Source organism: Ramlibacter sp. (genome assembly GCF_035548915.1).
Taxonomy (GTDB): Bacteria; Pseudomonadota; Gammaproteobacteria; order Burkholderiales; family Burkholderiaceae_C; genus Ramlibacter.
The window spans coordinates 115,344-173,014 of record NZ_DASZSE010000039.1; the positions used below are offsets into that span (position 1 = coordinate 115,344).

Annotated in this window: 44 protein-coding genes and 1 tRNA gene (1 of these 45 only partly in view); 17 read left to right on the forward strand and 28 right to left on the reverse strand. The window is 68.7% G+C overall.

From position 1 onward, the window contains the following. Positions 1–356: 356 nt before the first annotated feature. The 4 genes from VHA82_RS14765 to VHA82_RS14780 form a co-directional block, all read right to left on the reverse strand. Positions 357–2,159 carry a sensor domain-containing diguanylate cyclase gene (locus VHA82_RS14765; protein WP_325544984.1) on the reverse strand — a complete coding sequence of 601 codons (1,803 nt, stop codon included), beginning with the start codon at positions 2,157–2,159 and terminating at the stop codon, positions 357–359. Between the two features lie 89 nt (positions 2,160–2,248). After that, positions 2,249–3,682 carry a TolC family protein gene (locus VHA82_RS14770; protein ID WP_325544986.1) on the reverse strand — a complete coding sequence of 478 codons (1,434 nt, stop codon included), beginning with the start codon at positions 3,680–3,682 and terminating at the stop codon, positions 2,249–2,251. After that, positions 3,672–5,015 carry an HlyD family type I secretion periplasmic adaptor subunit gene (locus VHA82_RS14775; protein ID WP_325544988.1) on the reverse strand — a complete coding sequence of 448 codons (1,344 nt, stop codon included), beginning with the start codon at positions 5,013–5,015 and terminating at the stop codon, positions 3,672–3,674. The genes VHA82_RS14770 and VHA82_RS14775 overlap by 11 nt, the downstream gene beginning before the upstream one ends. After that, entirely contained in the window at positions 5,012–7,288 is a 2,277-nt protein-coding gene (locus VHA82_RS14780) for a type I secretion system permease/ATPase (RefSeq protein ID WP_325544991.1), read from the reverse strand. Before VHA82_RS14780 ends, VHA82_RS14775 begins: the two co-directional genes overlap by 4 nt. Before the next feature lie 248 nt (positions 7,289–7,536). Here VHA82_RS14780 and VHA82_RS14785 point away from each other — a divergent pair, with 248 nt between their 5' ends. Continuing rightward, positions 7,537–8,682, forward strand: coding sequence for an ABC transporter substrate-binding protein (locus VHA82_RS14785; protein WP_325544993.1), 1,146 nt, complete (start codon positions 7,537–7,539; stop codon positions 8,680–8,682). Positions 8,683–8,765: 83 nt separating this feature from the next. Here the strand turns inward: VHA82_RS14785 and VHA82_RS14790 are convergent, their stop codons facing one another. Continuing rightward, positions 8,766–14,108 carry a trifunctional serine/threonine-protein kinase/ATP-binding protein/sensor histidine kinase gene (locus VHA82_RS14790; RefSeq protein ID WP_325544995.1) on the reverse strand — a complete coding sequence of 1,781 codons (5,343 nt, stop codon included), beginning with the start codon at positions 14,106–14,108 and terminating at the stop codon, positions 8,766–8,768. Between the two features lie 87 nt (positions 14,109–14,195). Further along, positions 14,196–19,487 carry a trifunctional serine/threonine-protein kinase/ATP-binding protein/sensor histidine kinase gene (locus tag VHA82_RS14795; protein WP_325544997.1) on the reverse strand — a complete coding sequence of 1,764 codons (5,292 nt, stop codon included), beginning with the start codon at positions 19,485–19,487 and terminating at the stop codon, positions 14,196–14,198. A 333-nt stretch (positions 19,488–19,820) separates the two neighbouring features. Here VHA82_RS14795 and VHA82_RS14800 point away from each other — a divergent pair, with 333 nt between their 5' ends. Together VHA82_RS14800 and VHA82_RS14805 are read left to right on the forward strand one after the other, a co-directional pair. Beyond that, complete coding sequence (locus tag VHA82_RS14800; RefSeq protein ID WP_325544999.1) at positions 19,821–19,994, forward strand: hypothetical protein; 174 nt, start codon at positions 19,821–19,823, stop codon at positions 19,992–19,994. Continuing rightward, complete coding sequence (locus VHA82_RS14805) at positions 19,975–21,738, forward strand: adenylate/guanylate cyclase domain-containing protein (RefSeq protein WP_325545001.1); 1,764 nt, start codon at positions 19,975–19,977, stop codon at positions 21,736–21,738. The genes VHA82_RS14800 and VHA82_RS14805 overlap by 20 nt, the downstream gene beginning before the upstream one ends. 57 nt (positions 21,739–21,795) lie before the next feature. Here VHA82_RS14805 and VHA82_RS14810 read toward each other — a convergent pair whose 3' ends face one another. Continuing rightward, complete coding sequence (locus tag VHA82_RS14810; protein ID WP_325545003.1) at positions 21,796–22,986, reverse strand: hypothetical protein; 1,191 nt, start codon at positions 22,984–22,986, stop codon at positions 21,796–21,798. Between the two features lie 100 nt (positions 22,987–23,086). Further along, the gene (locus tag VHA82_RS14815) at positions 23,087–23,698 is read right to left on the reverse strand and encodes a hypothetical protein (protein ID WP_325545005.1); all 612 of its coding nucleotides are present in this window, start codon (positions 23,696–23,698) and stop codon (positions 23,087–23,089) included. Positions 23,699–23,962: 264 nt separating this feature from the next. On the opposite strand from VHA82_RS14815, the gene VHA82_RS14820 reads away from it, so the two are divergent. Together VHA82_RS14820 and VHA82_RS14825 are read left to right on the forward strand one after the other, a co-directional pair. Next, complete coding sequence (locus VHA82_RS14820) at positions 23,963–25,561, forward strand: hypothetical protein (RefSeq protein ID WP_325545007.1); 1,599 nt, start codon at positions 23,963–23,965, stop codon at positions 25,559–25,561. A 157-nt stretch (positions 25,562–25,718) separates the two neighbouring features. Then, positions 25,719–28,232 (forward strand): putative bifunctional diguanylate cyclase/phosphodiesterase, encoded by a 2,514-nt coding sequence (locus VHA82_RS14825; protein ID WP_325545009.1) that lies wholly within the window; start codon positions 25,719–25,721, stop codon positions 28,230–28,232. On the opposite strand, the gene VHA82_RS14830 is transcribed toward VHA82_RS14825, so the two are convergent. Further along, on the reverse strand, positions 28,201–28,941 hold the full coding sequence (locus tag VHA82_RS14830; protein ID WP_325545011.1) for a hypothetical protein: 741 nt from the start codon (positions 28,939–28,941) through the stop codon (positions 28,201–28,203). The genes VHA82_RS14825 and VHA82_RS14830 overlap by 32 nt on opposite strands. A 104-nt stretch (positions 28,942–29,045) precedes the next feature. Here VHA82_RS14830 and greB point away from each other — a divergent pair, with 104 nt between their 5' ends. Then, positions 29,046–29,603: a transcription elongation factor GreB gene (greB, locus tag VHA82_RS14835; RefSeq protein ID WP_325545013.1), complete on the forward strand. Its 558-nt coding sequence runs from the start codon at positions 29,046–29,048 to the stop codon at positions 29,601–29,603. Between the two features lie 18 nt (positions 29,604–29,621). Here greB and VHA82_RS14840 read toward each other — a convergent pair whose 3' ends face one another. From VHA82_RS14840 to gmk, 3 genes are all read right to left on the reverse strand, one after another. After that, the gene (locus VHA82_RS14840; RefSeq protein ID WP_325545014.1) at positions 29,622–31,889 is read right to left on the reverse strand and encodes a bifunctional (p)ppGpp synthetase/guanosine-3',5'-bis(diphosphate) 3'-pyrophosphohydrolase; all 2,268 of its coding nucleotides are present in this window, start codon (positions 31,887–31,889) and stop codon (positions 29,622–29,624) included. A 94-nt stretch (positions 31,890–31,983) separates the two neighbouring features. Beyond that, entirely contained in the window at positions 31,984–32,187 is a 204-nt protein-coding gene (gene rpoZ, locus VHA82_RS14845; RefSeq protein ID WP_325545015.1) for a DNA-directed RNA polymerase subunit omega, read from the reverse strand. 11 nt (positions 32,188–32,198) lie between these two features. Further along, on the reverse strand, positions 32,199–32,819 hold the full coding sequence (gene gmk / locus VHA82_RS14850) for a guanylate kinase (RefSeq protein WP_325545016.1): 621 nt from the start codon (positions 32,817–32,819) through the stop codon (positions 32,199–32,201). Positions 32,820–32,868: 49 nt separating this feature from the next. On the opposite strand from gmk, the gene VHA82_RS14855 reads away from it, so the two are divergent. Genes VHA82_RS14855 through VHA82_RS14865 form a run of 3 tightly spaced genes read left to right on the forward strand, consistent with a single transcriptional unit; the run spans position 32,869 to position 37,732 of the window. Beyond that, on the forward strand, positions 32,869–34,692 hold the full coding sequence (locus tag VHA82_RS14855; protein WP_325545017.1) for an acetate--CoA ligase family protein: 1,824 nt from the start codon (positions 32,869–32,871) through the stop codon (positions 34,690–34,692). After that, positions 34,689–36,341, forward strand: coding sequence for a hypothetical protein (locus VHA82_RS14860; protein ID WP_325545018.1), 1,653 nt, complete (start codon positions 34,689–34,691; stop codon positions 36,339–36,341). Before VHA82_RS14855 ends, VHA82_RS14860 begins: the two co-directional genes overlap by 4 nt. Then, positions 36,338–37,732, forward strand: coding sequence for a glycosyltransferase (locus VHA82_RS14865; RefSeq protein WP_325545019.1), 1,395 nt, complete (start codon positions 36,338–36,340; stop codon positions 37,730–37,732). The genes VHA82_RS14860 and VHA82_RS14865 overlap by 4 nt, the downstream gene beginning before the upstream one ends. A gap of 13 nt (positions 37,733–37,745) precedes the next feature. Here VHA82_RS14865 and VHA82_RS14870 read toward each other — a convergent pair whose 3' ends face one another. Further along, positions 37,746–38,639: a YicC/YloC family endoribonuclease gene (locus VHA82_RS14870; RefSeq protein ID WP_414708667.1), complete on the reverse strand. Its 894-nt coding sequence runs from the start codon at positions 38,637–38,639 to the stop codon at positions 37,746–37,748. Between the two features lie 121 nt (positions 38,640–38,760). Between VHA82_RS14870 and VHA82_RS14875 the strand changes: the two genes are divergently transcribed. The 5 genes from VHA82_RS14875 to hemW all read left to right on the forward strand — a co-directional run bounded on the left by VHA82_RS14875 (position 38,761) and on the right by hemW (position 43,431). Beyond that, a complete protein-coding gene (locus VHA82_RS14875) occupies positions 38,761–39,771 on the forward strand; it encodes a serine/threonine-protein kinase (RefSeq protein ID WP_325545021.1) in 1,011 nt (336 codons plus the stop codon). A gap of 12 nt (positions 39,772–39,783) precedes the next feature. Then, positions 39,784–40,686 carry a PP2C family serine/threonine-protein phosphatase gene (locus VHA82_RS14880; protein WP_325545022.1) on the forward strand — a complete coding sequence of 301 codons (903 nt, stop codon included), beginning with the start codon at positions 39,784–39,786 and terminating at the stop codon, positions 40,684–40,686. Positions 40,687–40,840: 154 nt separating this feature from the next. Beyond that, positions 40,841–41,566 (forward strand): ribonuclease PH, encoded by a 726-nt coding sequence (gene rph / locus VHA82_RS14885; protein WP_325545023.1) that lies wholly within the window; start codon positions 40,841–40,843, stop codon positions 41,564–41,566. A gap of 69 nt (positions 41,567–41,635) precedes the next feature. Then, on the forward strand, positions 41,636–42,247 hold the full coding sequence (gene rdgB, locus VHA82_RS14890; protein WP_325545025.1) for an RdgB/HAM1 family non-canonical purine NTP pyrophosphatase: 612 nt from the start codon (positions 41,636–41,638) through the stop codon (positions 42,245–42,247). After that, positions 42,247–43,431 (forward strand): radical SAM family heme chaperone HemW, encoded by a 1,185-nt coding sequence (gene hemW, locus VHA82_RS14895; protein WP_325545027.1) that lies wholly within the window; start codon positions 42,247–42,249, stop codon positions 43,429–43,431. The genes rdgB and hemW overlap by 1 nt, the downstream gene beginning before the upstream one ends. 32 nt (positions 43,432–43,463) lie before the next feature. On the opposite strand, the gene VHA82_RS14900 is transcribed toward hemW, so the two are convergent. The 4 genes from VHA82_RS14900 to VHA82_RS14915 form a co-directional block, all read right to left on the reverse strand. Beyond that, positions 43,464–45,329, reverse strand: coding sequence for a sensor domain-containing diguanylate cyclase (locus VHA82_RS14900; protein ID WP_325545029.1), 1,866 nt, complete (start codon positions 45,327–45,329; stop codon positions 43,464–43,466). 52 nt (positions 45,330–45,381) lie between these two features. Then, positions 45,382–45,864, reverse strand: a complete 483-nt coding sequence (locus VHA82_RS14905) for a GNAT family N-acetyltransferase (RefSeq protein ID WP_325545032.1) — start codon at positions 45,862–45,864, stop codon at positions 45,382–45,384. 114 nt (positions 45,865–45,978) lie between these two features. Next, positions 45,979–46,746: a serine protease gene (locus VHA82_RS14910; protein ID WP_325545034.1), complete on the reverse strand. Its 768-nt coding sequence runs from the start codon at positions 46,744–46,746 to the stop codon at positions 45,979–45,981. 36 nt (positions 46,747–46,782) lie between these two features. After that, the gene (locus VHA82_RS14915) at positions 46,783–47,049 is read right to left on the reverse strand and encodes a hypothetical protein (protein WP_325545036.1); all 267 of its coding nucleotides are present in this window, start codon (positions 47,047–47,049) and stop codon (positions 46,783–46,785) included. A gap of 266 nt (positions 47,050–47,315) precedes the next feature. Here VHA82_RS14915 and VHA82_RS14920 point away from each other — a divergent pair, with 266 nt between their 5' ends. Continuing rightward, positions 47,316–47,525, forward strand: coding sequence for a hypothetical protein (locus VHA82_RS14920; protein ID WP_325545038.1), 210 nt, complete (start codon positions 47,316–47,318; stop codon positions 47,523–47,525). 27 nt (positions 47,526–47,552) lie between these two features. Here VHA82_RS14920 and VHA82_RS14925 read toward each other — a convergent pair. Together VHA82_RS14925 and VHA82_RS14930 are read right to left on the reverse strand one after the other, a co-directional pair. Continuing rightward, a tRNA-Ser gene (locus VHA82_RS14925) sits at positions 47,553–47,640 on the reverse strand. A 74-nt stretch (positions 47,641–47,714) separates the two neighbouring features. After that, the gene (locus VHA82_RS14930) at positions 47,715–49,310 is read right to left on the reverse strand and encodes a hypothetical protein (RefSeq protein ID WP_325545040.1); all 1,596 of its coding nucleotides are present in this window, start codon (positions 49,308–49,310) and stop codon (positions 47,715–47,717) included. A gap of 141 nt (positions 49,311–49,451) precedes the next feature. On the opposite strand from VHA82_RS14930, the gene VHA82_RS14935 reads away from it, so the two are divergent. Further along, positions 49,452–49,715, forward strand: coding sequence for a hypothetical protein (locus VHA82_RS14935; RefSeq protein WP_325545042.1), 264 nt, complete (start codon positions 49,452–49,454; stop codon positions 49,713–49,715). A gap of 13 nt (positions 49,716–49,728) precedes the next feature. Here VHA82_RS14935 and ureG read toward each other — a convergent pair whose 3' ends face one another. Genes ureG through VHA82_RS14980 form a run of 9 tightly spaced genes read right to left on the reverse strand, consistent with a single transcriptional unit; the run spans position 49,729 to position 54,805 of the window. Then, positions 49,729–50,376, reverse strand: a complete 648-nt coding sequence (gene ureG / locus VHA82_RS14940; RefSeq protein ID WP_325545045.1) for an urease accessory protein UreG — start codon at positions 50,374–50,376, stop codon at positions 49,729–49,731. Then, on the reverse strand, positions 50,373–51,041 hold the full coding sequence (locus tag VHA82_RS14945; protein ID WP_325545047.1) for an urease accessory protein UreF: 669 nt from the start codon (positions 51,039–51,041) through the stop codon (positions 50,373–50,375). The genes ureG and VHA82_RS14945 overlap by 4 nt, the downstream gene beginning before the upstream one ends. Continuing rightward, a complete protein-coding gene (ureE, locus tag VHA82_RS14950; protein ID WP_325545049.1) occupies positions 51,007–51,543 on the reverse strand; it encodes an urease accessory protein UreE in 537 nt (178 codons plus the stop codon). The genes VHA82_RS14945 and ureE overlap by 35 nt, the downstream gene beginning before the upstream one ends. Continuing rightward, positions 51,540–51,965: a type II toxin-antitoxin system VapC family toxin gene (locus tag VHA82_RS14955; RefSeq protein ID WP_325545051.1), complete on the reverse strand. Its 426-nt coding sequence runs from the start codon at positions 51,963–51,965 to the stop codon at positions 51,540–51,542. Before VHA82_RS14955 ends, ureE begins: the two co-directional genes overlap by 4 nt. Continuing rightward, positions 51,962–52,243 carry a ribbon-helix-helix domain-containing protein gene (locus VHA82_RS14960; protein ID WP_325545053.1) on the reverse strand — a complete coding sequence of 94 codons (282 nt, stop codon included), beginning with the start codon at positions 52,241–52,243 and terminating at the stop codon, positions 51,962–51,964. The genes VHA82_RS14955 and VHA82_RS14960 overlap by 4 nt, the downstream gene beginning before the upstream one ends. A 42-nt stretch (positions 52,244–52,285) precedes the next feature. Beyond that, positions 52,286–54,004: an urease subunit alpha gene (gene ureC, locus VHA82_RS14965; RefSeq protein WP_325545055.1), complete on the reverse strand. Its 1,719-nt coding sequence runs from the start codon at positions 54,002–54,004 to the stop codon at positions 52,286–52,288. A gap of 12 nt (positions 54,005–54,016) precedes the next feature. Continuing rightward, positions 54,017–54,322 (reverse strand): urease subunit beta, encoded by a 306-nt coding sequence (locus VHA82_RS14970; RefSeq protein WP_325545057.1) that lies wholly within the window; start codon positions 54,320–54,322, stop codon positions 54,017–54,019. Beyond that, positions 54,319–54,489 (reverse strand): hypothetical protein, encoded by a 171-nt coding sequence (locus tag VHA82_RS14975; RefSeq protein WP_325545059.1) that lies wholly within the window; start codon positions 54,487–54,489, stop codon positions 54,319–54,321. The genes VHA82_RS14970 and VHA82_RS14975 overlap by 4 nt, the downstream gene beginning before the upstream one ends. A 13-nt stretch (positions 54,490–54,502) precedes the next feature. Then, positions 54,503–54,805, reverse strand: a complete 303-nt coding sequence (locus tag VHA82_RS14980) for an urease subunit gamma (RefSeq protein WP_325545061.1) — start codon at positions 54,803–54,805, stop codon at positions 54,503–54,505. A gap of 70 nt (positions 54,806–54,875) precedes the next feature. Between VHA82_RS14980 and VHA82_RS14985 the strand changes: the two genes are divergently transcribed. After that, on the forward strand, positions 54,876–57,671 hold the 5' portion of the coding sequence (locus tag VHA82_RS14985) for a hybrid sensor histidine kinase/response regulator (RefSeq protein ID WP_414708668.1). It continues 663 nt past the right edge of the window; only the first 2,796 of its 3,459 coding nucleotides appear in the window; the start codon lies at positions 54,876–54,878; its stop codon lies off the right edge, out of view.

The window sequence follows — 57,671 nt, forward strand, 5'->3', positions numbered from 1 at the left end:
CGCGAGCCTGGCGCCTGGTACAGGAGAATCTGGGACCGGTGCAGCATGTGGACTTTGCTGAGGGGCCGCTTAGAACCAGATGTCAGCCGCGCAGACTCCGCGAAGGAGTCGCTTCAACGCAGGCAAGGTCACCATGGGCTTTCTCCTCGCAAAGGGGGGCACACATTGAGTAACAACCGGTACGCATCAGTTCTCGAAAAACGAGAAATATTTCGTGCTGCCATGCAGCAGAGCCGATGCGATAAGGAAGACGGAAAGAATGCGTGCCGCGCGGTGTTGCGCGATGCGATGAGCGCAGCGCGCGAAATGCAGCGCGCGACATGCAGCGCGCGAGAGATGCTTGCGCGGCTTGCTGCCTAGACCACTTCGTCCGACGCGCTGGTCGGCAGGAAGTCCGTGAGGCCGTCGTCGGCGCAACTCGCAGCAGGAGTCCGCCGCGCCGTGTGCGTGGCCGTCGTGTTGGCGATCAGGATGACGCGCGTCGGATCGTCGCTGGCTTCGCGCAACATCTCGTCGAGACGCATGAGGATCTCCTGCGGCACGTCGCCGTGCGCCGGCACTAGTGCCAACGCGATCCGCGGTTTGGCCACCATGCCCATCGGCAACCCCGACATCGGCGTGATGCAGTGCGCGATCACTTTGGCGCACAGTGCCCGCGCGCGCGACGGCGCAATGGGCCCGTCGACCTGCAGGCCGAAACGCCATTCGCCCAGACGCGCGACGGTATCCACGGTTCGCGTCATGGCACCCAGTCTCTCTGCGATGCGCAAGAGCAGTGCGAGCGAATGATTGCGCCCGAATTCCGCCCGCAGCGCGGGAAAGTTCGGAAAATCGATGATCGCAACAACGCTGTGATGCTCGAAACGCCGCGCGCGTTCGATCAGCTCCGCCAGGCGCGTGCCGAAGACGGTTTCGTTCACGAGCCCTGTGAGCGGATCAATTTCGCGCAGCCGCGCGATGCGTTGGTGGGCGTCGCGCGAGCTCACGTGGCGCGAGCCCAGCAGAAGATAGGTGGCGCAGATCGTGATGGCCAGGCCTGCCAGCAGGATCGCAAGGGCATTCTCCTCGGCCCAGTGTCCGACGAGCCTTCGCATGGAATGAACCGCTAGCGCGATGCCGAAGGGAGAGAGCGCGCCCACCACGCGCTTGGCGAGCGCCGGATCGCGCGCCCACGCCCATGTGCAAAGGGCGATCGCCAACACAACGCCGATGGCCATGGCCGCCCTGCCCAGCCAAAGCCGCTGCGGGCTCGGCAGCGCCGCGGTCGAGGCGGCCAGAACGCCGACGAACAGGGCGACCGCGATGCACGGCCAGAAGAGGCGAGCGTCGCGCTCGCGCACCGCGAACACCTGGACGACGAAGAGGATGAATGGGACGCCAGCGGCCGCGGGCAGGACATAGTGCGCCGCGTCGCCCCAGCGCGGCATCTCGGGCCACAGGTGCAGCTGCGTGACACCCGCGGCGGTCGCCGCGGCCAGAATGGCGAGCACGGTCCACATGCCGAACCAGAAATACGTCGCGTCGCGCAGGGCGGCCGAGGAAAAGAGCGCGAAGATCGCGCCCATGGCCAGCAGGCCGAAGTAGATGCCGTACAGCAGCGACAGGCGCTGCTGGTCGGAGCTCAACGCGCTTTCGCTCACGAACTCGATCGGGGCTTCGACGCCGTCGCTCGCCTCGATGCGCAGCATGTAGTTCGTCGGCGCTTCGGCCGAGATGGCCAGGGGCAGCACGGGATAGAGATGGGGCAGGGGCCACTTCGAAACGGGCAGCGCGTCGCCGGACTGCTGGCGCGACCAGCTGTCGTCCGCGCCGCGCGTGTACAGAACGACCGAGTCGAGTCCGGGCTGTGCAATGCGTACGTACCAGCGCTGGTCGTCGGGCGTGGCCGGGACGGCGAAACGAATCCACAGCGCTTGCCCGGGTTGCAGCGCATAGGCCGAATTTTCGTGCGTGGGCTGAAATGCTTGCGGGCGTCTCAGGATGTCCTTGAGCGTCGCCTCACCGGTGGTGTCCAGGACGAAATCGCCCCAGTCGAGCAACTCCTCGGGCTGCGTCTGCACATCCAGATCGAGGATCGAGCGGGCATGCGCGGCCGCCGGCCAGATCAGAACGACACATGCCAGGACATAGATGGCGGCAAGCGAGAGGATGCGAAACATGGACTGTCCACCTTTCCCCGTTTCTTGCCATCTTCCGTCCGCCTGCCATGGGTCGCAACCTAGCCATTCGTCTAGGGGGAAGCCCAATCTCATCGCCCGGCCGCCGATCGATTCATCACTCCCGCGCTCGCGAGCAGCCGAAGGCGCGACGAACGCCACTCCGACAGGCTGCGAATGCGTTCTTCCTGCGCATCGGACAGTGCCATCTGCGCACTGAGGATCTCCAGAATGTCCGCCGCTCCCCCCTCGTACTTGCGCCGCAAGGTGTCCAGCGATTCCTGTGCCGCCATGAGGAGCTGTTCCGAGGCCTGCAGGTTGTCCAGCGCGAAGCTCGCGTCCGCATGCGCCTTCACCAGCTCCATGAGAACGTTTTGCTGCGTGTCCTGCAACTGCGCCTCGCGCTGCTCTGCCTGTGCCTGGGCGCCTTTGATCTTGTAGGTGCGCGAGAATCCGTCGAAGAGCGGGATCGAGACCGAAACACCGAACGTCGTTTGCCGCGATTGCGAGGACGACACGCCCTGATTCGGAAAGCCGTTCTTGTAGTGATTGAGCGAAAAGTCGAGCGTCGGCATGCCTTCCGACCGCGTGACCTCGACCTTCTGCAGGCTGGCTTCCCATTCCGCGCGGGCCGCGCGAATGGCCGGGTGCGACTGCTCCGCGATGTCCATCCAGTCCTGCAGACTCCTGTTGTCGCCGTTGCTCTCCCCGTCTTTCACGTCGTCGGCCAGCACGATCCGTGTGCCGGGCGAGATGCCGAGGGACGTTGCCAGAACGGCCAGCGCCTTTTGATACGTGCCCCGCGCCCGATTCCTTTCGAGAGTGACCTTGGCCAGCGCCGTGGTGGCCTGCAAGGTGTCGCTGCGCGCGGCCACGCCGCGCGAGGCGCGACGCGTCGTGCTGTCCAGCGTGCTCCTGGCGATCGTTTCGTTGCGTTCTTTCGCCTGCGCGGTCGCCTGTGCCGTCTGCGCGTCGAAGTACGCTTGAATCACGCCGGTCAGCGTCTTCTGAAGAGCGGCGTCATGACTCGCGATCGCCGCGATCAGAAGGCGGTTGGCCGCCTCCCGATTCGCCTGCCGGCCACCGAAATCGAACAGCCGCCAGTTCAGCGTCGCGCTGGCGGTCGTGCCGAGATTCGTGTTGCCGGGAAGCGCCGAGTCCGGGTAGCTGTTGTGCGTGTTCAGGCGGTTGATCGTTGCCGACAGCGTGGGCAAGTAGGCAGCGCGCGCCTCGCCCAGCGCACCGGCCTGAACCTTGATGTTCGCCCAGGCCGCCTTGATCTGCGGGTTGTTGCACAGGGCCAGATCGACGGCTTCGCCAAGCCCCAGCGGCAGCGCGAAAGCCTCGCCGGCGGGGCAGGGGACCGGCGCGATTTCGCCGGGCAGTGTCGCGCCCGATTCGAGCACGGGCGGGCTCGTTCCCTGCAAGGGATCCCGAAGCGGAAGATCCAGCTGAAACGGTGTCGCGGCAAGAGCGCGCGCGCACGACACGAACCCGACCGCAAGCAGGACGGTTCTAGCGCTCATTCAAGCTCTCCCGCGCGTGCTGCTGCAGTGGGCTCAGCACGTACTCGATGATGCGACGGTCGCCGGTCTTGATCTCCACATCGACGGACATGCCGGGGGACAGGTTCATCGGCCTTCCGTCGATGTCCATGGTGGTCTTGTCGAGGGTCACGGTCACTTCATAGAGAAGTCCCTTGTCCTTGTCTTCGATCGCATCGCGCGAAACGTGGGTCACCCGGCCGCTTGCCGTGCCGTATTTGGTGTAGGGAAAGGCATCGACCTTCACCTCCGCCGCCTGCCCGTCGAACACGAACCCGACATCCTTGTTTTCGATGAATGCGGTGACCTCCACGCGTTTGCTCTCGGGCACGATGAGCATCAGCGTCGTCGCCGCCGGCACCACGCCGCCCACCGTGTGCACGTTCAGTTGCTGCACCGTGCCGTTCACGGGCGCCGTCAGCTTCAGCAGCTTGCTGCGCGTCCCCGAGCGCAGCGCATCCTGCTCGGAAGCCGCGGCGACCTTGTACCCCTCGGTCATCTGCTCGTAGGCGGTGCGCCGCGTTTCACCGATCAATGCGCTTCGCTGATTGCGCGCATCCGACAGCTGCCGGGCGATGTCCATGCGCGCCTGTTCCTTTTCGATCCAGGCGTGCTCGGAGACGTCGTTGGTGAGGCGCAGCTGCTTGAAGTCGTCGGCGCGCCGAGTCGCGAGCGGCAACGCTTCCTTGAAGTAGTCGATTTCGCCGTCGATGCGCTTCAGCCTGGCGTAGAAGTCCTGGCACTGGCTCTGCAGGTGCGCCTGGGCTTCGCGCCACTGCTCCGGCGAAGCCTGCGCCACCGGAGGCAGGCGCGCAGGCATCCCGGTGTCGATGGCCGCGATCAGGGCCTTGGCGCGCGCCGCCTGCAGGAGCGCGACACTCTGGTCGCCGGACGCCTTGTCGTGCTCGGCGTCCTGCGCGCTGGAGTCGAGCTCCATCAGCACCTCGCCGGCCTTCACGGGCTGGCCGTCTTCGACATACAAGGCGCGCACGCTCGCCACATCCACCGAGGCGATCGCCTTGGTGTTGCCGCTGGGGATGACCTTTCCCCTTGCATTCACGACGATGTCCATCTTGCCGACCACGGACCAGATCAGCAAGGCGGCGACGATGGACATGAGCACCTTGGCGACGAGCCGCCCCACAGGGGACACCGGCATGCTCTGCAAAGACAACGCGGCGGGGAGAAATTCCGCCTCGTGCTCGTTCAGCAACTTTCCGCTGAGCTGCTCGCGCTGCGCCCAGTAGTGCGCAAAGATGTTCCTGTACCGCCGCCACAGCTCGGCATAGGCCTGGGCACGATATTTCAGACTCATGCTGCCTCCCGCACCGGCGCGCTGCGTTCCATGCCCATCTGCAGCCGGTACAGGTGGGCGTAGATGCCGTCGGGATTTCTCAGCAACTCATCGTGGCTGCCCGATTCCGCGATTTGTCCTCGCTCCACGACGACGATGCGGTTCGCGTCGCGCACGGCCGACAGCCGGTGAGCGATGATCACCACCGTCCGGCCCCTGCAGATCTCGCGCATGTTGTCCTGGATGATGCTTTCGGATTCGTAATCCAGTGCCGACGTCGCCTCGTCGAAGATCAGAATCCGCGGATTGCCGATGAGCGCCCGGGCGATGGCGATCCGTTGGCGTTGCCCGCCCGACAGGCCCGTGCCGTGCTCGCCCACCATGGTGTCGTATCCGTCGGGCAACTCGCAGATGAACTCGTGCGCTCCCGCCAGCTTGGCGGCGCCGATGACCGCCTCGATGGGCAACACCGGATTGGTCAAGGCGATGTTGTCGCGAATGGAGCGGTTGAAGAGATTGTTTTCCTGCAGAACCACGCCGATCTGGTGCCTGAAGGAAGTGGTGTCGATGATCGATATGTCCTGCCCATCCACCAGAACCCGGCCGCGGTCCGGGACGTACAGTCGCTGTATCAGCTTCGTCAGGGTGGATTTGCCCGAGCCCGAGCGTCCCACGATGCCGATCACCTCGCCGGGCTGAATGAGCAGGTTCACCGCCCGCAGAACGTCGGGCGCGTCCGGGCGGTAGCGAAACGACACCTGGTCGAATTCGATGGAGCCCGTCAACCGGGGAATCCGCGTCTTTTCTCCCTCCACCTCTCGCCTGGCATTGAGAATGTCGCCCAGGCGGCTCATCGAAATGCCCACCTGCTGGAAGTCGTTCCACAACTGCGCGAGACGCAGGATGGGCCCGGACACCTGCCCGGCGAACATGTTGAAGGCGATCAGCTGACCGACCGACAGCTTGCCATCGATCACGAGCGTGGCGCCAATCCACATGATGCAGGCGGTCACGAGTTTGCTGACCAAGGTCACGCCGCCGCCGGCCAGCACGCCGATGTTGTTGACCGACAGCCCCGCCGCCACGTAGGAGGCGAGTTGCTGCTCCCACTTGCGCACCCAGCGCGGCTCCACGGCCATGGCCTTGACCGTGTCGATGCCGGCGATGGTTTCCACGAGGAAGGACTGGTTCTCGGCCCCGCGGTTGAACTTCTCGTTCAGGCGCGCCCGGATCATCGGCGTGAACACGAGCGAAATCAGTGCGTAAGCCGGGATGGACAGCAGCACCACGACGGTGAGCAGGGGGCTGTACCAGTACATGACCGCGAGAAACACCACCGAAAACAACAAGTCGAGCACGACGGTGATGCCGTTGCCCGTGAGGAAGGAGCGGATGTTCTCGAGCTCTCTGATGCGCGCCACCGAGTCGCCCACGCGGCGCGCCTGAAAATACGCCGTCGGCAAACCGAGCAGGTGCCGAAACAGCCTGGCTCCCAGTTCGACGTCGATCTTGCTGCTCGTATTGGCGAAGACGTAGGTCCTGAGCCCCGTCAATGCGGCGTCGAACAATGTGGCGCACACCAGCCCCACCGCGATCACGTTGAGTGTCTTCATCGCGTGATTGGTGAGAACCTTGTCCATCACGACCTGGAAGAAAAGCGGCGTGACCAGCCCGATGATCTGCAGCACGAGCGAGATCAGCAGGATTTCGCCCAGCAGCTTGCGGTATTTCACGACTGCGGGAATGAACCAGGTGAAATCGAAATTGGCGACCTCTCCCGCGTAATTGGCCTTGGAAGTCAGGAAGACGAGGCGCCCGGACCAGCCCTCCATGAACTCGGGCAGGCTTTGCGTTTCCGGCGGCTCGCCGGGGCGCTGGATGAGCACCTTGGCCGGCGTGCCTTTGGCGTCGATAGCCACAGGCGCGCCCAGTCCGTCGGCCGAAGCGGCGGACGCGGGCGACGTCGCGGGCGTGTAGCGAGCCAGGATGAAGAACTTGCCGTCCTTGCCGAGGGCAATGGCGGGCAATGGAGCCTTGTCGAGGCGCTCGACCAGCTGCTCCACTTCCTTGCCCTTCATCTTGAGGCCCTGCGCCGCAAGCAGTATCCGAGGCACGGTGAAGGGCTCGTCGCCGTACTCGTGCAACAGTTTGGCGGGGTCCGCGGCAATGCCGTGGAAGTTCGCCAGCATGACGAGGCAGAAGAGGCCGCTGTCGTGGGGCGCGCCGCTCGCCGATTGAGCGTCGCTCGCGCTCTGCCTGGGCGAGCCGACCAGCTCGATACTTCTTTCGTTCATCGTCGTTGAAAGTTCAGTTGCTTTGAGACGCGCTGGAGCTTTGTTGGAGCGTGCCGGCGAACGATCGGAGAGAAACGATCGGAGAGATACCGTCTTCTCCTTTCAAATTTGTACGTCAGATCGCGTGAAGCTTCGTCATCCTCACGGCTTAGGCCGCTTGGATATACGTTGGTATGTGGTAAAGGCGCGCTCCGCTTCATATCTTGATTTCTTCAGCGCCTCCGTCGAGGCGCGACGCGGAGAACGAAATGCCTTTGATCAAGAATCGCAGGTCGCTATTGAGCGCTTGCGCGGCTGCGGCGGCGCTCGTCGGTGCGCCGCTCGCCTGGGCCCGGGCCGCGCCGCCGCGCAAATTCGTCCTCGGACAATCGGTGCCGCTCACCGGCGCCGCCGACCTGATCGGCCTGGCCTTCGCCGGCGGCTCGAAGCTTTATTTCGACGCGTTCAACGAGCGCAAGGACAACCCCGGCTGGACTTTCGAGCTGCGTCAGATGGACGACGGCTACAGCCCGGAGAAGGCGGCAGCCAATGCGAAGAAGCTGCTCGCCGACGGCGCGGACCTCCTCTTCGGGTTCGTGGGCACCGGCAGCAGCGATGCCGGCGCGGAGGTGGCGACGCAGATGAACTCGCTGCTCTTCGCGCCCTTCGCCGCTTCCGACCGGCTGCGCGATCACTCGGTGACCAATGTGTTCAACGTGCGGCCCAGCATGTCGGACGAGGCATTCAAGATGGTGCGCCACTGCGCGACGATCGGCATGAATCGGCTCGCGATGGTGGCGGAGGACGACGCCATGGGCAAGGCGGGCCTGGTGGCCGTGCAGCAGGCGATGGCGGAGCTGAAGCTGCCGCCGCTCGTCGCGAGCGCGGTGGTGCCGGTGAACAGCGACAAGGTGAATGGCGCCGTCGCGGAGATCATGAAGGCGCAGCCGCAAGCCGTGATCCAGGTGTCGCTCTTCAACACGAGCGCCGCCTTCATCCGCAGAATGCGCAAGGCGGGCTACGTCGGCACCTTCCTGAACTTCTCGGTCGTCGGCATCGACCCGCTCTTCTCCGCGCTCGGCAAGGACATCGGCGGCGTGGTGGTGTCGCAGGTGGTGCCCTCGCCTCGCCAGTCGGCCATGCCGATCGTGAAAGAGTATCTGGCCGCGCTCGACACCTCCGACCTGGCGCCGACGTACGAGAGTCTGGAAGGCTACATCGCAGCCAAGGCGCTGGCCGAGGCCGTGCGCCGGTCCGGGGGCAAGTGGGACAAGCCGTCGCTTCAGAAGGCCATGGGCACCATGACCGACTACGACATCGGCGGCTTTCGCATCAACCTGCGCGCGGGCCCGCGCGACTCCATCCGCGCCATCGACCTCGTGACCATCAGGGCGGACGGCAAGATCGTTCGCTGAGAGCCTGCGCGGTAGCTTTGCTCCCTCTTCCTCTGGGGTAGGGAGCAGGAAGCTCCTCGGCCAGAGTCGGCGGCGGGACTCGTTCAGGCCGGCGCGGACGCCCGGCCCGACGCATCGTCCCACCCGCCGCGCGCGAACGGCACCTCCAGCGCGAACATCGCGCCGCGCCCGCGGCCTTCGCTGTGCGCCGTGAGTTTGCCGCCCATCTCCAGGGCCGCGAGCGCGCTGCTGTGCAGGCCGAAGCCGTGCCCGCTCTTGCGCGTGGTGAAGCCGTGCGCGAAGAGACGCCCCAGGTGCTCGGGCGCGATGCCCTCGCCTTCGTCCTGCACGGTGATGCGCAGCCGCTCGCCGTCCGCGTCGCGCACGAGCGCGCTCGCGAGCGTGAGCCTGCGCGGCCGGGCGGGCGTGTCCTCCATCGCCTGCGCCGCGTTGCCGATCAGGTTCACGAGGATCTGCAAGAGCCTCGGCTTGTCCAGCGCGGTGGCGGGCACGTGCTCGTAGCGGCGAACCACCTCGACCTCGCAGCGCGCGATGGTCTCGCCGCTCATGCGCAGCGCCTCCTCCAGGAGCTCCTGCGGCCGCGCGATCTCCTGCAGGCTCGAAGGTCCCGCGTGCGACTGCTGCGTGGCAACGATGTAGCTCACGTGGTCCACGCTCGAGACGAGGCGATCGAGATCGCCGAGCATCTCCCGCCGCTCCTCGCCGAGCGCCTCCACCAGATCGTTCAGGTAGTCGAGGAGGGCCTTGCCCTGCCCGCGGGGTCCCATGAATTCGGCGAGGTCGCCCTCGTGCGCGTTCAGGAGCGCGACGGCGCGGCGCAATCCGTCGATCCGCGAATTGCCGATGGTCGTGCGCATGACCCCGGCCGAGACGTTGATGCTGTTGAGCACGTTGCCGACGTTGTGCAGCACGTTGGCCGCGATCTCGGCCTTGCCCGCGCGGCGCGCGGTGGTGACGAGCTGCGCCTGAATCTGCTCCAGCTCGCGCGTTCGCATGCGTACTCGCTGCTCCAGGCTCTCGTAGAGCTGTGCGTTGGCGAGCGACACGGCAAGCTGGCCGGCGATCAGCATCACCGCGTCGAGCCGCTCGGCGTTGAACGCCGCGCGTCCCTGGCGGTTTTCGAGCAGGAGCATCGCGCGCGTGGCGCTCTGGCCCGCGATGGGCGCCGCGAGCAGCGAACAAAGCGGCACGCCGGCGAAGTACGGATCGCGCGCGAAGCGTTCGTCCGACAGCGCATTGTCCACGAGCAGCGGCTGTCGCGTGCGCTCCGCATAGCCGAATGCCGACAGCGGCAACAGCCCGCGCTCGCCGGCTTGCGCGACGGGCACCGACGATTCCCCCGGCGCGGGCGCGAGCAGCCACCACTGGTCGTCGTTGCAGGCGAGCACCAGCACCTTGGTCGCGCCCGTGAGCGCGGCGAGTACCTGTGTCACCCGCGCCGCGAGCCGCTCCAGGCTCGTTTCGGAGCTGAGCGCCTGCGAGGCGCGCAGCACGCCCATCAGGTCGAGCGCATCGGACGACACGCCGCCGCTGCGGCCCGCGGAAGTCGTCGCGGGCAGCCGCCGCCTGCGGCTCGCCGCGGCATGGCCTGCCAACGCGTGTTCTTCCACCATCCGCGCCACCTTCGCGACAGCGCCCCAGGCCTGGTATTCGTCGCGGGCTTCGGCCAGCAGCCCGAGGCCCAGGCGCGCGAGCCCCCGTGCACGCAGGAAGAGGCCCGCGCGCTCCATGATCAGCGCGCGATGCCAGGGCCGCGCGCGCGTCTCGGCCTCGAGCACCGCCGCATCGAACATCGCGCCCGCTTTCCACAGGTCGCCGCGCGCCCAGGCCTCTTCCGCCTCCACGAGCCGAAGCAGGTGCGCGAAGTTGTACGGCTGGTCCGCCGCTCGGGCGGCAAGCCACGCGCGACTCGCCTCGAGCTCGGCGAGACGCTGTGCCGCACCGGTCGAGGCGTCCGCGTGCACTCGCCACGCGCGCGCCAGCGCCACGGCCAGGTGCACATGCACGGCCATGTAGTAGCCCGGGATGCTTTCGATGAGCGAAAGGGCGCGGTCGGCATGACGTTCGAGCGTGTCCAGCTCGCCCATGATGAGGGCGCGCATCGCCTGGCGCGCCGACCAGGAAAGCAGCACCTGCGGAAAGCCGCCCGCGCGTTCGAGGAAAGCGTCTTCGTCGAATGCCGCGCCCGGTGTGCCTTGCGCCTGGAGAGGCGCGGGCCCGCGAAGCGAGCGCAGCAGCTGCGCGTCGCACTCGTGCAGCGCGGCCGCATGGATGTTGCCCGTGCGTGCGCACAGGGCGAGGCCGGCTTCCACCTCGGCGTCGCAGGTGTCGAGCGTGGGCGCGAGATCGAGCAGGGTGAGCACGACCGCGCGATGGACGTAGCACGCGTACGAGAGATCTCCCGCGGCCTGCATGCCCTCGTAGGCGCGCTTCGCATGATGGAACGTGGTCTCGAGGGGCTCGAACCAGTGGCAGGCGGTGCCCGCGTACATGCCGCGGGCTTCGGATGTCTGGGGTTCGTAGCCGAGCGCCTCGCCCACTTGCAGCACATGCCGCGTGATTTCGAAGGCGGCGCGATAGTCACCGCGCAGCCCGATCATGACGCCTCCCATGCGGCCGAGGCTCGCGACCAGTTCCTGGCAGGCGCCGTGCTCGGCCCAGAGACGCTGGCTTTCGAGCATCAGCCAGACGAACGCCTTCGTGTCCGCCGAGAAGAACGCGGGCCGCGCCATGCGGCTCAGGAGCTTGGCGATCGCAAGCAGCCGGCCGTCCTCGATCTGCGGGCGAAGCGCGTGGTCCAGCCCGCTTTCGCCCGCGATCCAGTCGCTGATCGCATCGAGCCTGCGCGCCGTGTCGTCCGCCGCGTAGTCCGCGGGCACGGCAAGCCCGAGGCGCACGAGCAGGCCCGAGCCGAGACGCTTCGCGTCGTCCGAACGCCCGCGCATGAAGAGGCTTCGCATCTGCAGGCACGCGGGCTCGACGAGTTCGAGCGGATCGGACGTGTGCGCCTCGATGGCCGCGTGCAGCGGGTCGGCGTCGTCGAGCCGCCCGAGGCTGTAGAGCGCGGCATGGCGGCTCACGTCGATCGCGGCGCGAAGCTGTGCGTCGTCGTCGCGCCCGTCCTCGGCATCGGGCATCTCGAGCGCCACCGCGATGAGGCGCGCGGCCTCGTCCAGGTATCTTTCGGCGAGCGGATAGCGCGCGGCGCCCAGCAGCTTGCGCGCGAGCCCGTGAAAGAGGCGCGCCGCGACCCGCCGCTCCTGCGGGGCATCGAGCAGGCCGACGCAGCTGAAGTACTGTTCGGCGGCTTCGGCCTCGAAGGTGGCGTCCGGCGCGAGCCGGCGCGCCATGGCGAGCTGGCGCTCGTCGCGCGCGCGCCCGCGCATCGAGCCGAGGGTGGCCTGCTGCACGCGGTCGTGGCGAAACTGCACGATCGGCACGCCTTCCGTGTGCGCGGCGACGACCAGCCCGTCTTCGATCGCGGGCCGCAGGCGCTCTTCCAGGTCGGCTTCCCCGAGGCCCGCCACCGCGGCGAGCAGCCTCGTTTCCACCGCGTTGCCGAGGCAGCTCATGCATTCCAGCAATTCGCGCGCGGCGGCGGGCAGGCGTTCGATGCGCGCGGCAAGCAGGTCCACGACATTGCCGCGCCCGACGAAGCGGCGCACCTGCTGCTCGTCCCATTGCCAGCCCGGCTCGGCCAGGCGCAGCACGCCTTCGTGGCGCAGCGCGTTGACCATCTCCACCGTGTCGAACGGATTGCCGTTCGTGAACGCGCCCACGGCGCGCGCGAGCTCGTTCGCGTTCACGCGCGAAAGCCTGAGCATCCGCGCGATCAGCTCGCCCATGCCTTCGGCGTCGAGGTTCGCGAGCCGGATGTGCGCGGGCGGCTGCGGCTGCGCGCGCCAGTTCGCAAGGACGGGCGCGAGCTCCTGGCCGGTGTCGACGTCCTCGGGCCGGTAGGCGCCGATCAGCAGCAGCCCCTGCAGGCCCGGCGCATTCATGAGCCGTGAGAAGGCCCTGAGCGACTGCGGCCCGGCCCACTGCAGGTCGTCCAGCGCGATCACGAGCGGCTGCTCGGGCGAGACGATCGCGCCGAGCAGGTCGACGATCGCCTGGTGCAGCTGCGATCCGGCCTGCCGCGGGTCGGCCTCGGGCGCCTCGGGCTGCGAGCCGATCAGGAGCGCGAATTCCGGCAGCCAGCGTGCGATGAGGGCCGCGCCGCGGCCGAGCCCGTGCGTGATGCGACGGCGCCGCGCCGACAGTTCCGCCCGAGGCAGGGTGAGCAGCAGGCGCCCGAGCGCACGCAGCGCCTGCGTGACGCCGCCGCCCGTCGCGCCTTCGCGCTGGTACGGGTCGAACTTCCCTTGCACGAACCAGCCGCCCGATTCGGTGACGAGCGGGACGAGCCGGCCGATGAGGGCGGTCTTGCCGACACCGGCCGCGCCTTCGATCAGCACCGCGCGGCGATCCGTGGCCACCGCGTCGGCCAAGGCCTTGCGCAGCATCGCCATCTCGGTGCTGCGGCCGACCAGTTCGCCCGGCGGCTCCAGCCGCAGCGGGAAATCGCGTTCGCCCAGCTCGAAGATGCCCTCGCCTGCGGCGTCGAGCTCGGCGCGCAGCTTGAGCAGGTCGTGCAGCAGGCCCTCCGCGCTCTGATAGCGCTGCTCCGGCGCCTTGGCGAGCAGGCGCAGGATGATGTCGGAGAGCCCGAGCGGGATGTCCGCGTCGAGCTCGCAGGGCGCGACGGGCACTCGCGTGAGATGGTCGTGGATGAGCTGCAGCGCATCCTCGTCGTCGAACGGCAACTTGCCGGTCGCCATCTCGTAGAGCGTCGCACCGAGCGCATAGAGGTCGGCGCGCTGGTCCACCGGGCGGCCGGTGCGTCCCGTCTGTTCGGGCGCGAGGTAGGCGAGCGTGCCGGCGATGCGGCCGTCGGGCAGGGCGGCCGTCGGGTGGTCGGCCGCGACGGCCAGGTCGAAGTCGATCAGCACCGGCTCGCCGTGCGAGGCGAGCATGATGTTGGACGGATTGATGTCGCGGTGGATGACGCCCGCGCGATGCACGTCCGCCAGTGTCCGCGCGAGGCGAGTGGCGAGCGCGATCACCCGCGCCGCATCGAAGCGGGTGCCTCGCAGCGACTGCGAGAGGGTCTCGCCGCCGCAGTCGGCGAGCGCGAGAATGCCCTCGCGCGGTGGGACCGGGGCGAGTTGCGCCACGCCCCCGATCCCTGCCAGGCGCTGCAGCGTGCCGTGCTCGTTGCGATGGCGCGCCAGCGCATCGGGGCCGAGGAACTCCTTGTACACGATCGTGCCCGCAGGCGCGCCGTCGCGCACGCGATACACCCGCGCGGTGTCGCTGGCATAGAGGTCGTCGCCTGCGGGAATGCCCGGTGCCGCGGGGGCGCCGTCGATGGAGGTGGTGGGCATCTCGCGGGTGCGGTCGATAGGCGGCGGCTCTGTGGGTGTGCAGGTTACTAGCGCGCGCAGGCGGCGGCAATCCCTTCGAAGCCTTTGCTATCGCGCGCCCGCCGGCAACTCCAGCGTGAAGATCGCGCCGCGCCCCGGGCCGTCGCTGTGCGCGACGAGGCGGCCGCCCATCTCCATCGCCGCGAGCGCGCTGCTGTGCAGGCCGAATCCGTGGCCCTCCTTGCGGGTGGTGAAGCCGTGGGCGAAGAGCAGCTTCAGGTTCTCCGCGGAAATGCCCTCCCCGGCATCTTCCACGGCGATCAGCAGGCGCCTGCCGGCCTCGTCGCTCACGATTGCCGTGCGCAGCGTGAGGACGCGCGAGCTTTCCGGCACGGCCTGCAGCGCCTGCGCCGCGTTCGTGATGAGGTTCACGAGCACCTGCAGCAGGCGAGGCTTGTCCAGCGGCAGGGGCGAGACTTCCTCGTAGCGTCGCTCCACCCTCGCGCCCGATCGCGACAGCGCCGGCGCACTCATGCGAAGCGCCTCTTCCGTCAACGCCTGCGGCAGCGCGGTCTCCAGCAGGCTCGACGGGCCCGTGTGCGACTGCTGCGTGGCCACCACGTAGCTGATGTGCTCGACGCTGCGAATCACGCGGTCCAGGTCGGCGAGCGCCTCCTGGCGCTCCGTGCGCAACGCCTCGACCAGGCCCCTCAGGTACTGCAGGAAGACCTTGCCGCGCGGGTCGCTCTCGAAGAAGCGGCCGAGGTCGCGCGCGTGCTCGGCGAGCAGATCGACCGCCTGGGCGAGCCCCTGCGAACGCGACTCGCCGATCGTGCGGCGCACGACGCTCGCCGAGACGTTGATGCTGTTCAGGATGTTGCCCACGTTGTGCAGCACATTGGCCGCGATCTCCGCCTTGCCCGCGCGGCGGGCGGTATCCACGAGCTGCGCCTGCGTGTGTTCCAGCTCGCGCGTGCGCGAGCGAACGCGTTCCTCCAGGTTTTCGTAGAGCAGCGCGTTCGCGAGCGACACCGCGAGCTGGCCGGCCACAAGCATCACCGCGTCCAGCCGTTTCGCGTTGAATGCCGCGCGTCCCTGGCGGTTTTCCAGGAGCAGCATGGCGCGTACGGCGCCCTGGCTCGCGATGGGCGCGACCAGCAGCGAACACACGTGCATGCCCGCGAAGTACGCGTCGCGCGCGAACCGGTCGTCGCACGTGGCGTCGTCCACGAGCAGCGGCTGCGCGGTGCGTTCGGCATAGCGCAAGGCCGACAGCGGCGCGAGTCCCGCGCGCGCGGCTTCGCGAATCGCGATCGGGCGGACGGCCTGGTCCTCGCGCGCGGCCGCGAGCAGCCACCACTCGCCGTCGTGCCAGGAGAACACACGCACTTGCGTGGCGCCGGTGAGCGCGGCCAGCACGTCGGTCACGCGCGCCGCGAGGCGCTCGAGGTTGGTCTCCGAACTCAGGGCCTGGGACGATCGCAGCACGCCGATCAGGTCCAGCGAGTCCGTCGTCGGGCCGTCGCCTGCCGCCGAGCGGCGAAGCGCCCGTGCGGACGCGGCGGGCTCGAGCATGCGCAGCCACGGATAGCGGCGCGCGAGCTGGTCCACCTTCGCCGATGCGCCCCAGGCTTCGTATTGCGCGCATGCGTCGGCCATGAGGGCCTGTCCCGTCGTCTCCAGGCCGTGGGCGAGATGGAAGCACGCGGCGCGCTCCACGATGAGGGCGCGGTGCCATGGCCTCGGGCGATCGCGCGCTTCGGCCATCGCGGCTTCGAACGCCGCGGCCGCCTGCCACGGCTCGCCCGCGGCCCACGCCTCCTCGGCCTGGACCAGGCGAGCCAGATGCAGGAAATTCATCGGCTGGTCCGCCGCGCGCGCGGCGAGCCAGGCCGAGCAGGCTCGCAGGCGCGAGGCAAGCGAGGCGCGGTTCACCGCGTCCGCTTCCTGCGCGAGCGGCCGGGCCTGCAACTGCCATGCGGCGGCGAGGGCTTCGAAGAGCCACGCATGCGAGATCGTGTAGTAGCCCGGGATGGCCGAGCGCAGCAGCATGGCCTGCGCCGAATGCTTCGCGAGCGACCGCGCGTCGCCGGCGAGCGCGAAGACGAGGGCGTTGCGCAGATGGTGGTTGAAGAGCGCCATCGGCAGCGAGCTCACGCGCGCGGGCCAGTTGCCCTCGCCCGGCGGATCGGCAAGCTGAGCGAGATCGGGCGCGCCGCCCGTGAGTGCGCGTACCAGCTGCCGTTCGGTCAGGTTGATGGTCGATGCGTGATGATTGCGCGTGCGTTCGCTGAGCGCGTGGCTCGCCTCGATGTCGGCCTCCACGCTTGCGAGCGTCGCGGCGCAATCGAGCAGGGCCGGAATGGTCACGCGGTAGCTGAAGCACACGTAGAGCGGGTCGCCTCCTTGCATGCCTTCGCGCGCGTGCAGCACGTGCTGCACGGCACGCTCGATCGGCTCGAACCAGTGGCTCGCGCTGATGGCGAAGACGATGCGCGCCTCGTGGACGTCCGCCGCGAAGCCGCGCGCCTCGCCCACTTCGAGCACGTGCCGCGCCGCCTCGTAGCCGGTGCGATGGTCATCGCGCGCCGCCATCAGGATCGGTCCGATGCGGCAGAGACTCAGCACGAGCTCCGCGCACGGCCCGTGTTCCGTCCACAGGCGCAGGCTTTCGCGCATCAGCCAGGCCGCCACGCCCGGGTCCACGATCGCGCCGGAGCGCTGCAGCCGGCTCAGCAGCCCCGCCGCTGCCAGCACGCGCGCGTCCGAGGCTTGCGCGCGCTCGGCGATGTCGGCTCGCTTGTCTTCTCGCGTCCAGCGGGTGAGGTCGTCGAGCCGCCTTGCCGTATCGGCTTCGGTGAAGGCCGCGGGCACGTCGAGCCCGAGCCGCGCGAGCAGCGCGAGCCCGAGCCGCACCGCGTCGGCGGAGCGGAAGCGAAACTCGAGGCTTCGAATCTGCAGGCGTGCCGATGGCGTGAGCGCGAGGGGGTCGCCCAGGCGCTGCGCCACGATCGCGTAGACCGCGTCGGCCTCGTCCATGCGGCCCAGGCTGTAGAGCGCCGCATAGCGGTCCGCTTCCACCGCGTCGCGCAGCGGCGCATCCGACGGGTCGTGCAGGCCGGCGAGCAGTTCGCTCGACGCGGCGAGATAGCTCTCGGCCAGCGCATAGTTCGCGGCGGCGGCGAGCTGCCGCGCGAGCGCATGAAAGAGCTTCGCCGCGCGGCGGCATTCGGCGGCATCGGTGAGCAGGCGCGTCGAGCCCAGGTACTGCTGCGTCATGTGCAGCGTGAACTCGGGGCTTCTCGCGAGGCGGCGCGCCATGTTCAGATGCAGCCGTTGGCGCTGCGACGCGTCGAGCGTGGCGAGCACGGCCTGCTGCACGCGGTCGTGCCTGAAGTGCACGGTTGCCGCGTCGTCGGCCTGAACGACCAGCAGGCCCGCGTCGAAAGCGGGACCGAGGCGCTGCTGCAGCGAGGCCTCGTCCAGCCCCGCCGCGACCTTCAGCACGCCGAGCTCCACCATGCCGCCGAGGCAGCTCATGCACTCGAGCAGGTCGCGCGAGGCGGGCGGCAGGCGGCCGATGCGCTCGGCAAGCAGGTCCACCACGCTTGCGCGCCCGGCGAAGCGCCGGATCGCTGTCGCGTCCCATTCCCAGCCGGCCCAGCCGCGCCCTCCCATGCGCAGCAGCCCTTCGGCGCGCAACGCATTGAGCATCTCCACGGTTTCGAACGGGTTGCCCGCGGCGAGCGCGCCGACCGCATCGGCGAGCTCGCCCGCCGCCTGCGGCGTCATGCGCAGGATGCGCGCGATCAGCTCGCGCTGCGCGGCCTCGTCCAGGTTGCGCAACTCGATCTCGCGCGGGGGCGCGGGCAGTTCGCGCCAGCGCGGCAGCATGCGCGCGAGCGGATGCGCGGGTTCGATCTCGCTGCCGCGGTAGGTGCCGACGATCAGCAAGCCCCGCGCCCGCGGCTCGGTCATCACGCCTTCGAAGGTGCGCAGCGACGTGGGGCTTGCCCATTGCAGATCGTCCAGCACGATCGCGAGCGGCCGCGACGCCGAGGCAACCGCATCCAGCAGGTCGAGCGTGGCCTGCAGCAGCCTTTCTTCGGCGTGCACCGGATCGATCGCGGGCAGCGCCGGCTGCGCGCCCAGCAGCAGGGCGAATTCCGGAAGCTGCGCAATGAGCCCCGCGCCGAGTCCGAGTCTTGCGAGCACGCGCTGCTGCAGTTCGCCGAGCGCCTCCTTCGGCTCGGCGAGCAGCAGCCGGCCGAGCGCGCGCAGCGCCTGCACGACGGCGCCTCCGGTGGCGGCGTCGCGGTGGTACTGGTCGAACTTGCCGTAGACGAACCAGCCCCCGCGCGCGGCGGCGAGCGGCTTCAGCCGGTCCGCGAGCACGCTCTTTCCCACGCCCGCCGCGCCTTCGACGAGAAGGGCGCGGCGAGCCGTCGAGATCGCGTCCTCGAGCGCGCTCTCGAGCCAGGCTACCTCGCGCTCGCGCGCCACGAGCTCTTTCGGAGCCGCGAGGCGCGCGGGAAAGTCGCGCTCACCCAAGGCGAACGCGCCATCGGCAGGCCGGGGCTCGTCCTGCAGGCGCCGCAGGTCGGCCAGGAGGCCTTCGGCGCTCTGGTAGCGCCGCTCCGGCGCCTTGGCGAGCAGGCGCACGATGATGTCCGACAGGGCCGCCGGAACGCGCGGGTCGAGCCGGCGCGGCGCGAGGGGCTCGCGCACGAGATGGTCGTGGATCGCCTGCAGCGCATCGGTCGCATCGAAAGGAAGGCGGCCGGTGGCCGCCTCGTAGAGCGTGGCGCCCAGCGCGTAGAGATCGGTGCGCTGGTCCACCGCGCGGCCTGTGCGGCCGGTCTGTTCGGGCGCGAGATAGGCGAGCGTGTGCGCGAGGGGCGGCTCGTGCGGCGGCGAAGTTTCGCGATCGGCGGTGACCGAGCGGTCGAAGTCGATGAGCACGGCATCCTGCGTTGCGGCCAACAGGACGTTGGCCGGATGGATGTCGCAGTGAACGACACCCGCGCGATGCACGGCCGCGAGCGTGCTCGCGAGCCGCAAAGCGAGCGCGACGAGCGCGTCGGTTTCGAGCGGGCCGGCGCGCAGGCGTTCGGCGAGCGTGTCCGCGCCCGCATCGCGCATCGGAAGGAGATCGGCGCGGGGCGAGACGGCCGCGAGCTGCACGACGCCTTCGATGCCCGCGAGCCGGGACAGCATGTCGCGTTCGTGCGTGAAGCGCCGGATCGCGCCGGCGCCGAGGTATTCCTTGCAGACGAGCGACGCCCCCGATGCGTCCACGAACCGCAAGACGCGCGTCGTCGCGCTTTCGTGGAGACAGTCGGGCGCCGCCGCGCCGCGCGCGCGCGTGGTCTCGACTTCCTTCGGGTTGCGCACGGGCATCCGTTCGAGCGGGGGTGGACCGGACAGTAGTCGAGCAGACTACTCCTGTTGGCATCGAACGTAAATCGTACGCGGCAGCGGTGGCTTCCTCGTGCGGGGGCAGGAGAGCGTCCACACCTTCGTATCGTTGTGCGGGCCGCCTCGGGCGACTAGATTTCTCCTCGGGGGCCAGGGGCGGCAGTCGCGGGCGAATCGAACGAGAGTCCGCCGCGGCTTGGATGCCGATCGAGAAAGTCTTGCAGTTCAGCGCGCCGCGGATTTTCGAAGTGCCGATCTCCTCCCCCCGCCACATTCAAGCATTCGCGCAGGTAAGCGACCGAAGGCAGACATGAGATGAACGCCGAACGCATGATCCGATGGCTCGCCGCGCTGCTCGCGGGCGGTCCGACCGCCCGCCGCGAAAGCACTCCTCACCTCGCCGCGCACCGCGTCGCGCTGGGCCTCTTTCCCACCTTGCGGCCGAACGCATCGCCCGTGCGGGACGCGCGTGCGCAATCCGCCTCCTGATGTCGCGCTGCCGCGCCGCCGGCGCCTACGCATCGAAGTCGGAACGCTCATCGCGGGCCTCGTGGCCGCGCAGGCCGCGATGCTGGGGCTGCTGGGCTACTGGGGTGCCGGGCGGCTTTTGCACGGCGTAGCGCGCGAGGCGCACCTCGAGGAGCACGTCCGGCTCGAAACGGAGATCCGGGCCTATCTCGCTTCGGCCACCGGCGCCGTCCGCGCGCTCGCGCAGGCGCCGAAGCATCGCGGCGAACGCGGCGCCGACGAGCGCAACGCGGAACTGGCGCGCGCGCTCGTCGCGCAGTCGGCCGCGCTCGACGCCCTGTACTTCGTCGACGCTGACGGAAACACGATCGGCGTGGGACGGGAAAGCGGCGCGGCGCCGCGTCCCATCCAGGACCGCGCGGCAAAGCCCGGGCGCATCGACCTGCGCGCGCAGGACTGGATGCGCGAGGCGGCCGCGAGCGCGTCACCGGTGTGGAGCGAGCCGCACGTGCTCGCGTATTCCGCCGGGCGCGGCGTGAGCTTCGCGGCGCCGGCAGACGGGGCCGATGCGCACGGCACGCGCGAAGGCATGGCGGTAGGCGAAGTGTCGTTCGGCCATCTGCACGCGCTCGTGGAAAGTTTCAGCCACGCGGGCGCGGGCGACAGCGCGGTGGTGGACGCGCAAGGCAAGGTCATCGCGCGCAGCGACGAGCCCGCGAGCAAGGGTGCCGCCGACATCCTCGACGAGGTGCTCGCGCTGGCGGCCGCGCATCCGCTGGATGCGCCGCTGCTGGATCATGCGTCGCAGGCGTACCTCGTGCGGGCCACGCCGATCGCGGGCACGCCGTGGCGGCTCGTGAGCTGGCTGCCCGAAGAGGCCGTGGTGGGCGGATTGCGCCGCGGGCTTGTCGCCGCGGCCATGGTGCTTGCGCTCACGCTCATCGCGGCGCTCGCGCTGTCGCTCTGGCTTTCGAGACGCATCACGGGCCCGGTGGAAGTGCTGGCGCGTGTGGCGAGGCGCATCGGCCGGCTGGAGTTCGACAATCTGCCGCGGGTGGACAGCAGCGTCGAAGAGATCCTGCGGCTGGAGCAGGCGCTCGACGAATCGGCGATCAGCCTGAAGGCGTTTCGCAAGTTCGTGCCGGCCGACGTCGTGAGCGAACTCGTGAAGCAGGGCCGGCCGCTCGCGCCCGGTGGGCGGCTTGCGGAAGTCACGGCGATGTTCACCGACATCGAGGGCTTCACGGGCATCTCCGCGTCCGTGCCGCCGGGCGTGCTCGTGCCGCAGCTCACGGAATACTTCAACGCGGCGGCGGGAGTGATCCTTGCCCACGGCGGCACCATCGACAAGTACATCGGCGACGGCATGATGATTCTGTGGGGCGCGCCCGTTGCGCAGGAGGATGCGCCCGTGCGCGCGTGCCGCGCGGCGCTTGCGCTCTGCGACGCGCTGGACGAGCTGAATGCGCAATGGACCGCGCGCGGCCTTCGCGCGCTCAGGACGCGCATCGGCATTCACACCGGCCCGGCCGTGGTGGGCCTGCTGGGTTCCAGCGAGCGGCTCGCGTTCACCGCGTTCGGCGACACGATCAACGTGGCGAGCCGCATCGAAGGCGCGAACAAGGAGTTCGGCACGCGCGTGCTGGCGTCGGGGCATACGGTGGCGGCGCTGGGCAACGGCTTCGTGACCCGCCCGATCGGCGAGGCGCAACTGCGCGGGCACGGCGGGCGGTGGGCCCTGTTCGAGGTCGTCGCGTCGTCCTAGGGTTGCGAAGAACGGTCTGAGCCTGACGGCAATGGGCCCGCCATCGCGGCCCGGCGATCAATCCGTGGGGGCGTCCTCGGGCGGTCTGGAAGCGCTCGACGGTTGATCCGCGGAAGGGGTGGGGCTGGGTCCGATGCGCACCACGGCTGGGGGAAGCTCCAGAGGCGAGAGGCCGTGCTGATAGGGCTGCGTTGCATCATGTGGGCCCGCTAGCGGCATCGCCGAATGGAACTTGACCTCTTCATGCGAGGAAGAGCGCCGGCGTGCTTCGGGCACTGCCAGGAATCCATCCGCATCGGTGGTCGAACTGCAGTGCGGAACACCATGCTCGTCTGTCCGCCTCCGAGCGTTGGGGCTCGTTTCTCCAGAGGTTGGGGGGCTTCCGCTTTTGCGGGGCTGGACGAGAGCTTTGTACTCTGGATGATCTTTGAGGAACCGTTCCACCGAATCGCGCGCCACCATCAGTTTCACGTGATTGCGCGCCGGCTTCAGGAGCGTGAGAACCTTTTGGATCTGATCTGGAGTCGGCGTGTTGCCGGCCGCTTCAGTGTCCAGAACGGCTCTCCAGGCGCTCAGGAGCGGTCCACGTTCTTTCGCCGGGATGTTGACTTCGTGCGGAACTTCTTCCTGGTGCACTCGAATGTGCCTGTTGAAAACTATCTTCAGCGTGCCCAACGTGTCGGCTGCCTTGTCCAACAACTTGCAGCTGTGGAAGAAGTAGACGCTTTCGGGAGACATCTCCCGGTTCACGAAGAACCAGAATTCGCGGCGAGCCTGTGCGTCCTTGAGGATGGGGTCGAGCTTGGTTCGCGGCCCCTCGTCTTCATCGTCGCCATCGAATACCGACAGGTCGAGCTCCGGCTGCGATACCGCACTTGCCGATGGCGAATTCGGCAGAAGGTCGAACCCGCGCCCCGGCGGCGGCATCTCCGGTTGGGGCGCCGCTCGTGAGACCGAATCTGCATGCCGAACCTGGTGCAGCACAACAGCGCCTTGCACCTCTGGTTCAGTCAAACGATGACTGGTATCGTCTTCAGTGTCGGTAAGCTCCTCGCGCCCGCAGCAACTGAACGCCCTGCGGCGGGCGGGCGCCTCGGCTCGATTGCCCACATGCCCGCGCTTCGCTTGCGCGGGTTCGACCTGCGAGCCCCGACGGACGCGTCGGCCCTGTCGCGCGGCTGGTTGTTCAACCTGAACCGCATCGGCCTGCGGCGGTGTCTTCGCAAATCCTGAAACCTTGTTTCCCATGGCACTTCTCCGCGACGGCGCGACCCGTCATTAAAAGGCTGCCGCCTCGCCGCGGCAACAAGACGGATGTCTCTGCCGGCCGCCGTGCGGAAGGTCTGAGTCAACTCCCCGGCACGCGCGGCAGCGGCGGCTCGTGCAGGCACAGGAAACTGCCGAACGCATCGGACGCGCGCTGCAGCAGCACACCGACGCGAAACGCGATCTGCCCGAACTCGGTGTGCGTTTCGGCGGCGGCCAGCAGCGAGCGCACGCGCGTGCCCCGCGCGACCGCGTCGCGATACGCGGCCGACGCGGCTTCGTAGCCGGCTTGGGAGGAAGCCACGGTGTGGCTCGCGACGACGACTGCCGCCCTGAGCGCCTGGATCGACACGATCATCGCGCGGCAGTCGTTCTCGATGCCTTCGAGCGTTCGATGCCACGCCTCTTCGATGCGCCGCGTGGCATCGGCCGCGTGGCAGAACGCTTCGTGCAGCTCGCGGGCGAGCGGCGCGCAGCCTGTGACGGCCGCATCCCCGCAGAGCTTCTCGTAGTTCTGGGTGATCGAGGCGAATGCGCCTCGCGCCTCGTGGCGCCGCCTTGCGAGATCGACGATGCTTTCGCCGGGCTTCGCATCCGCTTGCGCAAGCGCGAGGGCGGCGCGGAAGAAATCGGCGATGCGCCCCGCGGCCGCGCAAGCACCCGTGCCCGTATCCGATGTCGAACTGTCGCTCATGACGTCCTCGCTTTGCCGCCCACGAACACCCGTGCATGCGACAGATTCAGACTACGCCCGGTCCGCGCGGGCGGCAGCATACGAAGGTCTTTGAAAGCCGAATGGATAGGAGTCCTCGAGACGAAAGACTGAACCTGCCGTTCGTCTTGGAACCCGGCAAGGGATGCGTTCACTCAATCGCGTACGGCCTCGAAAGACACCGCGTCGGGCAACCGGGCAGGCGTTCCCAAGGCCCGAGGGCACAACGCCAGGAGCAGACACATCATGACCAGGACACGTGACTCCATCGTATCGCCGGGCTTCGGCGGCGTACCTGCGCAAGCCGCGCTCCCTCTGCGGCCGCCACGCCTGCGGCGGTATGCGGTGACGAGCACCGATGCTTCGGGCTTTCGTCGCGCCTCGCGGCGCACCGAGGCGCAAACGCAGGCGAAGTGGACCGACGCCGTGGTCGACAACGCCGTGTCCGCTTACGCGGCTCCCTCGCGCAGGGGTTCGTTGGGGGAGGGACTGCTCGCCCTGCGCGGCCTCGCCTCCCGCGTCACCGCGGATCACGTGCAGGAGCCGCTGCGCCGTCGCGTGTCGAAGCTGAGCGACGCGGAGCTGCTGTCGGCGCGGGAATACGTGGCCAGTGCGCAGTCCACCGGCGACGCGATGGCGCCAACGATCGCGGATGAAGCCAAGTGGATCGGCGACGCGACGGCATGCGAATACGACAGCCGCCTCGCCGCCATGGCCACGCGGCTGGTGGAGTCGCAACTGCCGGCCGATCCGAACGGCCAGGACGACGTGAGCGAGCGATCGCGGTCGACCTATGCGGATGTGCTCGCGCGCCTGGAACATCTCGTGGCTCTGCGCGGTGGCGGACCGTCCGGCGGCCCGACAGCGCGGCAGTTGATGGTGCAAGCGCTCGAGGACATCGTGCGGCAGGAGCCGTCGCAGCTCGGTCGCGTCTCATCGCTGCTGGGCGCGCTCGGTCGGGCCGAACTCTCGGCGATCGCCGATTGCGAGCCCGCGGGCGCGATCGCGCGAATCGCGCGTGCCCGCATCGACGAGATCGACCGGGGAATCGAACTCTCGGCCAACCAATGCGCCGCCGCCCTCGACGCCGTCGATGTCGACGCGAGCGACTTCGCCGGCCGGCTCGACAACGCGGCGACACTGTACGCGCAACACGCGCAGCTTCTTCGGCTGCACGAACGGGGCGGCAGCGAGATGCGCTTCGCCGGTCCTCCTTTGCACCCTGTGGTCCGGCAGGCGCATCGGCGCCTGCACGACCGGCTCTTCGCCGCGGGCAAGGTGGGCGACTTCGACCGGAACGATCGCGGCCCGCTCGCCATGGCATTCCGGCAGCTGGGCACCTACGCGGAGAAGCGCGATCGCTCCCGCAGGGAAGACTACCTCGCGCACGCACGCACCGTGATGGACTCGCTCGCTGTCGAGCCCGCGATCGCCTTCGCGGTGTCCTGGCTCATGAAGACGGCCCAGGTGCCCGAGCCGTCGAGATCTCCCGCGCGCGAGGAGGACCTGAAAGACATGATCGAGGCGGCCGATCCCGAGCTGCTGAAGCTGTGGGCCGAAGCAATGAACAGCTCGCGAACGCTCGAGCTGATGAGGCTGCTCGAGTCCCGGGCCAATCACTTCGAGCCGGCGGCGCAGATGCTGTCTCACCTGAAGACGCTGCGGGCTCTGGTCCTGAACCGCTACGAGAGGCTGGCCGGTGAAGACACGGTGCGCACCCCCGCGCCCGTTCCCCCCGTGCGAGTGAGCCGCCCGGTCTGGCACGCCTACGAGAAGGTGACGGGCGACGACTTGTCCGCGGCACGCCGCGGCCAGGGCACGAAGCCCGCGGATGCGGCGCGGTAGGGCAGCGGACGAACCCCTGCGGACTTCGTGGCCGTCCACGTCCGGCCCCGGCTGAGTTTCCTTCCACGAAAACGGTCGGCGACGTCACCCCTGGAATCGACCACCGCCGGTGCCTGAGCAGCGCGGCAACGAGGGGGCGCGCCGCGCGAAGCACCGGGTGAACACCCCCGAAACGCGCGAGAAGCAGGCACACTGCCGCCAATCGACCATGGATTCGCCGCAAGCTCCGTTCCTGCTCGCACTCGTGGAGCGAACCGCGTTCGTCGGCACGTGGGAATTGCGCCTGCCCGAGCGGTCGCTGCGCTGGTCAGAGCAGCTCGCGCGCATCCACGCCGCGCCGCCCGGCTATGCGCCCGCGGCGGGCCGCGAATTCGACCATTTCGTCGAAGAGCACCGGCAGGCCATGCGCGACGCGGTGCAGGCCTGTGCCGAGCAGGGCGTGGCGTTCGACATCGAAGCGCAGATCGTGACGTTCGAAGGTCGCCGCTCATGGGTGCGCTGCGTGGGGCAGGCGCTGCGAGACCGCGAAGCGCGCATCGCGTGCGTCGCAGGCGTGCTGCAGGAAATCGCGCCGCCCGGTTACCCCGACGGAACGCTCTTGCGCCACACGGTGAGCATGGGCGGCGCCATGGGCAGCGGCGAGGCTTTCGCGACGATCGACCGCCACGGGCGCATCACCTACGTCAACGAGCAGGCCGAGCGCCTGCTCGGCCACACGGCTTCCGAGCTGATCGGGCGCAGCGTGTGGGGGCGCTTTCGCAAGCGCGCGCGGCTTGCGCTGGAGGAACAGTTCCGCCAGGCGCTGGCGCGCAACGCGCCGGTGGAGCTCGCGGAAATGGACGCGCGCATGAGCCACTGGCTCGAGCTGCGCGCGTATCCGTTCGGCGCGGGGCTTGCCGTGCATCTGCGCGACGTGACCGCGCGCCACAAGGCGCAAGAGCAGCTCATGCTGCTGCAAGGCAGCATCGCGCGGCTGAACGACATCGTGATCATCACCGAGGCCGGCCCCTTCGCGCATCCGGGGCCGCGCATCGTGTTCGTGAACGAAGCCTTCGAGCGCCGCACGGGCTACACGCGCGACGAAGTGCTGGGCCGCACGCCGCGCATGCTGCAGGGCCCGAACACGCAGCGCGCGGCGCTCGACCGCATCCGCGCCGCCATGGAGCAGTGGGAGCGAGTGCGGGTGGACCTCATCAACTACACCAAGGCGGGCGAATCGTTCTGGGTCGACCTCGACGTGTCGCCCGTGTGGGACCGCGAGCGCAAGCTCACGCACTGGGTCGCGGTGGGGCGCGACATCACCGAGCGCAAGACGGCCGAGGAGAAGATCCAGTACCTCGCGTTTTACGACCCGCTCACGCAGCTGCCCAACCGGCAGCTTCTCATGGAGCGGCTGCAGGGCGCGCTCGGCGCCTCCGTGCGCGAGGGCGCGCTCATGTTCATCGACCTCGACAACTTCAAGGTGCTCAACGACACGATGGGCCACCACAACGGCGACCTCCTGCTGCAGCAGGTGGCGCGGCGCCTGCGTTCGTGCGTCGCCAAGGGCGACCTCGTGGCGCGCCTGGGTGGCGACGAGTTCGTGATCCTGCTCACCGACCGCGACGACAAGCCGATCGCGGCGGCGCAGGCGGCCGAGGCCGTGAGCCGCCGCGTGCTGGCCGCGCTCGGCGAGCCTTACGTGCTGCCGGGGTGCCTGCACCACGGCACGTGCAGCATCGGCGTGACGCTCTTCGACGGTGAGGGACGGCCCACCATGAGCGAGTTGCTGAAGCAGGCCGACCTCGCGATGTACGAGGCGAAGCTTGCCGGCCGCAACACGGTGCGCTTCTTCGACCCGGGGATGCAGGCGCTCGCCAGCGCGAACGCCGCGCTCGCGAGCGACCTGCGCCTTGCCTGGCGCGACAAGGCGCTCGAGCTCGAGTACCAGCCGCAAGTCGGCGCGGACGGTCGCATGACGGGCGTGGAGGCGCTGCTGCGCTGGGACCATCCGCGGCACGGCCGCCTGGAGCCTTCGCGCTTCGTGCCGACGGCGGAAGACACGGGGCTCATCGTCCCGATCGGCCACTGGGTGCTGCAGGCGGCCTGCGCGCAGCTCGCGCAGTGGGCGAAGCGGCCCGACCGCGCCCATCTCTGCATCGCGGTGAACGTGAGCGTGCGGCAGTTCCGCCATCCGGATTTCGTCGACGAGGTGACGAACGCGATCCTGAAGTCCGGCATCGAGCCGCGCAAGCTCAAGCTCGAACTCACGGAGAGCCTGCTGGCCGACGGCATCGAAGTCACGATCGCGAAGATGGGCAGCCTGAAGGGCATGGGCGTCACGCTCTCGCTCGACGACTTCGGCATCGGTTACTCGGCGCTTTCGTACCTGAAGCGGCTGCCGCTCGATCAGCTGAAGATCGACCGCGGCTTCGTGAAGGACATCCTCACCGATGCGAACGACGCGGCGATCGCCCGCACGATCGTCGGGCTCGCGCACAACCTCGGGCTCGACGTGATCGCCGAAGGCGTGGAGACCGAGGCGCAGCGCGAGTTTCTCGCGCGGCTCGGCTGCGATCAGTACCAGGGCTACCTCTTCTGCGAGCCGCTGCCGATCGACCGGCTCGAAGCCTTCATGGATTCGCTCGCAACGGCGAGGTCTACACCGGAGCCATCTGCAGCGGCGAAGTGACGACCGCGCGCGGCAGCCGGATCGCGATGCGCTCGGGTGTACGCGTGACTTCCGTGCCTTCCGCGGCGGCGAGTGCCTGGACTTCGCTCCAGTCCACGAGCTGGCGCGGCGCGGTGCCGGAAGCGGGCGGGATCGTCGAATCGGGGTCGCGCGGGCGCGCCTGCCATCGAACCGAAACGACCGCGTGGCTCGCGCCGATTTCGCTTTCGATCACGAGCTCGCCCGTGTCGCGCGCCTCGTCCGCGAGCGTGAGAAGGGATGCGGCGAGAAGGTGCCGCAGCGCGCGGCGGCCGACTTCGAACTCGGTGGAGGCGACGTCGTCGACGATCGTGAAGCCGCGGAAGTTGAAGCTCGCGGCCAGCAGGCCCGCGCATTCGCGCACGCCCTCGTGCACCGCGACGCTTTCTTCCGGCGGACAATCGATCCAGTTGATGACCTTCAGACAGCCCGCGACCGCCTCGCGCGCGAGCCGGTTGAGCTTGCCGAGGTTCGCCTGCAGGTCCTGCGGGTTCAGAAGGCCGCGTTCCACGCGCGCGTTGAGCATCTCGGCAAGCATCGCGGCGGCCTGCAGATGCACGACCATGTCGTGCTTGAGCGCGGGCGCGACGCGCCTGAGCACCGCCTGCTCGGCCGCGTTGGCCATGCTCCTGGCGCGCGAGTTGCCCGCGGCGGGAGGGATGAGATCGATTGGGCGCTCTTCAGTTTCCACCTGTCCTGTTTCTGGCGGGCCCGCGAGAAAAGCTGTCAGGCCCGCGCGGGCGTGCCTGTAGGAAAAAGGGGAAAGGGCGAAGGAGGCGGCGTATGCTTTGCGCAATGAACAAGGCATTCACGCGCGAGACCGATGGCGCGGACGAGGAAGAGCTCGAGCTGCCGCCGCTGCCCTCGGGCGGCAGGAACTACATCACGCCGGCGGGCCATGCGCGCCTGCGCGCCGAGCTCCTGCACCTGATCGACGAGGAGCGTCCGCAGGTGGTGGAAGTCGTGCACTGGGCGGCGAGCAACGGCGACCGTTCGGAAAACGGCGACTACATCTACGGCAAGAAGCGGCTGCGCGAGATCGACCGGCGCATCCGCTTTCTCACGAAGCGCCTGGAGATCGCGGAGGTGGTGGACCCGTCGGTGCATCACGGCCGCGACCAGGTGTTCTTCGGCGCGACCGTGACCTATGCCGACGAGGCGGGCGAGGAACACACGGTGACGATCATGGGCATCGACGAGGCGGACAGCGCGCGGGGCGAGGTGAGCTGGGTCTCGCCGATCGCGCGGGCGCTGCTGAAGGCGCGCGAGGGCGACGTCGTGAAGCTCGTCACGCCCGTGGGTGTGCAGGAGGTCGAGGTGTTGAAGGTGGCGTATCCGCAGCCTGCGGGATAGCGGGCCCAGACTTTTGGTCTAGTGCCCCGGCTTGATGCGCCGAACGCGCATCACCGAAGCCTGCCGCTTCAGCGCGCGCAGGACGGATTCGAGATGCGCCCGATCGCGCACGCTGATGATGAAGCGCAGCTCCGTCGAGTCCTGCGCGCGCTCCTCGTCCATGTCCACGTGTGTGATGTCCGCCTCGGCGCTCGCAAGCGCCGCCGCCACGCGGGCGAGCACGCCCTTGCCGTTGGCCACGGTCACCTTGATGCCCGTTTCGAACTGGCGCACGGGCTCTTCCGCCCACTCGACGCCGATGAAGCGCTCCGCATCCTTGTGCTGCAGCCGCCGCGCCACCGCGCAATCCTCGGTGTGCACGACAAGGCCTTCGCCGCGCCCGAGGTAGCCCACGATCGCGTCGCCCGGCACCGGGCGGCAGCACGACGCGAACTGCACCGAGGCGTTCTCGCTGCCATCCAGCACCACCGCGCCCTGGAACACGTTTTCGTGCGCCGTGTAGCGCTCGCGGCTGATGAGAAGCGCATCGGGCTTCTCGCCTCGCTCCGCGAGCAGCGTGACGAGCCGCTTCGCGACGATGGTCGCGATGCGCTTGCCGAGGCCCAGGTCCGTGAGCAGTTCCGATCGCGTGCGGTTGCCCGTGAAGCGCAGCAGCTTTTCCCACACCGGCTGCCAATCCTCGTTGTCGGGCGGAAGGCGCCCGAGCCCCTCGGCACGCAACGCCTGGGCCAGGAGCTTTTCGCCGAGCGCCTGCGACTCCGCCTGCGCCATCGTCTTCAGGTGATGGCGGATCTTGGAGCGGGCGCGCCCCGTGCGCACGAAGGCGAGCCAGCCCGGGTTGGGCGTGGACACGGGCGCGGTCACCACTTCCACCATGTCGCCGTTGCCGAGCTCGGTGCGCAGCGGCACCTGCACGCCGTTGATGCGCGCGGCAACCGTGTGGTCGCCCACGTCGCTGTGGATCGCGTACGCGAAATCGACGACGGTCGCGCCGCGCGGCAGCGCGAGAATCTGGCTCTTCGGCGTGAAGACGTACACCGCATCCGGGAAGAGGTCGATCTTCACGTGGTCCCAGAACTCCGCGGCGTCGCGCGTCTCGTTCTGGATGTCCAGCAGCGACTGCAGCCACTTCGTGCCCAGGCGCTCCGTGCTCGGGTCGCCTTCGGGGTGGCTCGACTTGTAGAGCCAGTGCGCGGCCACGCCCGATTCGGCGACGAGGTGCATCGCCTCCGTGCGCAGCTGGAATTCGACGTTCACGCCCGAGGGGCCCACGAGCGTCGTGTGCAGCGACTGGTAGCCGTTGATCTTGGGGATCGCGATGTGGTCCTTGAACTTGCCGGGCACGGGCTTGTAGAGCTGGTGCAGCACGCCGAGCGCGGTGTAGCAGTCGATCACCTTCGGCACGATGATGCGGATGCCGTAGATGTCGGTGACCTGCGCGAACGACAGGTGCTTCTCGTCCATCTTGCGGTAGATCGAATAAAGCGTCTTCTCGCGGCCCTGGATGCTCACCTCCATGCCCGCGTCCTCGAACACCTGCTCGACGTCGCGCTGCACTTTCTGGATCAGGTCGCGCCGGCGGCTGCGGGCCTTGCCGACCGCCTTGGAGAGCGTGGCGTAGCGCCACGGCCGCAGATAGCGGAACGCGAGTTCCTGCAGTTCGCGATAAGTCTGGTTCAGCCCGAGGCGGTGCGCGATGGGCGCGTAGACGTCGAGCGTTTCGGAGGAGATGCGGCGCCACTTCTCGCGCGGCACGTCTTCCAGCGTGCGCATGTTGTGCGTGCGGTCGGCGAGCTTCACAAGGATCACGCGCACGTCGCGCGCCATCGCGAGCAGCATCTTCCTGAACGACTCGGCCTGGCTTTCCTCGCGCGTGTCGAACTGCAGCCGGTCGAGCTTGGTGAGGCCGTCGACGAGTTCCGCCACGGGCGGGCCGAACTTCTCGACGAGCTCTTCCTTCGTGACTCCGCAGTCCTCGATGGCGTCGTGCAGGAGCGCTGCCATGAGCGCCTGCGCATCGAGCTTCCACTCGGCGCATTGCGCGGCCACGGCGATCGGATGCGTGATGTAGGGCTCGCCGCTCGCGCGCATCTGGCCGAGGTGCGCCTCGTCGGCAAAGCGGTAGGCCCGGCGGACCTGATCGACTTCGCCGGGCTCCAGATAGTCGAGTCGCGCGGTGAGCGCGGCGAAGCTCGCGGCCGCGGCATTGGCGGCGGCGGGCGACGGCTGCGCCGCGACGGGGCGCTTGCTGCCGCGGCCGGAAGAGGGGGTGAGCACCGCGCTCATGGCTCAAATGTAGCGCGAGGCAGAAGAAAGCAGGCTTCGGAAGAGAAAAAGCACCGCATGGCGGTGCTTCGGGAGGGGGCCTGCGACGCTGTGCTCAGCCAGGCACTTTCTTCAGCATTTCCAGGCCGATCTTGCCTTCCGCGATCTCGCGCAGCGCCGTGACACCCGGTTTGTTCTTGGTCTCGATCTTGGGCGCGTGACCCTGGCTCAGCATGCGGGCGCGATAGGTCGCGGCCAGCACCAGCTGGAAACGGTTGGGGATGCGCTTCAGACAGTCTTCGACGGTGATACGGGCCACGAATGATTTCCTCAAAAGATGCCGAGGGCCTGGAAAGTGCCGGCCAGTGCGCGGCGCTGGGAAGAGAACTTGAGCCGCTGGGCGTGAACGATCGCTTTCAGGTCGAAAAGCGCCCGCTCGAACAGATCGTTGATTATAACGAAATCGAATTCCTTGGCCTGAGCCATCTCCTCGGCCGCGTTCTGAAGGCGCACCTCGATCATCTCGGGCGAGTCCTCGCCGCGCCGTTCGAGCCGCGCACGCAGTTCGTCCCAGCTCGGAGGCAGCACGAAGATCAGCACCGCGTTGGCGAACGCGCGGCGAATCTGAAGCGCGCCTTGCCAGTCGATTTCGAGGATCACGTCCGCGCCCTGCGCGATGCGCTCCTCGATCGAGCGCTTCGAGGTGCCGTAGCGATAGCCGTGCACGTGGGCCCATTCCACGAATCCGTCGGCCGCGACCAGCGCATCGAACGCAGCGTCCGCGACGAAGTGGTACTCGCGCCCGTGCTTTTCCTGGCCGCGCGGCGGCCGGGTGGTGTGGGACACCGAAGGCTTCACGCGGGAGTCGAGCTCCAGCAGGGCCTTCACCAGGCTCGACTTGCCCGCGCCGCTGGGCGCCGCGACCACGAACAGGTTACCGGGATAATCCATCCAGCAATTCTCTTTGGCTTCCTGAAGCGATTATCCCTTGCCGCGCACGATGCCCGCAGCTCGCATCTTCCACTCGATCTCGTTGCACCCGATGGTGGGCATGGTCTGCGGTATCGCGCAGCCCACCGTGCTCGCGCGCGCGGAACTCGACCCCGCCCTGCCGCTCGACTGGTCGGGCGCCGATGCCGCGCTCGAGCCGCTCCTCGAGGAGCCGCTGGCCTCCCGCCCCGAGCCGCAGGACGCGGTCGCGCGATTGGTGCGCCGCCTCGCGCATGTGCAAGGCGCCGTGCAGCGGCAGCTGAAGGTGCCGGTGTTCGGCGAGGGCCGCATCGTCGAGCGGCGCCTCGTCGAGCCGGGGCGCCACGTGCGCGTGGTGATCGCGCTGCCCAGCCACACGCCGCAGGCGAGCGCGGCGGCGCTGGAATTCGCGCGCATCGCGCTCGAACTCTTCGCGCAAGGCGCACCCGATGCGAGCCAGAAGGTGCAGGATGCGCTGAAGGAGTGCAACGCCGAGCTGCGCAAGCATTCCCTGGCGGGCATCAATCAGCTTCACTTCCTGCGCTCGGCCCATGAAATGGGCGTGCCTTGCACGCGGCTCACGACCGAAGCGTACGCGTTCGGCCACGGGGTGCACACGCGGCGGCTCAGGAGTTCGATCACCGACCGCACTTCCTCGATGGCGGTGGCGCTCGCGCGCAGCAAGTGGCAAACGGGGATGGTGCTGCGCCGCTTCGGCATCCCGGTGCCGCAGCACGTGCTCGTGCGAAGCGCCGACGAGGCCGTGGAAGCGGCCGCGCGGCTCGGCTATCCCGTCGTGGTGAAGCCCGACGACCAGGAGCAGGGCCACGGCGTTTCGGCCGGGCTGCGCGACGAAGCCACCGTGCGCGCGGCTTTCGAGGCGGCCCGCAAGGCCTCCCAGCAGATCCTGCTCGAAAAGCACCAGGAAGGCGACGACTACCGCGTCACGGTGTTCCAGGGCAAGGTGGTGAAGATACTGCAACGCCGCGCAGGGGGCGTCACGGGCGATGGCACGCACGACGTGGCCGAGCTCGTGCGCCGCGAACTGCTCACGCCGCGCTTTCAGCGCTCCTATCGCCAGACCGGCCGCTGGACGCTCACGCTGGACGAGGAGGCGCTCGGCCTCGTCGCGGAGCAGGGGCTCACGCCATCTTCCGTGCCCGAAGCGGGGCGATTCGTCACGCTGCGGCGCAAGGCGAACGTGAGCTCGGGCGGCATCCAGATGCTCGTGCCGGTGGACCGGTGCCACCCCGACAACCGCGCGCTGGCCGAACGCGCATGCCGGGCGCTCGGGCTCGACCTGTGCGGCGTGGACCTCATCATCCCCGACATCGCCACGTCGTGGCTCGACACCGGCGCCGCGATCGTCGAGCTGAACGCGCAGCCGCAGATCGGCTGGGTGCACGGGCCCGAGGCGTACCCGCGCATCCTGCGCGAGATGCTGCAGGGGCGCTGGGACATCCCGCTGTACCTCGCGGTCTGCGAGCCCGCCCGGATTCCCGCCACGCTCGCCGGCTTGCGGGCGCTCTTCGACGGCTGCGACGTGAATGCCTTCGCCTCGCCGCATGGCGCCTGGATCGACGGCGAACGCGTGGCGGCCGAATCCGGCAGCGGGTTCGATGCAGCCTGCGCCGTGCTGCTCGACACCGAAGTGCGGGGCGCCGCCTGCGTGATGAGCATCGACGAAATTTCGCGCACCGGCCTGCCCGCGCCGCGATTCGACCGCATCGAATGGCGCTGCCCCCCGGCGCTCGGCCCGCAGGCGCAGCGCCCGTGGGACGTGATGCGCGACCTGGCCGCGGGCCATTCGCGCGAAGCTGCAACGGCGGGCGTCGAACCCGTGCCCGGCGCATGAGCACGCCGCCGCTGCCCGAAAGCGCCGCGATGAGGGCGGGAGATAGCCGTCGCGTGCTCGCGCTCGCGCTCGACGCGCCGAGCCCGCGGCTGCTCGAACAATGGATCGCCGAAGGGCTGCTGCCGAACCTGCGCGCGCTCGCGAAGCGCAGCCTCGTGATGCCGATCCACTCGCAAAAGCAGCACAGCAACGAGCATGCCTGGGTGCCCGTCTTGACGGGCCGGGGCCGCGCGCGCTGGGACCACTGGCTCGACCGGTGGCGGCCCGAGGCGTACTCGTTCGAGGAAGCGTCGCTCTTCGACTGGATTCAGGCGCCGATGTTCTATGCGCTCGGCTCGCGCCGCCGCGTCGTCGCGTTCGATCTCGCGGCGCCCGTGGTGCCGGGGGTCGAAGGCGTGCAGGTGACGGGCTTCGCGGCCGAGTTGAACGAGTCGTTCCCCCAATCCGATCCGGGAGCGCTCATCGACCGGCTCGTGGCGCGCTACGGGATCGATCCGAAGACAGGCGATGCGCAACGCACGGTCAACGCGGTGTCCGGGCGCGAGGGCGTTTCGTGGACCGTGCCGTGCGCGTACGACGTTCCCCGCATGCGCGAATTCTCGCATGCGCTCGTCCGCTCGGTCGAACGCCGCACCGCCGCCTGCCTCGAGCTGATGCGCGAAGAGCGCTGGGACCTCTTTGTCGCGGGGTATTCCGAAGTTCATACCGCGGGCCACATCCTGTGGCACCTGAGCCAGCCCCATCCGCTGCAGGTGTTGCGCGAGGCGGGCGAGCCCGATCCGCTGCTTGCGGTCTACCGCGCGGTGGACCGCTCCGTGGGCGAGCTCGTGCGGGCGGCCGGGGCCGAGTCCGTCGTCTTCTTCACGCTCGATGCCACCGTGACCGACAGTCTGGAGAACACGCGCGTGATGTTCCTGCCCGAATTCCTCTACCGCCGCCGGTTCGGGCGGGCCGCGCTCGCCGAAGGCGACGCGAGCCGCCCGCCGCCGCCTCCACGGCTCGACTACCGCGAACACTGGAAGCACGAGATCTGGCGCCTGCGCACGGCGTGGGGCGAGGCCGATCTCGAATCGCCTGCGCTTCAGCAGTCGCGCGGCGATCCGCTCGGCTGGTGTCCGGCCAACTGGTACCGGCCGCTCTGGCCGCGCATGGAAGCGTTCGCGCTGCCGAGCGTGGCCGACGGCTACGTGCGCCTCAACGTGCGCGGTCGCGAGGCGCAAGGCAGAGTCGACCCGGCGGACTTCGCGGTGCTTTCCGAGCGGCTCGCAGCCGAAATCTCCACGCTCGTGAACGCGCGAACGGGCGAGCCGATCGTGCGCGAAGTCGTGCGCGTGCGCAGCGACCCGTTCGACGCCGACCCGAAGAAGCCGCCGGCCGACCTCATCGTCGTGTGCCGCGAGGACGGGCCGGTGGACGTGGTCGACTCCCCGCTCGTGGGCCGCATCGGGCCCGTGCCCTATTTCCGCACGAGCGCGCACCAGTCGCATGGCGCGCTGCTTGCCAATCACCTGTACGTGAGCGGGCCGCGCGCCGGCGCGCCGCGCGTGCGGACCGGGCCGGGCCGCCTCGAAGACGTGCCCGCCACGATCCTCGAGCTGCTCGGCGTCGAGCGTCCGCCCGGTTTCGACGGAGTCAGCGTTCTCGCATGAAGAAGATCCGCGTCGCGCTGCACCGATTCGCACACGACTCCAGCCTGCCGCAGCGCGACGGCGTCAACCTCGCGCACCTGGAGATCAACTCGCTTCTGGAGTCGCCCTCGGCCGAGGGGCTGCAAGTCGAGTTCCACGATTTCGATCGCGTGGTGCGCGATGACGCCCATGCGCGCGAAGTGCTCGCGGGCGTGGACTGCGTGCTCGCCAACGTCGGCCCGCACGCGCACTACTATCACGAACTGCGCGACCGGCTCGCCCTGCGGTTCCGGATCGTGCGCGACATCCGCACGGCGCTCTGGAGCTGCTACCTGCTGCAGGAGGCGCTGTGCGAGCCCTACCTGCGCGAAGGCGACGTGCTGCTCGCGCTTTCGAACTATTCGCGCTCGCTCACGCGCCGGCTCTTTCCGCACCTCGAGGCGCACCCGGTCTGCGTGTTCGAACCCCTCATGGTGGGCGCCTCCCCCCGGCCGCGCAAGCCCGCGCCGCAAGGCGTGGTGACGCTCGGACACGTGGGCCGTCTGTCGCGGGACAAGAACTTCCCGCAGATGGTGGACCTGCTCGTGGAACTCGACGCGCACGAGCCCGGGCGTTACCGGCTGGTGGCGTGCGGCGCGGTGCATTCGCCCGACTGCGAGCCGGCACTCGTGGCCGAAGACATCCGCGCGCGCACCGGCCGCGCCGGCCTCTTCACCTACATTCCGCCGCTGCCGCACGAGGAGGTGCTGGAGCTCTTCGACCGCTTCGACTGGTTTCTCTTCTTCTCGACTTCCAACATCGAGACCCTGGGGCGGGTCGTTCTGGAGGCGAACTACCGGGGCGTGCCCGTGCTCGCCGCGGACCACGCCGCGACAGCCGAACTGCTGGCGCCTTCCTCGCTTTTGCCAGTCGAGTATCACGGCGAAGTGTTCCATTCGCACTTCGATGCGCCGCTCGGCCGCGTGGACATCGCGCGGGCCGCGGACATCATCCGGCAGCGCAGGATGCCCTCGGCGCCGCCCGTTGCGAAGGTGAATCGCCTTTCCGTGCTGCTGGAGGCGATCGCCGGCCGCGCGAAGCCCGAGAACGAGCCCCTGCAGGCGGGCGCGCGCGGCTTCATCGAGCGGCTGCGCTGGTCCGATCTGCCGCGCTATCGCGGCGTCGCGCAGGCACGGCCCGTGATCGGCGAACTGCGCGAATGGTTCTGTGCGCTCAATGGCAAGCGGTCATCGCGGTTTGACGAGCGGCTGCGCGAGCTCGAGCGGCGTTCGCGCTTTCCCGAACGCACGCGCCGCTTCGTCGGCGCGTCGCAGCACACGCTGTGCGACTTCACGAACCTGGGCGGGTTCGACATGGAACTGTGCAACATCGCGGGCTTCCACCCGCGGTTCTGGCTGGAGCCGCGGGGGTAGGGCGGGGCACGGGCTACTCGAGGTTCTGGACCTGCTCGCGCATCTGCTCGATGAGCACCTTCATGTCCACCGAAATGCGAGTGAGCTCCAGCGCGGCGGACTTGGAGCCGAGCGTGTTGGCTTCCCGGTGCAGTTCCTGAATGAGGAAGTCGAGGCGCTTGCCGATGTCGCCGCCCTTTCGGATCAGCCGTTCGATTTCGTCCAGGTGCGCGGCGAGGCGCGTGAGTTCCTCGGCGACGTCGATGCGGATCGCGAACGCGGTCGCCTCGGTCAACGCGCGGTCCTGAGCCGCCTCGGGCGTGGCCGAGCCTTCGGCGAGGTGCATCGCCTCCTTCCAGCGTTCGAGGAAGCGCTGCCGCTGCTGTTCGACCAGCTGCGGCACGAGCGGGCGCGCCTGCTGCGCGAGTGCGCGCAACTGCGCGAGGTGGGCGAGCAGCATGCCGGCCAGCCGCTCGCCTTCGCGTTCGCGCGCGGCCAGCAGTTCTGTGAGCACTCGCTGCGCGAGCTCGGTAAGCGATGTCCCCCAGTCGATGTCGCCTCCGGCCTCGGCCGCGCCCAGGCGCAGGATCTCGGCCACCGAGAGCGCCTGCGCATCGGGCAGCCACCCGCGCACGGCGTCCTGCACCGAGGACAGGCGCTGCAGCATGCGAACGGAGGGTTCGCGCACGCTGTCGCCGTCGGAGCTTTCGAGAGACACGCGCACTTCGACCTTGCCCCGTTTGAGGCGGGCCGTCAACAGCTCGCGCAGCTGCGGCTCCCAGGCCCGCAGTTCGTCGGGCAGGCGAAACGCGAGGTCCAGGAAGCGGCTGTTGACGGAGCGGATCTCGATGCCCAGACGCACGGCAAGCGGCCCGCGTCCTTCGCCCGCTTGCGAGGGGCTTTGCTGCGCGCTCGCGTAGCCGGTCATGCTGTAAACTGGCATGGAGGTCCTTGGGGGCTGGCCCCGTTGTGGGATTTCGAGAAGGATGACGAGAAGCGGCTGCGAGATCGATCGGCTTCGTATGGGCGACCCCGAAACTCCTTAAATTATGTCAAAGGTGAAACCGGCTCCGCTGCCGCCCGATACCGTGATCGGCGGCTACCGGGTCGTGCGCAAGCTTTCCGCCGGTGGATTCGGGGTGGTCTACCTTGCCGTGGACAACGAAGGCCAGCAAGTCGCGATCAAGGAATACCTTCCCTCGTCGCTCGCGACGCGCGCACCCGGGGAGCTGCTGCCGCAGGTCGCGGCCGAGAAGCTTTCGCTCTATCGCCTGGGTCTCAAGAGCTTCTTCGAGGAAGGCCGCTCGCTTGCCCAGATCTCGCACAGCTCGGTGGTGAGCGTGCTCAATTTCTTCCGCGAGAACGAAACCGTCTACATGGTGATGAACTACCTGGAGGGCGCGACCCTGCAGGACTTCATCATCACCGCGCGCGAGCTGAAGAAGCAGAAGGTGTTTCGCGAGTCGACGATCCGCTCGCTCTTCGACGAGATCCTGCGGGGCTTGCGCATCGTGCACCAGCACAAGATGCTGCACCTGGACATCAAGCCCGCCAACATCTTCATCACCGACGACAACCGCGCGGTGATGATCGACTTCGGCGCGGCGCGCGAAGTGCTGTCGAAGGAAGGCAACTTCATCCGCCCCATGTACACGCCCGGGTTCGCCGCGCCCGAGATGTACCGCCGCGATTCGTCGATGGGCCCGTGGACGGACATCTACGCGATCGGCGCGTGCATCTATGCGTGCATGCAAGGCTACCCGCCCAACGACGCGCCGCAGCGGCTCGAGAAGGACCGGCTCGCGCTCGCGCTCTCGCGCCTGCGCGGCATCTATTCCGACAACCTGATCGAGGTCGTGGAGTGGTGCATGTCGCTCGATCCGCTGTCGCGTCCGCAGTCGGTGTTCGCGCTGCAAAAGGAGCTGAGCCGCGAAGGCGAGCGCCGCTACACCAAGCTGAGCGTGGGCGAGAAGATGCGGCTGCAGTTCGACAACATGGTGTCGGACACCAAGAAGAGCATGCGCCGGGCCACGGGGTTCGGCGGGGCGAAGGCCCGCTGACCATCGAGCGACATGAAATTCTCCGTCTTCCAGGTGAGCCGCAAGGGCGGGCGAGAAAAGAACGAAGACCGCATGGGCTACTGCTACACGCGGGAGTCGGGCCTGTTCCTGCTCGCCGACGGCATGGGCGGCCATCCGGAAGGCGAGGTCGCCGCGCAGCTCGCGCTGCAGACCATCAGCGCGCTCTACCAGAAGGAAGCGCGGCCGGTCGTGCGCGACGTGGCGGAATTCCTCACGACTTCGCTCATGGCGGCGCATCATCAGATCATCCGCTACGCGAGCGAGCGGGGCATGCTCGATACACCGCGCACGACGCTCGTGGCGTGCATCGTGCAAGGCACTCACGCGACGTGGGTGCACTGCGGCGATTCGCGCCTGTACGTGATCCGCCACAACGAACTGCTCACGCGCACGCGCGACCACTCCTACCTGGAGCAGCAAAGCGCCGGCGTGATCCGCATGGACCGGATCAACCGCAACATCCTCTTCACGTGCCTCGGCTCGCCCACGAAGCCGGTGTTCGACGTGACGGGGCCGGTGCCGCTGCAGCAGGGCGACCGCATCATGCTGTGTTCCGACGGCCTCTGGAGCGGCCTGTCGGATGGCGACATCGTGCGGCATCTCGCGACCAAGCCGGTCGCCGAATCCGTGCCGGACATGGTGGAGGATGCGCTGCGCAGCGGCGGCGACCATTGCGACAACGTGACGGTGATCGCGATGGAATGGGAAACGCCCGACTCGTTCGAGTCGACCAAGGGCATTTCCACCGACAGCATTTCCGACGGCGTGTTCGCCTCCACCATCCAGGCGGGTGTGCTCGACACGCTGGTGGACGATCTGGACGATGCGGCGATCGAACGGTCGATTGCGGAGATCAACGAGGCGATCAAGCGGTCTGCGGGGCGGAAGAGCTGAGGGCTCCCTGTTTTCACCGCAGAGGCGCCAGTTCACCGCAGAGGCGCAGAGGGCGCAGAGGGCCGCAGAGTTTCTTTTGAGATTTCTCTGCGGCCCTCTGCGGCCTCTGCGCCTCTGCGGTGAGCGACGGCCCCGGATCGGTCACAATCCCACGATGAGTTTCCAGCGCACGAACGACCGCGCCGCCGACCAACTGCGCCCTGTGCGCATCACGCGCGGCTTCACCATCCACGCCGAAGGCTCCGTGCTCGTCGAGTTCGGCGAAACGCGAGTGCTGTGCACCGCGAGCGTCGAAGACAAGGTGCCGCCGCACAAGCGCGGCAGCGGCGAAGGCTGGGTCACCGCCGAATACGGCATGCTGCCGCGCGCGACGCACACGCGAGGCGACCGCGAAGCCGCGCGCGGCAAGCAAAGCGGCCGCACGCAGGAGATCCAGCGCCTGATCGGGCGCAGTCTTCGCGCCGTGTTCGACCTGAAGAAGCTCGGCGAGCGCACCATCACGCTCGACTGCGACGTGCTGCAGGCCGACGGGGGCACGCGCACGGCGGCCATCACGGGCGCGTTCGTCGCGGCGCAGGATGCAGTGGCGACACTGCTGCGCGCGGGCAAGCTCGCGGAGTCGCCGATCGGGGACTCCGTGGCCGCGGTGTCGGTCGGCATCGTGGAAGGCACGCCGATGCTCGACCTGGAATACGTGGAGGACGTCGCGTGCGACACCGACATGAACGTGGTGATGACGGGCGCGGGGCACTTTGTGGAAGTGCAGGGCACGGCCGAGGGCGCGCCGTTCACGCGGCAGGAGATGGACCGGTTGCTGAGGCTCGCGGAAAAGGGGATTGCCGAACTCGTCGGCTTGCAGCGCGCGGCCTTGTCCGCGTGAAGCCGCATCGGCGGCTTCGCGCGTTGCGCCGGGTCGTCGTCCGCGCTCCCCCTTCTTGGAAATGACGAAATGATCTCGAAGATCGTCCTCGCCTCCAACAACAAGGGCAAGCTCGCCGAGCTGCGGATGATGTTCGCGCCGCTTCGCATCGAACTCGTCGCGCAATCGGCGCTCGGCATCTCCGAGGCCGAGGAGCCGCACCGCACCTTCGTCGAAAACGCCATCGCGAAGGCGCGCCATGCCGCGCGCGAAAGCGGCCTGCCCGCGATCGCCGACGACGCGGGGCTGTGCGTCGATGCGTTCGGCGGCCTGCCCGGCGTGGACACCGCCTTCTACGCCACCCGGTTCGGCTACCCGAAGGGCGACGGCAACAACGTGCGGGCGCTCCTCGAGCAAATGCGTGACATCGACAACCGCCGCGCCGCGCTCGTGAGCACACTCGTTGCGATGCGCGCGCCCGACGATCCCGAACCGCTGATCGCGCAAGGCCGCGCCGAAGGCGAGATCGCGCGCCAACCCGCCGGCGAACACGGCTTCGGCTTCGACCCCGTCATGTTCATCCCGCGCTTCGGCTGCACCTTCGCGCAACTGCCGCCCGAGGTGAAGAACGCCAACAGCCATCGCGGGCAAGCCGCCCGCCGGATGGTGGAGCTGATCCGCGACAGGTGGCTGGCGGTCTGATGCACGACATCTCGCACTACCTGCGCCCCGGCCTGCTGCAGCTCGCCGCGCTGCCGCCGCTATCGCTTTACGTGCACCTGCCGTGGTGCCTGCACAAGTGCCCCTACTGCGACTTCAATTCGCACGAGATGAGGCCGCACGAGCTGCCCGAAGAGCGCTATCTCGATGCGCTGCGCGCCGACCTCGAATCCGCCTTGCCCCTCGTCTGGGGCCGCCCCGTGCACAGCATCTTCATCGGCGGCGGCACGCCGAGCCTCTTTTCGCCGCGCGGGATCGACCGGCTTCTCGGGGACGTTCGCGCGCGCCTGAAGCTCGCGGCCGATTGCGAGATCACGCTGGAAGCCAACCCCGGGACTTTCGAGAAAGACCGCTTCCGCGCGTTTCGCGACGCGGGCGTCACGCGGCTGTCGATCGGCGTGCAAAGCTTCAACGACGCGCATCTGCGCGCGATCGGCCGCGTGCACGACGGCAGGCAGGCCATCGCCGCCGCCGAAGAAGCGGCGCAGGCCTTCGACACCTTCAACCTCGACCTGATGTACGCGCTGCCCGGGCAGACGCTCGCGCAGCTCGAAGAAGACGTCGCGCAGGCGCTCTCGCTCGCGCCGCCGCACCTGTCGATCTACCACCTCACGATCGAGCCGAACACGCTGTTCGCGAAATTCCCGCCGCAGCTTCCCCCCGAGGATCTCGCCTTCGCGATGCTCGATCGCATCACCGAGATGACGCAGCCCTGCGCGCTCGAGCGCTACGAGGTCTCCGCCTATGCGAAGCCGCGGCATCGCTGCCGGCACAACCTCAACTACTGGGAATTCGGCGACTACCTGGGCATCGGCGCGGGCGCGCACAGCAAGCTCAGCTTTCCGGGCCGCATCGTTCGCCAGGTGCGCAACCGCGAGCCGCGCCTTTTCATGGACAACGCCCTCGCAGGCAACGCGGTGGCGCAGGACGAGGAGGTGAAGCGCGCCGAGCTGCCGTTCGAATTCATGCTGAATGCGCTGCGGCTGAAGGAGGGGTTCGCCACGACACTCTTCTTCGAACGCACGGGGCTTGCCCTGAGCGCAATCGAGGCGCCGCTGCGCGAAGCGCAGGCCCGAGGTCTGATCGAGCGCGACGTCGCGCGGATTGCGCCGACGCAGCGCGGCTTCGATTTCCTGAGCGATCTGCAGGCGCTGTTTCTCGCATAGCCGCCGCAGCCCCCGGGTGGCCCGCCTGCTGCCTACCCCGGCCCGCCGGCGAACGAGGAAGCGTCGGAATCGAGCGCGCGCGCGTCACCCGGCAGCGTGGGCGCGGTGCCGATGGATTCCTGCCGGCCCGGGTCGGGCTGCGTGGGCGCCATGGCGGGCGGCCCCGGCGGCGGATGCAGCGAAGGCGGCGAGGGCAGCGAAGGCGGCTCCGCCACCGCCATGTTTCTCACCGGGTCGCGCATCAGCTCCTGCAGCGCTTCCTCCAGCAGCCTGAGCACTTGCTGCGCGTCGCGGGCGTCATCCGGCACGAGCGCGCAAGCGATCTTCGGCTTCACCTGCATGCCCTGGGGCAGCCCGCCGATCGGGCCGATGCAGCGCGCGATCACCTTGGCGCAGAATGCGCGCGCACGCGACACCGCAAGCGGGCCTTCGATCAGCAGGCCGAAACGCGAATCGCCCAGCCGCGCGAGCGTGTCGACGTTGCGCAGCATCGACGTGAGCCGGTCGCTCAGGCGCAGCAGGAGCTCGATCGCGCGGCGGCGCCCGAATTCGCGCCGCAACTCGTCGTAGTTGCTGAAATCGAGCACCGCCACGAGGCTGCGATGGCCGAAGCGCGAGGCTTCGTCGATCGTCGAGCGCACCTTCAGCGCGAACACCGCATCGTTGACGAGACCCGTCATCGGGTCGATCTCGGCCAGCTGCGCGATGCGGCGCCGATGGTCGCGCCGCTGCTGGCTGCGCAGCGCGAGCAGCAGATAGCTGGCCGAAGCCGAGAGACCGAGCGAGGCGACCGCGGGCGTCGAATCGAGCCATCGCATCGACACCTGCAAAAGCGCCAGCGCGTATGCGGGCAGCGCGAGCATCATCGGCGCGAGCGCGAGCAGCAACCGGGGCGCGAAGGGGTTGCCGTGGCGGCGGCTCCACAGGGTGAGCGCGATCACCGCGCCCGCTGCCACGACGGCCAGCGCGAGCGCGAGCGCGAGCCGCGCGACGCCGCCCATCGCGAGCAGCGACAGCGCTCCGAGCGCGAAGCAGCCCGCGAGCGCCAGCACGAGCGCGAACAGGCGCGGCGCGCGATCGCGCAGCAGGAGCGACTCCGCAACGAAGACGATGAGCGGCGCGAGGCTCGCGAGCGCGAGCACATAGGGCGCATTGTCGTTCCACACCGGATTGCGCGGCCACAGGTGCAGCCCCGCGACGCCGACGGCGGCCATCAGCGCGAGCGACGCGGCGGCGGCCCACACGCCGAACCAGAAGTAAGCCATGTCGCGCAGCACGGCGCTGGTCGCGAGCGCGAAGAGGGCGCCCATCGCGAGCAGCCCGAAGCACACGCCATAGATGAGCGACTGGCGCTGCACTTCGACGGTGAGCTCGCCGTCGCTCACGAATTCGATGGGTGCGGCAAACCCCTCGCTCGCGCGGATCGCGAGCATGTACCAGCTCGGCTCCGCCGCCGAGATCGCCAGCGGCAGCACGGGGTGCAGGTGAGGAATCGGCCAGCGCGCGACGGCGACGGCGTCGCCGCTCGCCTGCAGCGTCCAGCCCCCGTCGGCCGTCTGCGTGTACAGCAAGGCGCTGTCGAGCCCGGCGATCGGCAGCAACAGATACCAGCGGCTGTCATCGGGCGTCGCGGGCACCGCGAACTTGATCCACAGCACTTCCCCGGGCCTCAGGCGGTAGGCGGGTGGCACGAGGGTCGGCTGGAAAGCGCTGCCGCGCGAGAGCACCTGCCGCAGAGTGAGGGTGCCGTCGGGGTCGATGTAGTAGTCGCCCCAGTCGAGCAGCCGCGCGGGTTGATGCTCGATGTCGAGGTCGAGAATCTGGCGCGCCCACGCGGGCGCCGCGGCGAGCAGCAAGGCCGCGAGCACAACGACAGCGGCGTGACGCAACTGCGGCATGAAGTACGCGGCACCTCCCGGTTGGCATGATCGCACCGAGGCGCGGCGAAAGCTACAGCTTCTGAGTGCGCGGATTGCGCAGCACCCGCATCATCCGCAGGGCGTCGATGCGCCCTTCGTAGTAGCCGGGCACGGTGAGCGTTTCACCGAAACCGAGACGCCGGTAGAAGTGGCGGGCGGCTTCGTTGTCGGCCCTCAGTTCGAGGTGAACGGAAGCGATGCCCGCGACAAGCGCGGACTCCAGCAGCCATTCGACGAGGCGCCGACCGATGCCCGCACGCCGCAGCCGCGGCCGCACGGCCAGCAGCAGAAGGTGGGCGCGTTCGTCTCCGAAAGACATCACGGCGAAGCCTTGCACGAGCGCGCCGTCGTCGGCAACGAGCGCGATCGTCTCGCGGTCGGCAATCAGCCGGGCGATGCGTTGCGGCGAATAGCGCGGCTGAAGGCCCGGCTCGATGTATTCGCGCGTCATCGCCGAAAGCAATTGCGCATCGGCCGCGCGGGCGATGCGCAGGATGAGGGCGTCATTCGGCATGGAATTTCGTTCGTGAGTGTCTATCGCAAGACGTGGTTCAGGCAATGATGCCATTGTCGACTCGAACCTGCGGTCCGAGTGACTTGCGGGGTCGTCGAGACCGTCGGCCCGGCTTCAGGTCGAGCGCCCCGTGGCCTTGGCCTGGCGCGGCCCCGAAGCCGCCGGATTCGGGCTGGCGTCGATCGCGGTGAGCGTCATCAGCATGTCGGCATACCACGCGCAGTTCAGGCCGAGCGACTCGTCCTGCTCCTGATCGCGCGTGCCGACGTCCATGCGCGAGGAGTGCACGCCGAGCAGCACCCAGGGCATCGCGCCCGTGTCCGCCGGGCGCCGCATGAGGACGGGCGAGCCGCTGGAGCCGCGATGCAGCCGGCCGTCGGTGAGAAAGTATCCCTGGCCCTGAAAGCGCACGCCGAACGCCGACGAGACAATCGCGTGGCGCACCACGGGCAGGTGGTGCACCGTGTCGTAGAAGCCGAGCGGAAAGCCCACGACCAGCAGGGGCTCGCCCGCGGCCACGCCGGACTCGGGGATGCGCAGGTGCTCGGGCCGGAAAGGCCGGATCGCCGCTTCGCCTCCGATGGCGTCCGGATGCAGTTCGATCACCGCGACGTCGACTTCCCCTTGAGAATCGACTCCCTGGCGCCACACGGCGCGTTCATCGGCGTACAGAGGCACCGAGAAGAGCGCCGTTCGCGTGAGATTGCGCTCGTCCAGATGCAGCGTCAGTTCGACACGATCCGGAAAATGGCCGCTTGCCGGATCGTGCAGGACGTGACGGCTCGTGACCGCGTAGAGCCGGCCGTCGCGTTCGAAGAAGAAAGCCGTCGCGCCGGTGAGCGATTGCCGGCCGCGATAGGTCGCGATCCGGGTCGTGCTCAAAAACAGAGCGTCCGTCATGTCCGGCGCGAATCCCCTTCAGCGGCCGCGCTTGGGCTTTCCGCTGCGCAGGGGCCCGACGAGCCGGCGCATCCACCACAGCAGCAGGACGGCCACCAGAGAGGTCCCGACAGCCAGCGTGAGCGAGCCCATGGAGATGTCCGCGGGCGCGGCCCGGACGCCGCCCCTGAACAGGGCCGAGATGAATTCGCCCCCGGCGAATGAGCCGAAGATGCCCACGGCCATCGTCTCCAGGAAGACGATGCGGTCGGCAGAGGGTTTGAGCAGGGTTGCGATCCAACTCACGGCTGCGCCGATGACAAGCCAGACGGCGACGTGGATGGATTCGATGATTGCACTCCGGGGCTGCCGTTGCGAAGCGCAACGCCCGCACATCATGCACCGCCTTCGCGCGCTGCCCGAACTTTATTTGCTGCCGGGGTGCGGCGGCGCTGCAGCGCCGCGCCGGCATCGTCACGCGCTGTGTTGCCCGAGGAGAAACGCGACAGACGGTCCGCGCGGGAGAGGTCGATGAACTAACATGGCCGATGCCCGAACGAATGAGAGCCGCCGTGAATGCGTGGCGCGCTGCGGACAAGCTCGCGACGCAGGCCGAGGCGAGAGTGTCGGCGATGTTCGATGCTCACTTCAAGGACGGTCATCCCGAGCCTTCGGCGGAGGTGCAGGCGCATGCGAAGGCACTGCGCCGAAAGACGGACGATCTGCTCATCAGCGTATTGCGCGCGTCGCGGGTGGACGAGCAAACGCCCCCGCAGGGATGAGCTCGGTTCGTGAAGCCTCGATGTGCCTGGCGGAAGAGGTGAGATTCGAACTCACGGATGGTTTCCCATCGCTGGTTTTCAAGACCAGTGCAATCGACCGCTCTGCCACTCTTCCCGCAACGGTTTTTTCAGCACCCCCCGGCGCCTTCAGCCACTCGCAGCCACGGTTTGCCGGGGGATGATCCGATTCTAGTTCGTCCGGATCGAGAAGAGCCGCGCATTGTTGATCGCATAGACCGCGCCATCGGCGCCGATCACCGTGGGTGTGTAGGCCTCCCCGATCCCGCTGGACAGGCGAATCGACTGGCTCAGCGTGTTCGTCGAGAGATCCCACCGGTAGAGCACGCCGTCCTCGGCGCCCGCGAGCAGCGAGTGACGCGCGGGGTCGGCGGCCATCGTGTTGATGCACCACTCCTTGCGCTCGCTCGCGCCCGGCGACTCGGGCGTCGGCGCAAGCACGGTGATCACCTCGCGCATCACGGCGACGCCCGAGCCGACCGTATCCGTCTGGCTCGCCTTCGGGTCGAGCACGGCCAGGCGATTCAGGCCGTCGCCGGTGCCGACGTCCTCGTAGTTGTTGTACTTGAGCGCGAGCAGGTAGGCGGACGTGCCCGAATAAAGCGGCACCATCGACGCCGGGATCACGCTCGGCGTCACGTCCCAGCCGAAACTCCCGGGCACTCCCGCGGCATGCAGCTGCGCGTCGAACTGCAGCAGCCAGCCGCGGCCGTTGTGCGTGGCGAAGCTCGCTTCGAGCACGCCGAAGAAGACGCGCCCATCGGGCCCCACGGCGGGCGATGACGTGCCGTTGTCGCTCACGCGCGCGGGCACGCCCGACAGCGGGTCGGTGAGCGCCACTTTCGCCTTCGTGGCGAGCGTGGTGCTGTCGAGCGCGAGGAGGTAGCCGGTCTGGATCTGTCCCTGCGGCGGGTCCGTGTTCACCGCGACGTAGAGCGTCGAGCCGTCCGCCGACAGCGCGGGCGCGCTATTCATCGCGGGCTTGCTGATCGCGGTATCGCCGCTCGCCGCCGCGGCCGAGACCCAGGTGCCGCTGCCGTCGGCCGCCACGCGCGCGATGCCGCTCGCGAGACCGGCGGCGGTCGCGCCCTTCGCGATGAAGCCGAAGAAGACGTTGCCGTTCGCATCGGCCACGAGCGGCGTGTCGATGAAGACCTTCTGGTTGTAGCTGGCCGGATCGGCGTTGTACGCGGCAGCGCCGTAGAAGACGATCGGCTGGAACGTCGCGCCCGCGGACTCGGCGTTGTCGCGCATGAGGAGCTTGCCGCCGGCGCCCGGCGCGTAGAGGCGGCCCGAGGACGTGAGCACGACGTTGTAGCTCGGCACCCAGGTGTGGCTGGGCATCACATAGTCGGTGGCCGCGGACCACCAGACCCCGCCGTCCAGGCCGGAACGCGCCTCGACGCGAAAGCCGCCGGTCGCGCCGGTCTTCACCGGGATCACGATCGTGTTGTGGCTCGTGACGACGGGCGAGCCGTAGTGCGCGAGCAGCGCGCCGCCGGACGTGTACTGCGGCGCCTCGTCGACCGGCGTGGACCACGTGATGCGCCCGAGATCCTGCGAGGCGATCGCACTCACGGCGGTGTGCTGCGCGTCGCGGCCGAAGCCCCACCATGCGGGCCCGTCCGGACCTGCAACGGGGCCGCCGGGGGTGCCGCCACCGCCGCCGCCACCACCACCGCCGCCGCAACCGGCCAGCGCGGCAGCAATAACGAGGGCGAGGGCGAGGGCGAGGGCGAGGACACGATGGGAATGAACGCGGCTCATGAGGCCAGCAGCATACGCCGTTCGGTCTGCGAAATGACCTGCCGTGAGCAGCGATCAGCCGACGGCGTCCTACGCAAGCTCCAGGCGCACGCGTGCTAGCTTCGTTGCTCTGCGTGAGCGCATCGCCCAGCACGACCGAAGATGGAAGCGGAATGGATCGACCAGCTGCAGTGGCCCGCGATGGCGGCGACCTTGCTCGCCGCCTGGCTCGTGGGTTCGCGGCACGCCGCGCTGCGCAACTGGGGGTTCTGGACCTTTCTCGGCAGCAACGCGCTCTGGATCGCATGGGGCCTGCACGACCACGCGTTCGCGCTGGTCGGACTGCAGGTCGGGCTTGCCGCACTCAACATCCGGGGCGCGCGCAAGGCCAGGGAAGCCGAATCGCATCCCGAGGCCGACGGCTGAAGCGGTGCCTTGCTCACGCCGCGGTGAGCAGCCCCTTGCGTTCGATGAATTCCACCACTTCGCCGACCCCGCTGCCCTTCTTGAGATTCGTCATCACATAAGGTTTGTCGCGCCGCATGCGCTTCGTGTCGGCCTCCATCACGCCGAGGTCGGCGCCGACGTAGGGCGCGAGATCGGTCTTGTTGATGACGAAGAGATCGCTCTTGGTGATGCCCGGCCCGCCCTTGCGCGGGATCTTCTCGCCGGCCGCGACATCGATCACGTAGATCGTGAGGTCCGACAGCTCGGGGCTGAAAGTCGCGGCGAGGTTGTCGCCGCCGGACTCCACGAACACGATGTCCGCATCGGGAAAGTCGCGCAGCATGCGGTCGATCGCCTCGAGATTGATCGACGCGTCCTCGCGGATCGCCGTGTGCGGACAGCCGCCGGTTTCCACGCCCATGATGCGCTCCGCGGGCAGCGCGCCGCTCACGGTGAGGAGGCGCTGGTCTTCCTTCGTGTAGATGTCGTTGGTGATCGCGATGAGGTCGTAGCGGTCGCGCATCGCCTTGCACAGCATCTCCAGCAGCGTCGTCTTGCCGGAGCCCACCGGGCCGCCGATGCCCACGCGCAGCGGCGGCAGTTTCTTGGCGCGAGCGGGGATGGCGTGCGGCGTGTTCATGAGCGGAAGAGGCGGGAGTATTGCGTCTCGTGACGCGAGGACAGGATGGCGAGCATGGGGGCGAACGATTGGCGGTCGGCATCCTGCAGCGCAAGCGCATGATCGACGGCCGCGGGAATCTCCCGGGCGAGACGAGCGAGGATGCGCTGGCCGGCCGCCTGGCCGAGCGGCACCGCCTTGATCGCGGACTGCATCATGTTTTCGGCCCAGGAGAAGGCGAAGGCCAGCGCGATCTCGCGCACGCTCGACGTGCAAGGCGATGCCGCCAGCGCGAACGCGACCGGATAGGTGAGATCGTCCTGCGGGGCGAGGACGAGTTGCGCGAGCGAGCGGCCCATCTGTTCGCTCTGCAGCTTCGATTCGCTCGTCTCGCGCGTGCGGCGCACCCACGTGTCGAGTTCGCGGATCGTGCCGGAGTCGGCGGTGCGCCAGGCCTCCACCGCGCGTGCGACCACCGCCATGTCGGACCGCGCGAGCACGAGATGCAGCTGGTCGGCAAGCCATGCGCCCGCCTGTTCCTCGTTCGCGACGAGTCCCGCGTCGACGGCCGCTTCGAGGCCTTCTGAATAGGAGAAGCCACCCACCGGCAGCGCGGGCGAGGCGAGCCACAGCAGCCTCAGAAGCGCGGCGTCAGTGGTGATGGTGGCCGCCGTGGTCGTGGTCATGGTCGTGCCCGTGATCGCCGTGCGAATGCCCGTGATCGTGAGTGCCGTGCGTGCCGTAGGCGCCGCCTTCCGGCTCGAAGGGCGCTCGCGTTTCGTTCACGACGAGATGCAGGTTGCGCAGCATGTCCGCGAGCACGTGGTCGGGCTCGATCTTCAGGTGATCCGCCTTCAGTTCGACGGGTACGTGCCGGTTGCCGAGGTGATAGGCCGCGCGCACGAGGTCGAACGGCGTGCCGCAGTCGCCCACGTGCGTGACGATCATCACGGGCTGCGCCGCGGCAACGACGCGAACGAGCGAGCCGTCCTCGGCCACGAGCACGTCGCCGCCGCGCACGACGGTGCCGCGCGCAAGGAACACGCCGAGCGTGCGGCCCTCGGAATCGGTCGCGTCGAAACGGCTTTTCTGCCGCACGTCCCAGTCGAGTTCGACGCAGGCGGCCCGCTTGAGCAAAGCGGAGGCGAGCCCCCGGCCCTGCGGAAGAAGCTTCGTCACGTGGATCATGCGATCGTCTCCAGCAGGAACTTGCTGCGGCCGTGGATGCGGTACGTGGAGAAGTCCCGCACGTCCAAGGTCGCGATGTGGTGGATGCCGCTTTGCTCGGCGAGCCAGACAAGCGACGCGTCGGCCCAGTCGGGGCCGAGGTCCGCGTACTTGCGCAGGATGGCCGCGATCCGGCGGTACGCCGCCGAGTCATGGTGATGCACGACCACCTTGCCGACCTCCACAAAGTCGGCGACCGCGGCGCGCTGCCGGTGAGGCAGGAAGAACGCGGTTTCCGTGAGCACCGCTTCCACCGTGTGCAGGCGCGCGCTCGAGGCCGCGAGCCAGCGCATCGCGTCGTCGTGACCGGGCGCGCTTTCGTCCAGCAGCGAGACGAACACGCCTGTATCCAGCAGCACGCCTGCCCGCGTGGCGGCCCTCAACGGGGCCTCTTCAGACGCTCGAGGATCTTCCTGCGCACGACATCCTTCGTCGCGCTCACGCCGTCGCCGCTGAAGCAGCCGATCAATCCCGCCTTCTTCAGCGCGCGGTACGTGTCGCTCACCTTGCCGTCGCCGAGCTTCTTGCCGGTGCCGGCGGAGCTCACGATGTAGGCGGCCAATGCCTCCTGGACCACGTGGCTCTTCGTCACGCCGTGCGAGGCGCTGTATTTCTCCAGGGCGTCCTCGAGAGGTTCGGGCAGGCGGACGGTCAGTGTCATGCGGCAATTGTAATACGGACGAGCCGACCGTATTGCAGCGCTTCAGAACAGGAAATACCGCTGCGCCATCGGCAGCACTTTTGCCGGCTCGCAGGTGAGGAGGTGTCCGTCCGCCCGCACGGCATAGGTCTGCGCGTCGATCTCCATCCGCGGCGCATAGCCGTTGTGCACGAGATGGTGCTTGCGCACGCCGCGGATGCCGCGCACCGCGGCCACCGTCTTCGCGAGCCCGTAGCGTTCGGCGACGCCGGCCCGGGCCGCGGCCTGCGAGACGAAGGTGAGCGAACTCTTCGCGAGCGCGCCGCCGAAGGCGCCGAACATCGGCCGGTAGTGCACGGGCTGCGGCGTCGGGATCGATGCGTTCGCGTCGCCCATCGCCGCCATCGCGATGCTGCCGCCCTTGATGACGAGCGAGGGCTTCACGCCGAAGAAGGCGGGCTTCCACACCACGAGATCGGCCCACTTGCCCGGCTCGATGCTGCCCACCTCGTGGCTGATGCCGTGGGCGATCGCCGGGTTGATCGTGAGCTTGGCGACGTAGCGCTTCGCGCGGAAGTTGTCGTGGGCCTCGCCGTCGCCTTCCAGCTTGCCGCGCTGCAGCTTCATCTTGTGCGCCGTCTGCCAGCAGCGCAGGATCACCTCGCCCACGCGGCCCATCGCCTGCGAGTCGGAGGAGAACATGCTGATGGCGCCCAGGTCGTGCAGTACGTCCTCGGCCGCGATCGTCTCCTTGCGGATGCGGCTTTCGGCGAACGCGAGGTCCTCGGGGATCGACGGGTCGAGGTGATGGCACACCATCAGCATGTCGACGTGCTCGTCGAGCGTGTTGACGGTGTAGGGCATCGTGGGGTTGGTGGAGGACGGCAGGAAGTTCGCCTCGCCGACCACCTTCAGGATGTCGGGCGCGTGGCCGCCGCCGGCGCCTTCGGTGTGGAACGCGCAGATGGATCGTCCCTGCGTTGCTGCGATCGTGTTCTCGACGAAGCCCGATTCGTTCAGCGTGTCGCTGTGGATCGCGACCTGCGTGTCGGTCTCCTCGGCCACGTCCAGGCAGTTGGAGATGGCCGCGGGCGTCGTGCCCCAGTCCTCGTGCAGCTTCAGGCCGATCGCGCCCGCATCGATCTGCTCGCGAAGCCCCTGCGGCAGGCTCGCGTTGCCCTTGCCCATGAAGCCGAGATTCATCGGGAAGGCGTCGGCGGCCTGCAGCATGCGTTCGATGTGCCACGCGCCGGGCGTGCAGGTGGTCGCGAACGTGCCGGTCGCGGGGCCGGTGCCGCCGCCGAACATCGTCGTGATACCCGAGGCGAGCGCTTCCTCGATCTGCTGCGGGCAGATGAAGTGGATGTGCGTGTCGATGCCGCCCGCCGTGACGATCGCGCCTTCGCAGCTCACGATCTCCGTGCCGGGGCCGATCAGGATGTCGATGCCCGGCTGCGTGTCGGGGTTGCCCGCCTTGCCGATGGCGGCGATGCGGCCGTCCCTCAGGGCGATGTCGGCCTTCACGATGCCCCAGTGATCGAGGATGAGGGCATTGGTGAGCACCGTGTCGGCCGTGCCCTGCGAACGCGCGAGCTGCGACTGCGCCATCCCATCGCGGATCGTCTTGCCGCCGCCGAACTTCACTTCCTCGCCGTAGCCGCCGGCGCGCAGCGTGTAGTCGTCCTCGACTTCGATCACGAGGTCGGTGTCGGCGAGCCGCACGCGGTCGCCTGTCGTGGGGCCGAACATCTCCGCATACGCGCGCCGTCCGATGGTCGCCATGGTCCGAGCCTTTCAGAGCCTTCCCTGCACGAGGCCGCGAAAGCCGTGGACTTCGCGCGTTCCCGCGTAGTCGACGAGTTCGACGGTGCGCTGCTGCCCCGGCTCGAACCGCACGGCGGTGCCCGAGGCGATGTTGAGGCGCATGCCGCGCGCCGCGTCGCGGTCGAATCGCAGTGCGCCGTTCGTTTCCGCGAAGTGATAGTGCGAGCCGACCTGGATCGGCCGGTCGGCCGTGTTCTGCACCACGAGCGTGATCGTGCGGCGCCCGGGGTTGAGCGCGAGGTCCGGCCCGCCGGTGATCAGCTCGCCCGGGATCACTTGCCGCTCGCGAGCCAGACCGCGATCGCGGCGAGGACCATCACCAGCACGAAGCCGGCGGTATCCGTCGCGTGCCAGTGAAAAGGCGGCGCGCCGTGGCCCTCGTGGGCCCACGCCGTGCAGGCGGCGGTGCAGGAAAGCAAGGCGGCGATGTACTTCGTCTTCATGGGGTTCGGCTCCTCAAACGATCGGCTGGTGGACGGTCACGAGCTTGGTGCCGTCGGGAAACGTCGCTTCCACCTGGATTTCGGGGATCATCTCGGCGACGCCTTCCATCACGTCGGCGCGCGAGAGGATCGCGCGTCCCTCGGACATGAGCTGCGCCACCGTGCGGCCGTCGCGCGCGCCCTCCATCACCGCGGCGCAGATGAGCGCCACCGCTTCCGGATAGTTCAGCTTCAGCCCGCGCGCGCGGCGGCGCTCCGCGAGCAGCGCGGCGGTGAAGAGCAGCAGCTTGTCCTTCTCGCGCGGTGTGAGTTCCATGGTGGCGAACCATCTTAGTGCAAGGCGGGCATCGGGGTATACGCCAAAGGACGCATTGCAGGCACGGAACCTGCACTGCCCCGGCGTGAGCGCCGTGATTCCCATCGTCCCCGAGGCCGACCGCGCACCGCAGCAGGTGGTGAAGGTCCGGCGCGACTACAACAGCTGGGTGGCCAGCGAGACGATGGAGGACTACGCGCTTCGCTACACGCCGCAGCGTTTTCGCAAGTGGTCGGCCTTGCGCGTGGCCAACACGGCGTTCGGCGCGGCGTCGTTCCTGATCCTCGAGGCGGTCGGCGCCACGCTGATGGTGCAGTACGGCTTCGTCAACGCGCTCGCCGCAATCCTCGCGACCGGGCTCATCATCTTCCTCGCGGGGCTTCCCATCAGCATCTACGCGGCGCGCTACGGCGTCGACATGGACCTGCTCACGCGCGGCGCGGGCTTCGGCTACATCGGCTCGACGCTCACGTCGCTCATCTACGCCTCCTTCACCTTCATCTTCTTCGCGCTGGAAGCGGCCGTGATGGCCTATGCCCTGGAGCTGGCCTGGGACATCCCGCCGACGTGGGGCTATCTGCTGTGCGCGCTGGTGGTGATCCCACTCGTCGCGCACGGCGTCTCCGCCATCAGCCGGCTGCAGGTGTGGACGCAGCCGGTCTGGCTCGTGATGCTGGTTGTCCCCTTTGTCTACGTCATGCTGCGCGATCCGGGTGCGTTCGACGGCGTGCTGCACTATGCCGGTGAGCGGGCCGACGCGGCCGGCTTCGACCTGCACCTCTTCGGTGCCGCGCTCACGGTCGGCATCGCTCTCATCACGCAGATGGGGGAACAGGCGGACTACCTGCGCTTCATGCCGGCGAAGACGGCCGCGAACGCGAAGTGGTGGTGGTTCGGCGTGCTCGCCGGCGGCCCGGGGTGGGTCCTCGTCGGCATCGCGAAGATGCTCGGCGGCGCGCTGCTTGCCTACCTCGCGATCTCGCACATGGTCCCGCCCGATCGCGCGGTCGATCCCAACCAGATGTACCTCGCGGCGTACGAGTACGTGTTCCCGCGCTACGGCTGGGCCGTGGCCGCCACGGCGTTCTTCGTCGTGATCTCGCAGCTGAAGATCAACGTCACCAACGCGTACGCGGGCTCGCTCGCGTGGTCGAACTTCTTCTCGCGCGTGACGCACAGCCATCCGGGCCGCGTGGTGTGGGTCGTCTTCAACACCGCCATCGCCTTCATGCTGATGGAGATGAACGTGTTCCAGGCGCTCGGGGACGTGCTCGGGCTCTACTCGAACATCGCGATCGCGTGGATGATGGCCGTGGTGGCCGATCTCGTGGTGAACAAGCCGCTCGGCCTGTCGCCCCCGGGCGTGGAGTTCAAGCGGGCGTATCTCTACGACATCAACCCGGTCGGCGTGGGCTCGATGGCGCTCGCGTCGGTTCTTGCGATCAGCGCGCGGCTGGGCGCGTTCGGCCCGGGTCCGCAGGCGTTCTCGGCGCTGATCGCAATGGGCGTGGCGTTCGCGGCCGCGCCGCTGATCGCGTGGGCGACGAAGGGGAAGTACTACATCGCGCGCAACCCTGTCGTCCCGGCGAAGGCGGGGAGCGAAGGCTCCCATGTCCCGAACGCCCTGGATTCCCGCCTCCGCGGGAATGACGCAGCAGCTCCGCCCGCCGCCACGCACCGCTGCGTCATCTGCGAGCGCGAATACGAATCGCCCGACATGGCCCACTGCCCGGCCTACCAGGGCGCGATCTGCTCTCTGTGCTGCACGCTCGATGCGCGCTGCGGCGACTTGTGCAAGCCCGGCGCGAGCCTCTCCTCGCAATGGACCGCAGCGCTGCGCTGCCTGCTGCCGAAGCGTGCGTGGCCCTTCCTCGACAGCGGCGTCGGCCACTTCACGCTGCTCATGGTCTTCATCGTGCCGCTTCTCGCCGCGCTGCTGGAGGTCACGCAACGCGCGGGCTTTGCCCGCACGTACGTCGCGATGCTGCTCGTGTCGGGCATCGTCGCGTGGTGGCTCGTGCTCGCGCACAAGAGCCGGCAGGTCGCGCAGGAGGAATCGAACCGCCAGACGCACCTCCTCATGCGCGAGATCGAATCGCACCGCCTCACGGACCGCGCGCTGCAGGAGGCCAAGCGCCAGGCCGAGCAGGCCAATCAGGCCAAGAGCCGCTACATCAGCGCGATCAGCCACGAGCTGCGCACGCCGCTCAACAGCATCCTCGGCTATGCGCAGCTCATGGGAGAAGACCCGGGCGTGCCGCCACAGCGCCGGCACGCGGTCGACGTGATCAAGCGCGGGGGCGAGCATCTGCTCTCGCTCATCGAAGGCACGCTCGACATCGCGCGCATCGAGGCGGGCAAGCTCACCCTCGCGGCGCGGCCGATGCGCTTTGCCGACTGCGTGCACGAGATGGCGAGCCTCTTCGAGCTGCAGGCCGCTTCGAAGGGGCTCGCGTTCCGCTTCGACATCGAAGGCGCCTTGCCCGAAGTCGTGCGCGCGGACGAGAAGCGCGTCCGGCAGATCCTCATCAACCTGCTCGGCAACGCGATCAAGTTCACTTCGAAGGGCCACGTCGTCTTTCGCGTGAAGCACCAGCGCGAACTCGCGCAGATCGAGATCGAGGACACCGGCCCGGGCATGACGCCCGAGGAACTGTCGCAGGTCTTCGAACCCTTCTCGCGCGCGAACAGCGCGCCGGGCGCGGGCCTGGGCCTCACCATCGCGCGCATGCTCGCGGACCTGATGGGCGGCGAGCTGACCGCGGCCAGCACGCCGGGCGCAGGCTGCGTCTTCCGCGTGCGGCTCTTCCTGCCCGAAGTGCATGGCGCCGCCGCGCCCGCGCCGCGCCGCACGCCGCCGCGCCGT

Coding starts and splice junctions, on each gene's coding strand:
- VHA82_RS14765 (WP_325544984.1), bottom strand. CDS start 2,159: ATGTTTCGCATCCTCTCGCTTGCCGCCATCTATGTCCTGGCATGTGTC.
- VHA82_RS14770 (WP_325544986.1), bottom strand. CDS start 3,682: ATGAGCGCTAGAACCGTCCTGCTTGCGGTCGGGTTCGTGTCGTGCGCG.
- VHA82_RS14775 (WP_325544988.1), bottom strand. CDS start 5,015: ATGAGTCTGAAATATCGTGCCCAGGCCTATGCCGAGCTGTGGCGGCGG.
- VHA82_RS14780 (WP_325544991.1), bottom strand. CDS start 7,288: ATGAACGAAAGAAGTATCGAGCTGGTCGGCTCGCCCAGGCAGAGCGCG.
- VHA82_RS14785 (WP_325544993.1), top strand. CDS start 7,537: ATGCCTTTGATCAAGAATCGCAGGTCGCTATTGAGCGCTTGCGCGGCT.
- VHA82_RS14790 (WP_325544995.1), bottom strand. CDS start 14,108: ATGCCCACCACCTCCATCGACGGCGCCCCCGCGGCACCGGGCATTCCC.
- VHA82_RS14795 (WP_325544997.1), bottom strand. CDS start 19,487: ATGCCCGTGCGCAACCCGAAGGAAGTCGAGACCACGCGCGCGCGCGGC.
- VHA82_RS14800 (WP_325544999.1), top strand. CDS start 19,821: ATGAACGCCGAACGCATGATCCGATGGCTCGCCGCGCTGCTCGCGGGC.
- VHA82_RS14810 (WP_325545003.1), bottom strand. CDS start 22,986: ATGGGAAACAAGGTTTCAGGATTTGCGAAGACACCGCCGCAGGCCGAT.
- VHA82_RS14815 (WP_325545005.1), bottom strand. CDS start 23,698: ATGAGCGACAGTTCGACATCGGATACGGGCACGGGTGCTTGCGCGGCC.
- VHA82_RS14820 (WP_325545007.1), top strand. CDS start 23,963: ATGACCAGGACACGTGACTCCATCGTATCGCCGGGCTTCGGCGGCGTA.
- greB (WP_325545013.1), top strand. CDS start 29,046: ATGAACAAGGCATTCACGCGCGAGACCGATGGCGCGGACGAGGAAGAG.
- VHA82_RS14840 (WP_325545014.1), bottom strand. CDS start 31,889: ATGAGCGCGGTGCTCACCCCCTCTTCCGGCCGCGGCAGCAAGCGCCCC.
- gmk (WP_325545016.1), bottom strand. CDS start 32,819: ATGGATTATCCCGGTAACCTGTTCGTGGTCGCGGCGCCCAGCGGCGCG.
- VHA82_RS14855 (WP_325545017.1), top strand. CDS start 32,869: ATGCCCGCAGCTCGCATCTTCCACTCGATCTCGTTGCACCCGATGGTG.
- VHA82_RS14860 (WP_325545018.1), top strand. CDS start 34,689: ATGAGCACGCCGCCGCTGCCCGAAAGCGCCGCGATGAGGGCGGGAGAT.
- VHA82_RS14865 (WP_325545019.1), top strand. CDS start 36,338: ATGAAGAAGATCCGCGTCGCGCTGCACCGATTCGCACACGACTCCAGC.
- VHA82_RS14870 (WP_414708667.1), bottom strand. CDS start 38,639: ATGACCGGCTACGCGAGCGCGCAGCAAAGCCCCTCGCAAGCGGGCGAA.
- VHA82_RS14875 (WP_325545021.1), top strand. CDS start 38,761: ATGTCAAAGGTGAAACCGGCTCCGCTGCCGCCCGATACCGTGATCGGC.
- VHA82_RS14880 (WP_325545022.1), top strand. CDS start 39,784: ATGAAATTCTCCGTCTTCCAGGTGAGCCGCAAGGGCGGGCGAGAAAAG.
- rph (WP_325545023.1), top strand. CDS start 40,841: ATGAGTTTCCAGCGCACGAACGACCGCGCCGCCGACCAACTGCGCCCT.
- rdgB (WP_325545025.1), top strand. CDS start 41,636: ATGATCTCGAAGATCGTCCTCGCCTCCAACAACAAGGGCAAGCTCGCC.
- hemW (WP_325545027.1), top strand. CDS start 42,247: ATGCACGACATCTCGCACTACCTGCGCCCCGGCCTGCTGCAGCTCGCC.
- VHA82_RS14900 (WP_325545029.1), bottom strand. CDS start 45,329: ATGCCGCAGTTGCGTCACGCCGCTGTCGTTGTGCTCGCGGCCTTGCTG.
- VHA82_RS14905 (WP_325545032.1), bottom strand. CDS start 45,864: ATGCCGAATGACGCCCTCATCCTGCGCATCGCCCGCGCGGCCGATGCG.
- VHA82_RS14930 (WP_325545040.1), bottom strand. CDS start 49,310: ATGAGCCGCGTTCATTCCCATCGTGTCCTCGCCCTCGCCCTCGCCCTC.
- VHA82_RS14935 (WP_325545042.1), top strand. CDS start 49,452: ATGGAAGCGGAATGGATCGACCAGCTGCAGTGGCCCGCGATGGCGGCG.
- ureG (WP_325545045.1), bottom strand. CDS start 50,376: ATGAACACGCCGCACGCCATCCCCGCTCGCGCCAAGAAACTGCCGCCG.
- VHA82_RS14945 (WP_325545047.1), bottom strand. CDS start 51,041: ATGACCACGACCACGGCGGCCACCATCACCACTGACGCCGCGCTTCTG.
- ureE (WP_325545049.1), bottom strand. CDS start 51,543: ATGATCCACGTGACGAAGCTTCTTCCGCAGGGCCGGGGGCTCGCCTCC.
- VHA82_RS14960 (WP_325545053.1), bottom strand. CDS start 52,243: ATGACACTGACCGTCCGCCTGCCCGAACCTCTCGAGGACGCCCTGGAG.
- ureC (WP_325545055.1), bottom strand. CDS start 54,004: ATGGCGACCATCGGACGGCGCGCGTATGCGGAGATGTTCGGCCCCACG.
- VHA82_RS14975 (WP_325545059.1), bottom strand. CDS start 54,489: ATGAAGACGAAGTACATCGCCGCCTTGCTTTCCTGCACCGCCGCCTGC.
- VHA82_RS14980 (WP_325545061.1), bottom strand. CDS start 54,805: ATGGAACTCACACCGCGCGAGAAGGACAAGCTGCTGCTCTTCACCGCC.